This is a genomic window from Planctomycetota bacterium, from assembly GCA_035574235.1.
Taxonomy (GTDB): domain Bacteria; phylum Planctomycetota; class MHYJ01; order MHYJ01; family JACPRB01; genus DATLZA01.
Map to the genome: position 1 here is coordinate 56,390 of DATLZA010000102.1, position 40,713 is coordinate 97,102.

The window sequence follows — 40,713 nt, forward strand, 5'->3', positions numbered from 1 at the left end:
ATCTCGCCGAGGGAGCTCGTCTTCTTGCTGCTGGTGGAGATGAGCTGCATGCCGTCGGGGGAGATGTAGATCACCTTCTGGAGAGGGCCCTGGGTGAGGGTGAGGGTGCCGGAGATCTGGGCGTTGTAGAGGTGCTGGAGCAGATCGGCGAAGCTGAGGATCGAAACGCTGCCCTGGAGGTCGCCCATGAGCGGTCCATTCTCCGGCAATCCGTTCAGTCCTTCAAGACGTTTGCGATCCGCTCGACGAGAAGGTCCTCCCGGAAGGGCTTCACGAGCACATACCGCGCGCCGCACTGAAGGGCGTTGGCGATGGCCTGCTTGCTCGTGTTGCCCGACAGCACGATGAACGGCGTGTTCGTGCGTTCGCGCAGCCGGGCGCAGAGTTTCAGGCCGTCCTCGGTTTCCAGGGGGACGTCCAGAACCACGACGTCCCCGGGGGACCGGTCGACGAGGTCGCCTTCCACGTCGGCGATGCGCCCTTCGATCGCGTCGTAGCCGGTGGAGCGCAGGCAGAGGGCCAGGGCCGAGCGGAAGGTCGGAAGGTCGCTGAGGATGAGCACCGTGCGTCCGCGGGCGGGCGCGCGCTCCTCGGCGGGCGTGGCGGGCCGGCGCAGGACGGTGTGGGGGGGCGTGAGGCCCTCGCCCCGGTCCCGGATCTTGATCACGCCGCGCTGGGCCAGGCCGTACAGGGTGCGCAGCACGGTGAACTTGGGGTAGAGCGACTCCTCGATGATGTGGGCCACCGTCCGCTCGCCGTCCACGAGCGGCAGGATGTCCTCGATGGCGTTGCGGTCGAGGCTGGGATCGTCCAGGGACGCCGGAAGCTCCAGGCGCTCGGCGATGAGGCGGGTGTCGGGAATCACGGACTGGATGCGGGCGAGCTCGTCCACGCGGCGGGCCGCCTCGATCATGATCGACATGACGTTGGCGTCCAGGAGGACGGACGCCAGCGGACCCTGGTCGGAGGGAGCCGCGCCGTCGCGGCTCTCCACGAACTGGAATCGCGCCTGCGTCCAGGTGAACAGATCGTAGATCTCCTCGGCCACCTGCTCGCGGAGCGCCGAGTCGATGACGGCGCGGTCGAGGATCCCCCGGCGGGAGACGATCTCCCCGAGGGGCGTGCCCGTGCGGCGCTGCTCGGCCAGCAGCTCGTCGAGCTGGTCGCGGGTCAGCCGGCCGGCGCGAAGAAGGATTTCTCCCAGGGGGTTGGTGCGCCGGGCTCCGCTGACCAGCCGGATGCCGTGATCGAGGAACTGGATGACCTTCTTCTGGTCCTCCTGCTCCAGGGTCAGGTAGCCCCGGCAATGGTTCATCGAGAGCATCTGGAGGAGGTTGGAGATGCCGAGGACGTCAACGTCTCCGCGGATTTCTCCCATGGCGTTTACCCCGCCCGCTCGGAGGCGCCGGCGACGAGGATCGCCGCGCCCTTGCGGTCGCGGGCCTTGAGCTGGCCCAGGGCCAGGAGCCTGTAGATCGCGCGCATCGTGGCGAATCTCGGGTAGGGCGAGATCTGCGCCACCTCGCGCAGGGTCCGTTTTCCGTCCACCAGGGGAAACAGCCCCCGGGCGGCCTCGAGGTCTTCGCCCAGCGCCGAGACCGGGATGGACGTGGCGGCCCGCTGGAGGACCATGTCCTCGTCGTGCAGGATCGAACGGATGCGCATGAGCTCGTCGTGCCGGCGGGCCGCTTCCATGAGAAGGGAGGTGACGTTCACGTCGAACGAGAGCCCGGCCAGCGGATCGGTGGCTTCCGCCCGCGCGGAGGGTCCCTCCTGGAACTCGAACGCCGCCCCTTCCCACATGAACATGTCGAAAATTTCTTCCTCGATCTGCTCGCGGAGCGCCTCTTCTACGTCTTTCCGGGTGGCCTTGCCGGCGCGGATCGCGAGCTGGCCGAGCTTGAGGCCCTCGAGTTTCTGGCGGCGAAGGAGCGCCTCCAGATCCGCGCGGCTGATCCGGCGTTTGCGCAGGAGAATCCGTCCCACCCGGTTGATTCGCTTCATGGTCGAGGAAAGCAGGCGGATCCCGCGGGGACCGAAATGAATCGCCTTGCGCTCCATCTCCTTGTAGAGCGTGAGCGTGCCCTCCCTCCGGTTGAAGGACAGAAGCTGAAGGAGGTTCCCCAGGCCCAGGATGTCCACGTCGCCCTTGAGGATGCCCATCGCTCAGGCCCCTCCTCCGGGCGCGGCGGGGACTCCGAGGCGGGCCGCCACCCGGCGGATGGCCTCGGGATACGCTTCGCATTCGGCCTGGAACACCCGTTCGGCGAGGCTCTCCGGCGTGTCCCCGGGAAGCACCGGCACCTTCTTCTGCAGGATGATCGGTCCGTGGTCGTAGTGCTCGTCGGCGAAATGCACGGTGCAACCGGACTCGCGGGCTCCGGAGCGCAGGACCGCCTCGTGCACCCGGCGGCCGTAGAACCCTTTGCCGCCGAACCGGGGCAGGAGCGCGGGATGAATGTTCAGAACCCTTCCGGCCCACTTCGGGGGAAAAAGATAAAGGTGCACGAAGCCCGCCAGGAGGACGAGGTCGATCGGGTAGCGCTCCAGCACCTCGGTCACCGCGCGGCTGAAGCTTTGCGCGTCCGGATAGCGGCGGCGGGGGACGACCTCGGCGGGCAGGCCGTGGCGCCGCGCCCGCTCCAGACCCGGCGCCGCCGGGTCGCTCGACACCACGACCTCGATCCGGGCGGGAAGCGATCCGTCTCCGATGCGGTCGATCAGGTTCTGGAGCGTCCGACCGCCGCCGGAGATGAGGACTCCCAACCGAACCGGGGGACTCATGGGTCGAGCGTCGTTCTCACCGAGGGTCCGTTGTTCAGTATATACCATAAGAAGGCGGTCGGGGGAACGCTCCGGACGCGCGGCCCGGCCCTCAGCTTCCCGCGATCACCGCCACGCAGCGGCCGCACAGCGTGGGATGGCGCGCGTCCCGCCCCACGTCCGCCCGGAGGTTCCAGCAGCGTTCACACTTGGGGTGGGGCGAGCGCTCCGCGTGGATGAAGAGGCCCTTGAGTTCCTCCGCCTCGCGGCCCGCGGGGGCGTCGGCGACGATCGCCTCCGAGACGATCAGGACCTCCTGAAGATCCACCGCCCGCAACGTCCGCGCCAGCGCGAGGTCGGCCGCGTGGAGCGTCACGCGGGCCTCCAGCGATTTGCCGATCGCGCCGGCGCGGCGGAGCCGCTCCAGCTCCCGGTAGACTTCCGCGCGGACCGCCCACACGCGCTCCCATTCGGGATCGGGCTCCCAGGGCCCCGGCTCGGGCCACCGCGCCAGGTGGACGCTCTCTTCGACGCGGCCGGGCATATAGCCCCACACCTCCTCCATCGTATGGGACAGGATCGGGGCGAACATCCGCGTCAACGCGTCGAGGATCTGGTAGAGCGCCGTCTGGGCCGAGCGGCGCTCGCGCGAGGTCCGGCCGGAGGTGTACAGCCGGTCCTTGAGGATGTCGAAGTAGAGCGCGCTCAGGGTGACGGCGCAGAACTGAAAGAGCTCGTGGTAGGCGCGGAAGAACTCGTAGCGCTCGAAGTGCTGGGTGACGCGGCGGACGAGCGCGGAAAGCTCTCCGAGCGCCCAGCGGTCCACGGGCAGGAGGTCCGCGACGCGGTCGCGGCCGGGGTCGAAGTCGTAGAGGCTCGCCAGCAGATAGCGGAAGGTGTTGCGGATCTTCTTGTACGGTTCGGCGCGCTCCCGAAGGATTTCCCAGGACATGGGAAGGTCGTCGGTGAAATCGATCGAGGCGATCCAGAGCCGCAGAAGTTCCGCGCCGATCTTGGACACCACCTCCTCGACGGGGATGAGGAAGCCGGATTTCGAAAGCTTGTCGCCGGTCCGGGCGTCCACGAGAAATCCGTGGGTGACGACCTCCCGGAAGGGGGCCTGGCCGTTGGAGAGGAGGCTGGCCAGGAGCGAGACCTGGAACCACCCGCGGTGCTGGTCGGTGCCCTCGAGGTAGAGCTCCGCCGGGAAGTGAAGTTCCGGGTGTTTCATCGAGACGGCGCGGTGGCTGGCCGCCGACTCGAACCACACGTCGAAGATGTCCTCCTCCTTGACGAAATCCTCCGATCCGCAGGCGCAGCGGGTTCCCGGGGGAAGGATGTCGCGGGGGGCGGTGGTGAACCACGCGTCGGCGCCGCCGCGGGCCACGAGCTTCTTGGCGGCGTCGAAGGTGACGTCGTTGAAGAGAAGCGCGCGGCAGCGGGCGCAGTAGAAGGCGGGGATCGGCACGCCCCAGGAGCGCTGCCGGGACACGCACCAGTCGGGCCGGTCCTGGAGCATGCCGGAGATGCGGGTTTCCCCCCAGGAGGGGACCCAGCGGGTGCGTCGCACCGCTTCGAGCGCCGCCCGGCGGCCGTCGTTGTGATCGATGAGGACGAACCACTGCTCGGTGGCGCGGAAGATGACGGGCTGCTTGCAGCGCCAGCAGCAGGGATAGTCGTGGGTGAATTCTTCGTGATGGAGGAGGACGCCGCTCCGGCGCAGGTCCTCCACGATCCGCGCGTTGGCCTGGAAGACGTGCTGTCCGGTGTACCCGGGCGCTTCGGCCGTGAAGATGCCCGACTCGTCCACGGGGGAGAGGATCGGGAGGTTGTATTTGAGGCCCGTCTCGTAGTCTTCCGCGCCGTGGCCGGGGGCCGTATGGACGAGGCCGGTTCCGTCGGAGACGGTGACGTAGTCGGCCAGGACGACGGGGCATTCGTGCCCGTAGAGAGGGTGCCGGTACTTTTGCCCTTCGAGGTCCCGGCCGCGCACGGACCCGACCGTTTCCCCGAGCGGGATTCGCTTGCGCAGCTCTTCGAGCCGCTGGGGGGCGGCCACGGCGAGGCGGTCGCGGAATCGGACGATCGCGTATTCGAGGTCGGGGTGGACCGCCACGGCGACGTCGGCCGGGAGGGTCCAGGGCGTGGTGGTCCAGACGAGGAGATCCGTTCCCGGGCGGGAGGTCATCTCGAAGGCCAGGTAGATCGAGGGAGAAGGGAGGTTTTTGTATTCGAGTTCGGCCTCGGCCAGCGCGGTGCGGTCCTGGAGGCACCAGTGGATCGGCCGGCGCCTCCGGGCCACGTGGCCTTTCTTCCAGAGAAGCTCGAAAACCTCGAGGATCGAGAGCTCGTACTGAGGGTCGATCGTGAGGTAGGGACGTTCCCAGTCCCCCAGGACGCCGAGGGACTTGAATTCGCGCCGCTGGACGTCGATGTAGGTGCGGGCGAATTCGAGGCAAAGGCGGCGGATTTCGGACTTGGGAAGGGAGGCGGCCTTGGGGCCCAGGTCCTTGACGACGCGATGCTCGATGGGCAGGCCGTGGCAGTCCCATCCGGGGACGAAGGGGGAATGGTAGCCCTGCATGGTCCGGAACTTGACCACGATGTCCTTGAGGACCTTGTTCTGTCCCGTGCCCACGTGCACGTGCCCGTTGGCGTAAGGGGGGCCGTCGTGGAGGATCCATTTCGGGCGGCCGCGGCGGGCGGCCTGGATTTTCGCGTACAGGTTTTCGCGTTCCCATCGCTCCCGGATCCGAGGCTCCATCTGCGTGAGGTTGGCGGCCATGGGAAAATCGGTCCGCGGGAGGTTGAGCGTGTCCTTGTACGGAGTGGAGCCCATGAGGGGAGACATCTTAATGAATGGTCCGGGGGGCGTCAACGCCGCCTCCGGCCGCAATCCTTTGCCGGGCGCCGGCGGCCGCGGTAAAATCCGCCCATGGGCGCGGTCCCTCCCAAGGTGTACGCCCTGGCCGATTCCGTGGTGTACGGCCCGATGGCGTCGCGCCGCCTGGGCCGGTCTCTGGGGGTCAACATCCTTCCCTTCGGCGTCAAGGTATGCTCGTTCAACTGCAACTACTGTCAATGCGGGTGGACGACGGATCTGGTGGACGCGGCGTCGCTCGCCCGGTATCGGTTCCCGAGCGCCCGCGAGGTGGGAGAAGCCCTGCGCCGCCGGCTGCCGGAGCTGAGGGCGTCCGGCGTGCGGGTGGACTGCATGACGATCGCCGGCAACGGAGAGCCGACGCTTCATCCGGACTTTCTCGACGTCGTCCGCGCCCTTCTGGCCGCGCGGGACGAATGCTGGCCCGGGCTCCGCACGGACATCCTTTCCAACGCGGCGCACCTGGACCGGCCGGACGTGGTCGAGGGGCTCAATCTTCTGGATGAGCGGTACATGAAGCTCGACGCGGGGACGGAGGAGCAGTTCCTGAACATGAACGCCCCGGTGATCGAGGCGGGGATCTGGGACGTGGTCCGGCATCTTCCGAGGCTGCGGGATTTCGTGGTGCAGGCGATGTTCACGCACGGCCGGCGGGACAACACGGACACGCGTTCGGTGGTGGCGTGGATCCAGCTTCTGGGGCGCCTGAAGCCCAAGGCGGTTCATGTGTACAGCGTGGATCGCGTCCCGGCGGACCCGAAGATCCGCCCCGTGGAGCGCGAGCTTCTGGAGGAGATCGCGCGGGCGCTGACGGCACAAACGGGGATCCCCGCGGAAGTGTTCTGACGGCCGGAGTCGGAGCGGGTCGGGAAAAAGAGAAGTGGAGGGTTCCCGGAAGCGCGGTCCTCTTGAAAGACCGCCTCGTGGGCCCTATACTTACCACAGCCGCCGCCGGTTCGGGCGGCTCGGCGACGGGCGGGGAGGGGTAGGTCCTCACGCCCCGGGAGAACGATGAGCATTCGGTCACGATCGGCGCCCCGTTCGAACGGGGCTTTTTTTGTAGCTGAGGAAGAACGATGACGCCCCCCACTGCTGCGGACGTATCGGCCCCGCCCCGGCGGCAGGTCCTCGAAAAGGTCACCATTCGCTTCGCCGGCGACTCCGGCGACGGCATGCAGCTCATCGGCGGCCACTTCACCAACACGACGGCCGTTCTGGGCAACGACCTGGCGACCTTCCCGGACTTCCCGGCCGAGATTCGGGCCCCGGCGGGATCGCTCCCGGGCGTTTCCGGCTTCCAGATCCAGTTCGCCGCCAGCGACATTCATACCCCGGGAGACCGGCCGGACGTCCTGGTGGCGTTCAACCCCGCCGCCCTCAAGGTGAACCTCCCCGACATGGCCCCCAATTCGGTCATCATCGTCAATACCGACGCCTTCACGGAGGTCGAGCTCAAGAAGGCGGGCTACAAGACCAATCCTCTCGAGGACGGATCGCTCTCCAAATACCAGGTCTTCAAGGTTCCCATCACGGATCTCACGATCAAGGCGCTCAACTCCATCAAGTTCGCCGAGAAGGATCACCAGAAGAAGGAGCGCAACAAGAACTTCTTCGCGCTCGGGATGCTGTACTGGCTTTATAACCGCCCTCTCGAGACGACCTTCAAGGCCATCGAGCGCGAGCTGGCCAAGAAGGCGGAAGGGGCGCAGCTCGTCGCCGCCGCGCAGACGGCGCTGAAGGCCGGGCACGCCTACGCGGAGGCCACGGAGCTCTTCCGTTCCCAGTACGTCGTCCCTCCGGCCCGCTACCAGCCCGGCACGTACCGCAACATCAACGGCAATACCGCTCTGGCGATCGGACTGGTGACGGCGTCGCGGCTGGCGGGGATTCCCCTCTTCTACGGGAGCTATCCGATCACGCCGGCCAGCTCGGTCCTCGAGGAGCTGTCGCGCCACAAGAATTTCGGGGTGCGGACGTTCCAGGCGGAGGACGAGATCGCGGCGGTGACCGCGGCGATCGGGGCCTCCTACGCCGGAGCCCTCGGCGTGACCGGCACCAGCGGCCCCGGGGTGGCCCTCAAGAGCGAGGCGATCAACCTGGCCGTGATGGTGGAGCTTCCGCTGATCATCTGCGACATTCAGCGCGGCGGGCCGTCCACGGGATTGCCGACGAAAACCGAGCAGGCGGATCTCCTGCAGGCTCTCTTCGGGCGGAACTCGGAATCGCCCGTGGCGGTCGTGGCCCCGGCGACGCCCGCGGAATGCTTCGACCTGGCGATCTTCGCCGCCCGCATCGCCATCAAGTACATGTGCCCCGTGTTCGTGCTCTCGGACGGCTACCTCGCCAACGGCGCCGAGCCCTGGAGGATCCCCGATCCCGAGCAGCTCCCCAGGATCGAGGTCCGCTTCCGGAAGGACCCCGACGGCTTCGCCCCGTACCTCCGGGACGAGGTGACGCTCGCCCGCGAGTGGGCCATTCCGGGCACCCCCGGCCTGGAGCATCGGATCGGCGGCATCGAGAAGAGTCACATCTGGGGCAACGTCAATTACGATCCCGAAAACCACGATTTCATGTGCCGGGTGCGCGCGGCGAAAATCCAGCGCATCGTCCAGGATGTTCCCGACGTGAAGGTCCACGGACCCGAGGACGCGACCACGCTTGTCATCGGCTGGGGGTCCACGTACGGGGCCATCCGCGCGGCGGTGGAGGAGTGCCAGCAGCGGGGGCTCAAGGTGGCGCGCGCCCACCTGAGGCACCTGAATCCGTTCCCGGCCAATCTGGGCAAGGTGCTTTCCCGCTTCCGCAAGATTCTGGTGCCCGAGATGAACCTCGGCCAGCTTCTGTTCCTCCTGCGCGCGAAGTTCCTGGTGGACGCCAAGGGCATCAACAAGGTGCAGGGAAAGCCCTTCCGCGTCGCCGAGCTGATCGAGGTGATCGAAAAGGAATGCCGATAGATTCCCGACCCGGGAGGTGAATGAACCATGGTCGCCCCCACGCAGCCCCAGACCGCGCCCCAGGCGCCCAAGTACACCAAGAAGGACTTCCAGACCGATCAGGAGGTGCGCTGGTGTCCCGGGTGCGGGGACTACGCCATTCTCAACGCCGCCCAGCAGGTCTTCGCCCAGCTGGGACTGCCCCGCCACAACCTGGTGATGGTTTCGGGGATCGGCTGCTCCAGCCGCTTCCCGTACTACGTGAACACCTACGGATTCCATACCATCCACGGGCGCGCCCCCGCCGTGGCCACGGGCATCAAGCTGGCCAACCCCAACCTCCAGGTCTGGGTGATCACCGGCGACGGGGACGGCCTTTCGATCGGCGGCAACCACCTCATCCACGCCCTGCGCCGCAACGTCGACCTCAAGATCCTGCTCTTCAACAACCGCATCTACGGGTTGACCAAGGGGCAGTACTCCCCCACGAGCGAGCTGGGCAAGCTCAATAAGTCCGCCCCCTACGGGACCGTGGATCAGCCGATCAATCCGATCTCGCTCGCCCTGGCCGCCGAGGCCACCTTCGTCGCGCGCTCGGTGGACGTGTACGCCAAGCACCTGATGGAAATGATCCGGCGGATGGCCGAGCACAGGGGATCGGCCTTCCTGGAGATCTACCAGAATTGCAATGTCTTCAACGACCGCGCCTTCGAGAAGTTCACCGAGAGGGACGTCCGGGACGACTGGAACGTGGTCCTGGAGCACGGCAAACCCCTTATTTTCGGAAAGAACCGCGACCGGGGGATCCGCCTCAACGGTTTGAAGCTGGAGGTCGTCAAGCTCGGCGAGAACGGAGTCACCGAAAAGGACCTCATCGTCCACGACGAGCACAATCCGCCGCTGGCGTACCTTTTGTCCCGCATGAACTTCCCGCAGTTCCCGGAGCCCGTCGGCGTCTTCCGCAGCGACCGCCTGCCGACGCTCGAGGAGCGCGTCGAGAACCAGATCGCGGAGGTGAAGAAGAAGCAGGGCGAAGGGGACCTGCGGAAGCTGCTTTTCTCCGGCGACCTGTGGGAAGTGAAGTAGCCGGCGGCCCGGATTGACAGCGCGCGCCGGGCCCCTATAATCAGGGCGCATGTCCGACAAGGCCGCCTTGGTCCGCCCCGAGCTCCGGGAACACGTGGCGGAGATCCTCCGCCTGCTCGGAGAGGATCCTTCCCGCGAGGGACTGGTTCGGACTCCGCTCCGGGTGGAAAAAGCGCTGCGCTACCTCACCCGCGGGTACGGCCAGGATCCCACCGAGACGCTCCGCGGAGCGGTCTTCGAGGCCAGCGACTACGACGAGATGGTGATCGTCAAGGACATCGACGTCTTCTCGCTGTGCGAACACCATCTGCTGCCTTTCTTCGGGAAGTGCCACGTGGCGTACCTGCCGGAGCGCAAGATCGTGGGACTTTCGAAGATCCCCCGCGTCGTGGAGGTCTACGCCCGTCGGCTTCAGATTCAGGAGCGCCTCACCACGGAGATCGCCCGCGTCATCGAGGACGCCCTGCAGCCCAAGGGGGTCGGCGTCGTCATCGAAGCGTTCCACCTGTGCGTGATGATGCGCGGCGTGGAAAAGCAGAACGCCCACATGATCACCAGCTCCATGCGCGGCCGCTTCCGCACGGACCCCAAGACCCGCGAGGAATTTCTGGATCTGATCCGTCGGTCCAAACCGCTATAAAGGAGGGTTTCATGGCGACGCTCGTCGGCAAGAAGGCCCCGGCCTTCAAGACCCAGGCGTTCGTGCGCGGCGAGATCAAGGAGATCTCGCTCGACGATGCCAAGGGAAAGTGGACGGTCCTGTTCTTCTACCCGCTGGACTTCACCTTCGTCTGACCCACGGAAATCATGGCGTTCTCCGACAGGTTGTCGGAATTCCAGCAGCGCGGCGCCGAAGTGATCGCCGTGTCCACCGATTCCGTGTACTCCCACAAGGCGTGGGCCGAGGTGCCCCGCACCAAGGGCGGCATCCAGGGCGTTCAGATCCCCATCGCCGCGGATCTCACCAAGATGATTTCGCGGGACTACGGAGTTCTCGACGAGGCCAAGGGCATCGCCCTCCGGGGGACGTTCATCATCAACCCCGAGGGGACCGTGGTTTCCGAGACCGTCAACTTCTTCCCCGTGGGACGCAACGTGGACGAGTGCCTGCGCACCATCGACGCGTTCCAGGAGGCCGCCAAGGGCGTCGTCTGCCCGGTGGGCTGGACCAAAGGGAAGGAGGCCATCAACCCGAAGGAAGCCTCCAAGTACTTCGAAAAGCTCAAGACGTAGCGGTCCTGCGACCGCCCCGGGTCTCCGCCGCCCGCGATCGCGTCGGAGCGGCGCGGGGCCCGGGGCCCGGGAGCGGCCGGTGAAGATCGATCTGCATACCCATACGACCCGCTCGGACGGCAATACGCCGCCGCGCGAACTGGTGCGGCTGGCGCGCGAGGCGGGAATCGGCGTCCTGGCCGTGACCGACCATGATACGGCGGAGGCGATCGAGGAATGCCTGGACGAGGGCGCCCGCCGCGGCGTCCGCGTCCTTCCCGGGATCGAGCTGTCCAGCCGGTTCGAAGGAAAGGACGTCCATGTGCTCGGCTACGGGTTCGACCCGGCGGCGCCGGCTCTGCGGGAGCGGCTGGAGGATCTTCACCGCCGACGCCGGGAACGGGTGACCCGGATCTGCGCGCGGCTGGCCGAGCTGGGGGTGGCTCTGGAGCCTCAGGAGGTTCTCCGCGAAGCGGGCGGAAAATCGGTGGGCCGCCGCCACGTGGCCCGCGCGCTGGTCCGCAAAGGCGCGGTGGGTTCCCTGGAGGAGGCGTTCGGGCGCTACCTCGGAGCCGATTCCCCGGCTTACGTTCCCGCCCACGAAATGACCCCCCGGGAGGCGCGCGACCTCGTCCACGCCCACGGGGGGCTGGCCGTCCTGGCCCACCCCGGGTTCCTCGAGGACGACGCCCTGGTCGAGCGCCTCCTGGACGAGGCGCGGTTCGACGGGATCGAGGTCTTTCATCGCTATGATTCCGCCACGCGGCACCGGACCTACCTGGAGATGGCCCATCGGCGCAATCTTCTGGTGACCGGCGGCTCCGACTTCCACGGGGACCGGCATCCGCGCAACGCCGCGCTGGGGGAGATGACCTGTCCCCGCGAGCACTGGAAAGCCTTTGAAAAGCGGCTCCGGGCGCAGTAGACTTCTTCGGACACGCCCATGACCCTCGACCAGGACAACGACCCACTTGTCGGGAGCAAGATCGGATCGTTCCGCGTGGAGAAACGCCTGGCCGCCGGCGGCATGGGCGTCGTTTATCGGGCCCGGCACGTCTCCCAGGATCAGGAAGTGGCCATCAAGCTTCTGGCCCCTTCGCTCGCCCAGGATCAAGAGTACGTCACCCGCTTCTTTCGGGAGGCCGGCGCCGCCGGCCAGATCGACCATCCCAACGTCGTGCGCGTCATCGACGTGGGGCGCCACGAGGACAAATACTACCTCGTCATGGAGTACGTCGAGGGGGAGACCCTCGATCGGATCCTGGACCGGGAGCGCCGCCTGTCCCTCGAACGCGCGACCCGGCTCATCCGGGATGTGGCCGCGGGCCTGGCCGCGGCCCATCGGGCCGGAATCATCCACCGGGACGTCAAGCCCGGCAACATCATCGTCTCCCGGGACGGGAAACCCCATCTCACCGACTTCGGCCTGGCCCGCCATACGGAGACGCGCAAGGGGCTGACGATCGAGGGGACGTTCCTGGGCACGCCGGAATACGCTTCTCCCGAGCAGGTCGAGGGTCGCCGCCTGGACCACCGGACGGACCTCTACTCCCTGGGCGTGACCTACTTCCAGCTTCTCTCCGGCACGCTCCCCTTCCTGGGGGAATCCCCCATGGAGATCGCCATCAAGCGCACCAAGGAGGAGCCGCGGCCCCTGGAGCACGCCTTCCCGGCGGCCGACCCGCGCGCCTGCGCGATCGTGCGCAAGCTTCTCCAGATGGAACCGTCCCAGCGGTACGCGAGCGCCACGGACCTCATCCGCGACCTCGACGCGATTCTCTTCGGCCAGAAACCCGAAGTCGCCCAGAAACCCGCGACCACGCGCGCCACGAAAACCCCTTCGATCACCGTGGCCGCCAAGCGCCGTCTCCGCGCCCTGACCCATTGGGGGCTCCTGTCCCTGGGAATCCTGTCGGCCTTCCTTTCCGGCGGCCTGGCCGCGCGGGGCGGCACGTTCCTGGAAACCTGGCCGGCCCGGGACGGCGACCTCGGACTGCGCATCCTTCTTCTCGTCTGCGCCCTCCTGGCCGGAGGCGGCGCGGCGTTCATCTACCGGCGCGAGTTCGCTTCGACGGGACGCATGGCCTCGCTGGCTTCGCTGGTCGCCCTGATGCTCCTGGGATCCCTGGCCGCCGGGACCCTGATCGACCGCGATTCGGGGCAGGGCGCCGTGGCGACGCTCGGCCACACGCTGGCCGCTCTCGGAACGTCGATCGGGGCGCCCGCCAACCGCCTCGCCTTCGGGCTGCTTTTCCTTTTCGCCGCCGCCGTCGTCTCGTTCGAGCACCTGCCGGGAGCGTCCCGCGTGCTGCTCTCCCGGGTGCTCATGGTCGTGGGATACCTCCTCATCTACTCCTTCGGGACGCCCCAAGGACTGGACGGCCCCTTCCGCCAGTTCATGATCCACGCGGAATTGTCGGTGCCCCTGGCCACGGCCACGGCGCTGGCCTGCGTTTTCGGGACGTGGCTCCTGACGGGCTGGAATTTCGAGGGCGGATGGAAGGTCTTCGGCGCCGCCCTGGCCCTGGCCGGGGCGGCGGGACTTTTCGCCTTCGGAGCGCTGGTGGCCCAGCCGCTGCGTCCGGAAGGATGGCTCGCCCTCCTCGGGGAACGGTTCGATGACTTCGGGCGCGCTTTCGCCAAGCAGGGGACGGCGCTCGCCGTCGTCCTGGCCGTGGGTGTGATCGAACAATCCGTCGTGGGCGCCGGAATGCGCCGCATGGACCGGTTCTACCGCAAGAAGTTCTGATCGCCGTATGCCTGCCGCTTCGGGCCTGGAACGCGACCTGCGCCGCATCGTCCGCGGGGACGTCCTCTGCGACGAGATTTCCCGCGCCCTCTACTCGACCGCCGCCTGCATCTTTCAGATCGTTCCCCAGGCGGTCGTCGTTCCCCGCGACCGACGGGATGTGGCGGCCGTCGTGAAGTACGCCGCGGAGCGGGAACTCCCGATCACGCCGCGCGGCGCCGGCAGCGGCCTGGCCGGGCAGACCCTCGGACCCGGCATCATCCTGGACTTCTCGAAGTACATGAACCGGATCCTGGAGACGGATCAGGTCCGCTCCACCGTCCGTGTCGAGCCCGGTGTGGTCCTCGGGGATCTCAACCGGCACCTGCGGCAGTTCGGGCTCTGGTTTCCCCCGGACCCCTCCAGCGGCGATGTGGCCACCCTCGGCGGCATGATCGCCAACAACGCCGCGGGGGCCCACTCCGTCAAGTACGGCGTCACCCGGGACTACGTGGCCGGACTCGAGTGCGTCCTGGACGACGGTTCCCTCACCGGCCAGGACCGCTGGAAGGAACTGGTTCAGAAGATGGCGTCGCTCACGGCCGCCAACCGGCCCCTCATCGAGCGGTGGAAGCCGAACGTCCTGAAGAACTCGAGCGGGTACCACCTCTACGACGATCCGTTCGACATGAACCGGCTGATCGTCGGCAGCGAGGGGACGCTGGCCGTCGTCACGGAAGCGCGCCTGCGGATCGCGCGCCGGCCGACCGAACGCATCCTGCTTCGGATCACCTTCGACGACCTCGAGCCCATGGGGCGGGCCGTCCAGGCGCTTCGCCCGCTGGGCCCCAGCGCCCTCGAGGTGATCGACAAGACGATGATCGATCTCGTGCGCGGATCGCTCCTCGAATACGGCGAAGCGATGCCCGAGAACCTCCGGGCGATCCTCCTGTGCGAGTTCGACGGAGACCGCCGCGACGCCGTCGAAAAGCTGGCGGAAAAGGCCCGGACGCTCCTGGGGGAGGCGCTCGAGGTCACCGTGGCCTCCGGCGGGGATTACGAAAAGCTCTGGAAGGTCCGCAAGGCCGCATCCCCGATCCTCGACCGCCTGCAGGGGCCGCTTCGCTCGACGCGCATCATCGAGGACGCCTGCGTGCACCCGGACCGGCTGGTCGACTACATCCGGGGGCTCAAAGGGATCTTCGCCCGGCACGGCGTGGACGGCATCGTGTTCGGTCACGCCGGCAGCGGACACGTCCACGTGAACGTCCTCATGGATCCGCGCTCGGGGGAGCATCATGCGAAGATCCGGCCCCTCTGCGAGGACGTGGCCGATCTCGTGGCGTCCCTGCGGGGGACGCTGTCCGGGGAGCACGGGGACGGGATCCTCCGGGCGGCGTACCTGCGCAAGATCTTCGGGAAACTCTACCCGCTCTTCGAGGAAGTCAAGCAGGCGTTCGATCCCCGGAACATCCTCAATCCGGGCAAGAAGCTGGCGCCGCCGGACTTCGATTTCACGCCCTTCCTGAGGGCGTCCCGGAGGCCGGACGCGACCTATCGGCACGACTCGCCGTTCCTCGCCTGGGCGGGCGAGATCGAGCGCTGCAACGGGTGCGGCCACTGCCGGACCTACTGTCCCGTGTTCAAGGAGATTCCCGACGAGGCGGCGACGCCGCGGGGCAAGGCGGTGGCGCTCGGGGCGGCGCTCGAGGGGAAGGTGGCGGAGGATCCGGCGGCGCTGCGGCGGGTGGCGGATCTGTGCATCAACTGCAAGCTGTGCCTCGTCCTTTGTCCGTCCCGGGTGGACATTCCGGGAATGTGCCTGGAGGCCAAGGCGTTCGACGTTTCCCGCCGGGGGCTTTCCCGCCGGGACGCGCTCTTCGTGCGGGTGCGGGAGAATTCGGAGCGCGCCGCCCGCTGGGCGCCCTTTTCGAATTGGCTGGCGCCCGTGGCGGGGCCGATCCTCGGGCTCAAGCGCGCGCCGCGCTTCGTGCGGGCGGAGGTGCGTCCCACGCGCGTGTCCGACCGCAAGGTGGTTTATTTCGCCGGCTGCTTCGCCGATTTCAACGATCCTCTGGGCGAGAAAAAGTCCACGATCGAAGTCCTCGAACGGAACGGCTTCGAGGTCGTGATTCCGGACTACCGCTGCTGCGGGCTGGCGGCGCTTTCGCTGGGCGCGCGCGAGGAGGCCGTCCGGGACGCGCGCGAGAACGTGGCGATTCTGGCGGCCACGGGGGATCTTCCGATCGTCGCCAGCGCCCCGTCCTGCGGGCTCATGCTCAAGATGGAACTCCCGCGGCTGGTTCCGGGGGACGACGCCCGCCGGGTGGCCTCCCGGGTGACGGACGTTCACGAGTTCCTCTGGAGCCTGCACCGCCGGGGGGCGCTGGACGTGAATTTCAAGCGCATCCAGTCCACGCTCCTGGTGCATCCCACGTGCCACCTGCGGGCGCTGGGGGCGGACAAGGCGGCCCGGCAGGTGCTCGGCCTGATTCCGGGGATCGAGCTCGTGGAGATTCCGGAACGCTGCTGCGGGATGGCGGGGTCGCTCGGAATGAAGGCCGCCACGTACGATCTGGCTCAGGCGATCGGGCGGCACGTGTTCGCGGACATCCGGGCGAAAAATCCCACCCTCCTGGCGGCCTCGAACGGCACCTGCCGGTTCCATATCGGGGAGGGGGTCGGCCGCGAGGTGCTTCACACGATGACCCTTCTGCACCGCGCCTACGGGCTTTCGCCTCTGGACGGCTTCCACAAGGTGCACGAAGGGGTGGCCATCGCCTCGCTTCGGAACCACATGGCCGCCTCCGAGCCGGACGAATAAGGCGCGTGCGGGCGCTTGCGGCTCCGGGCCGGGCCGGGTAGAATCCGGGCCCATGACCGGCGACACGCTGCGGGATCTCGAAGACAAGGTGCGCGCGGGGGAGCGTCTGTCGTTCGAGGACGGAGTGCGCCTTTTCAAGGCGCGCGATCTCTTCGCGGTCGGCCGCCTGGCCAACCTCGTCCGCGAGCGCAAGAACGGCAACCGGGCCTACTACGTCCGGAACATGCACCTCAACTACACGAACGTGTGCGTGTTCGACTGCCATTTCTGCAGCTTCTACCGCAAGGAAGGGCAGGAAGGGGCCTGGGAAATGGATCTCGAGGCGGTCTTCGCCTATGCGGCCAAGGCGCGCTTCGAGCGCCTGAACGAGCTGCACATCGTGGGCGGGGTGCATCCGCGGCTTCCGTTCGGCTACTACCTCGAGATGCTCCGCGGGCTCAAGGAGCGTTACCCCGAGCTGCACCTGAAGGCGTTCACGGCGACCGAGATCGACCACCTGACGAAGATTTCGAAAAAGCCGGCGGAGCAGGTGCTTCTGGAGCTCCGGGAGGCGGGACTGGACTCGCTTCCGGGAGGAGGGGCGGAGATTTTCGCCCCGCGGGTGTGGAACCAGATCTGCAGCGGCAAGGCGAAGCCCGAGCGATGGCTGGAGATTCACCGCGCGTGGCACCGCCTGGGAGGGCGCTCCACGGCCACGATGCTGTACGGCCATCTCGAGACCGACGAGGAACGCGTGGATCACATGCTGCGCGTGCGGGCGCTTCAGGACGAGACGGGCGGATTCACGGCGTTCATCCCGCTGGCCTTCCAGGTGGAGAACAACCGTCTCTCGCACCTGCCGCGGCCCACGGCCCAGACGGACCTCCGGGTGCACGCCGTGGCGCGGCTCCTTCTGGACAATTTCGACCACATCAAGGCGTACTGGGTGATGACCGGGCTCAAGATGGCCCAGATTCTTCTCTCCTGGGGCGCGGACGACATCGACGGGACGATCGTCGAGGAACGGATCGTGCACATGGCGGGGGCGGAATCGCCCCTGGGGGTGACGGAGGAGGAGCTCCGGGCGCTCATCCGCGAGGCCGGCCGGGAGCCCGTGCGCCGCGACACGCTGTACCGGCCGCTGGAGCCCGTCGAGTCCGGGCGGGCGTAGGGGCGCGGCGCCCGCGAGCCAGGGGATTTTTTTCGCTTTACCCGGCGGCGGGGGAGGCGTAGACTTTCGGGAAATCGCCGCTTCCCGGAGGTCGGCATGCGCATCTTCGAACCGCACGCCCACATGTACGCGCGCACCACCAACGACTACGAAGCCATGGCCAAGGCGGGCGTCGAGGTGCTGGTCGAGCCCGCCTTCTGGCTGGGCGAAACCCGCAAGTACGCCGGCAGCTTCTTCGACTACTTCGACCATCTGATCCACTACGAACACTCGCGGGCGGCCCGCTACGGAATCCGGCAGTACGTCACGATCGCCATGAATCCCAAGGAGTCCAACAACTACGAGCTGGCGCAGGAGGTCGTCGAGGAACTTCCGCGGTTCCTCGAGCATCCGCGCGTGGTGGCGGTCGGCGAGATCGGCTTCGACGCGATGACCCCCACGGAGGAGGAATTCTTCGTCCGGCAGGCGGAGCTGGCGCGCGAGTTCGGCCTGCCTCTTCTGATTCACTCGCCGCACCTCAACAAGTACGAGGGCATCCGGAGGCTCCTCGAAGTTCTCAAGGGAATGGACTACGACATGGACCGCGTCCTCATGGACCACAACGTCGAGGACACGACGCCCATGTCCCTCAAGGCGGGCTGCTGGGCGGGGCACACGGTCTATCCGATCACGAAGCTCTCGCCCGAGCGGATGGCCAACATCGTCGAAGACAACGGCTACGAGCGCATGATGATCAACTCCGCCGCCGACTGGGGGCCCAGCGATCCGCTCATGGTCAAGTACACGGTGGAGGAGCTGCGCGGCCGCGGAGCCTCCGAGCGGGATCTCGAGCGCCTGGTCTGGGACAATCCATGGAATTTCTTTTCGAAATCGGGACGTCTGCGCTGAGAATTTGGTAATGTATTGACGGCCCGGCCGTCTAAAAATCCTGACCGGACGGATCGGACTTATTGCAGGGAGGGAAGAGATGCTTCGAGCCATGGGCGCGGCCGCGCTCTGGGTGGTCCTGACGGCGTGTGGAACCTCGACCAGCGAAACGTATTCGAAGGACTCCATTCCGGACATCGGCAACTATCCTCCGCCTCCGCCCGGGTACACGAAGGTGCGCGCGGCGGTCATGAAGCTGCAGGACAAGACCAACAACCAGTCGTGGCATTCGCGCCCGGTCGGCGAGCAGGCGGCCGAGCAGCTCGAGACGCTCCTGGTGAACTCCGGGAGATTCAACATGATCGAGCGGCTCCAGCTCGAGAACGTGCTCAAGGAGCAGGGGCTCGCCAATGTGGTGGATCCCAACGAGCTGGCGCGTCCGGGACGGGTGCGGGGCGTGGATTATCTGTTCCTCGGATCCATTACCGAGTTCAGCATCAAGGTCATGCGGACGCGGACCGGCGGCGGCATTTTCGACCGCATCCTTCCCGGCATCGCCCCTCTGGACATCGATACGAGCAAGACGGAGATCGAGACGCGCGTGGCGGTGGACATCAAGCTCGTCAATACGACGACCGGGGAGATCGTCGCCAAGGACGCCGAACCCGTCAAGCGGGTCGATACCGCCAGCGCGTGGGGCGTCCGCGTCCTCGGCATCGGCGGGGACGCGAGCAAGGACATCAAGGTGGACGCCGAAAGCCAGGGCCGCATCATGCGGTACGCTCTGGACCAGTCTTTGAAGCGCATGCTTCCGGCCATCGACGCCAAGTTCTCGCGGCCCCAGCCGTCGTACTGCCCGCACTGCAAGACGGAGCTGGCCGCGGGGCAGAACTTCTGCACCAAGTGCGGCAAGTCCGCCGCCAAGCCCAAGTGCAAGTGCGGCGCGGAGCTGGAGTCGGGGGCGAAGTTCTGCGGCGCCTGCGGAAGCAAGGTGGAAGGGGCGGAGCCCGCGCCGTCGTCGCCCCAGGGGCGCGCGCCGTCGCCCGCGCCCGCCTCGGGGGATTATTTGCCCGAACACGCCGTCCTGGCGCGCGCCCCGAGCGGGAAATGGTATGCGTGCATCGTGAAGACGCCCGCCGAGGGCGAGAAGAAGGAAGTCGAATTTCAGATGCTGACCAAGAACGAAACCTTCAAGAGCGAGCGCTATCACAAGACCCGCCCGGCGAAGGCCGAGGACATCAAAATCGGCGCGACGGTCTTTGTGCCGAATGTTTTCGCGTATGGACGGGATCTGAACCGTCCGGGGGCGGTCGTCGAAACGTGGAAGGAGAGCTTTTCGGAGTGGCAGGAAACGACCGTCACCGGCGTAAAGGGCGGCGAGCAGGGTCTTTTCCAGGCGCCCGTCTACGGGGAAAAGGACATTCATTTCTCCAACGTTCGCGTGGCCGTGAAGGAGTGAGCGGGCCGGGCACGTTCTCTCGAGAGACGTTTTCGGGGAAGGTGCCGCTCTTTCCCTTGCCGGACGTGGTCCTTTTCCCGGGATCCCTCCTTCCGCTTCACGTCTTCGAGCCGCGCTATCGGCAGATGACGCGGGACGCTCTGGACGGGGAACGGCTGATCGCCATGGCCCTGCTCAAACCGGGCTGGGAAAAGGATTACTACGGCAATCCTGCCGTCCACGACGTGGTGGGGATCGGCCGCATCGCGGAGGACAAAGTGCTTCCGGACGGCCGTTTTCTCCTGCTTCTCGAGGGCGTCGCGCGGGCCCGGCTTCTGGACATCGTCCGGGATCGGCCGTACCGGGTCGCCCGGGTGATTCTTCTGGAAGACCGGATCCCTGAGGGAGCGGAGGAGACGTTCCGGCCCGCGCTGGAGGATCTTTGCTCCCGGCGGATCGCGGCGGCGCCCGCGGCCCCTCCGGGAACGCTCTCCTTGGGCTGCCTGTGCGATCGGGTCGCGGCGGCCCTCGTGCGGGATCCGGCGGCCCGGCAGGAACTGCTGGCGGAGGAGGACGTGGGGGTTCGGTGCCGGCGCCTCCTGGCCGCGATTCCCCCCGGAACGGGCGTTCGGGGCGACCCCGGCCGGCCTTCTCCCAATTGAAGGCCGCAAGGTTGATTTAGACTTGCGGCGGATTTCCGATTATAGTAAGAGGAGTCCGATTCGCCCGGGACGGCATGGAAATCAGAATCGCCAAGGAAATCGGGTATTGCTACGGCGTCCGGGACGCCGTGGACATGGCCATCGACGAGGCCGACAAGGCCGGAGGGGCCAAGGTCTATACCTTCGGGCCGATCATTCACAATCACCATACGATCGACATGCTCCGGGACGCGCACAACGTCCATACCGTGCAGTCGATGGAGGAGATCGGCGAGAAGGGCGCCACGGTCGTCATCCGCACGCACGGAACCACGCCGGCGCGGATGAAGGAACTCGTCGAAGCGGGATTCAACGTCAAGGACGCGACGTGCCCCTTCGTCCTCAAGACCCAGCGCAAGGCGCGCGAGTTCGCCGCGGAGGGGTACCACATCGTGATCCTCGGCCATCGCAACCATCCCGAGGTCGTGGGGATCGCCGGCCAGGTGCCGGATCGTCACACGATCGTGGATACACGGGAGGATCTCGAGAAGGTCGGCCGCCACCTCAAGATCGCCGCGCTCTTTCAGTCCACCGTGACCTTCGAGGACTACGCGTGGGCGATTCCGCTCCTGGCGGCCAAGTGCTACGAATTCAAGCTCCTTCAGACGATCTGCGGCGTCACGATCACGCGGCAGAAGCGCACCGCCGAAGTGGCGCGGGACGTGGATCTCATGATCATCATCGGGGGGAAGAACTCCTCCAACACGAAGAAGCTCGTGGACGTCAGCCGGCCGTATTGCCGCACCGTGCACATCGAGGAGCCCGAGGAGATCGACGGCGTGGATCTCTCCGGCGTGCGCCGGGTCGGCATCAGCACGGGAACCTCGACGCCCGAATTCCTGGTGGATGCGCTCGTCGAGCGGCTCAGGGCGAGGGCGTGACCGGAGCCCCCGCCTTCGCGGGCCCGCCTCCGATCGCGGACAACGACATGACCACCGTCTGGGACAGGCTGGAACGGCATCTGCTCCATGTGCAGAGCCCCGCCCAGTACATCGGCGGGGAGTGGAACACAATCCGCAAGACGGACGCCGAGGTCAAGGTGGCCGTGGCCTTCCACGACTGCTACAAGATCGGCATGGCCCACCTGGGCCTTCAGATTCTCTACGGACTTCTCAACTCCCGGGAAGACACCCTGTGCGAGCGCGTCTTCGCCCCCTGGCCGGACCTCGAGGACCGCATGCGGGCGGAGGGCCTCCCCCTGTTCTCGGTGGACAGCCACCGGCCGGTGCGCGAGTTCGACATCCTGGGCTTCTCGCTGCAGAGCGAGCTCGGGTACACGAACGTTCTCAACATGCTGGAGCTGGCGGGCCTGCCGCTCCGGGCCCGGGAGCGCGGCCCCGAATTTCCGCTCGTCGTCGGGGGAGGCGTCAACGCGAGCTATCCGGAGCCGCTGGCCGACTTTTTCGACGTCTTCATCCTGGGAGACGGCGAGGAGGCGATGCCCGCGCTCGTGGACGTCTACAAGGACCTGCGCCGGGACCGGGACGCGCTCCTCAGGACGGTCGCCGAACGGGTTCCGGGAGCGTACGTTCCGTCTCTCTACGAATGGACCTACGCGCCCGATGGGACGATCTCCTCGTTCACGGGCCGGGTCGTCAAGAAGGCCCAGGTGGCGGATCTCGACGGGGCTTATTATCCGCTCAAGCCCGTCGTGCCGTTCGCGGAGGTGGTCCACGACCGGATCAACCTGGAGATCATGCGGGGCTGCCCGCACCGCTGCCGCTTCTGCCACGCCGTGAGCTTCAAGAACAAGCTCCGCTTCCGCTCGGTGGAGAAGCTCCTGGCGCAGGCGGAGGAGGTGTACAAGAACACCGGGTACGACGAGATCGCCCTGACGTCCCTGTCGAGCGGAGACTACCCGCAGATCCACGAGCTCATGACGCGGCTTCACGCCCGCTTCCGCCAGCGGCGGGTTTCGGTGTCGCTGCCGTCCCTGCGCGTGGACGAGAAGCTTTCGGAGCTTCCGGCGCTGATGACCTCGGTGCGCAAGGGAGGCTTCACGATCGCTCCCGAGGGAGGCTCCGAGGAATTCCGCAGGATCATCCGCAAGCCGATCCGGGACGAGGACCTTGATGCGACCGTCCGGGCGGCCTTCCAGCACGGCTGGAATCACGTGAAGATGTATTTCATGGTGGGATTCCCGATGGAGACCGCGGCGGACGTCGAGGCCATTCTCGAAACCGCCAAGCGGGCCAGCCGGATCGGCAAGGAAGTCCGGGGGAAGTGGGGCGACGTCAATATCACCCTCTCCCCCCTCATTCCGAAGCCTCATACCCCGTTCCAGTTCTGCGCGCAGCGGGAGCTGGAGTACGTGCTGGAGGTGGAGCGGCGCCTGGCGTCCCTGGCGCGCGGCACGCGGGTCCACCTGCGCGCGCACGATCCGCGGAAGTCCTACATCGAGGCGGTTCTGGCGCGGGGGGACCGGAGGGTGGGCGCCGCCCTCGTGGAAGCGCGCCGGCTGGGCGCCCGTTTCGACGAATGGTCGGAGTTTTTCGATTTCCCGCGCTGGATGCGCGCCTTTCAGAACGCGGGCATCGATCCCGATTTCTACGCCCGCCGGGAACGCTCCGTCTCGGAGGTGCTCCCGTGGGAGCCGCTGGACGTGGGACGGCCCAAGCAGGCCCTCTGGAACGACTACCAGGCGGCGCTGCAGGCGGCCCGCGAGCGGGAGGCCAGGAATGCTGAAAAAGCTAGCTGAGTTCCTCGAACGCGAAGTCGAGATCTGGACCACGGAGAACACGGAGCCGTGGATGGGGATCCTCAAGCAGGTGACGCCCGACTACGTGGCGCTCCTCATCGACGAACTGGAAACGTTCCTGGTGGCCAACAAGATCGTGGCGTTCCGGCTCTCCGAAGGGGAGCAGGGCGCCGCCGCCGGGGAACGGGGCGAGGAAGAGGAGGCGTAGGACGCCGCCCATGGCCGGCAAGCCGCGAACGGTCGACGAGCTGCGCGCCTCCGGGGCCCGCGTGGTCCCGGTGAAGGAGGAGATGCGGCGCAATCTCATCCGCAAGCTCCGCGCCGACGAACGGCTCTTCCCGGGCATCGTCGGCTACGACCGGACCGTCCTGCCCGCCCTCCAGAACGCCATTCTCGCCCGCCACGACTTCATCCTTCTCGGCCTCCGGGGGCAGGGCAAGTCCCGGCTCCTGAGGGCCCTCGTGGACCTTCTCGACGAAGAGGTCCCCGTGGTCCCCGGATGCGAGATCAACGACCATCCGCTGGCGCCCCTCTGCCGCCGCTGCCGCCGCACCGTCACGGGTTCCACGGAGATCGGGTGGCTCCGGCGCGCGGACCGTTACCGCGAGAAGCTCGCCACGCCGGACGTCACCATGGCCGACCTCATCGGCGATCTCGACCCCATCAAGGCGGCCAACGAGCGGCGGTCGCTCGCGGACGAGGAGATCATTCACTTCGGCATTCTCCCGCGCACCCACCGGGGAATCTTCGCGATCAACGAGCTTCCGGACCTCCAGACCCGCATCCAGGTGGGGCTTCTGAACGTCATGGAGGAGCGCGACGTCCAGATCCGCGGCTTTCCCGTGCGGTTCCCCCTGGACGTCTGCATCGTGTATACCGCGAACCCGGAGGATTACACGAACCGCGGGACCATCATTACGCCGCTCAAGGACCGCATCGACTCCCAGATCATGACGCACTATCCGCGGACCCTCGAGGAGGCCGTCGCGATCACGGCGCAGGAAGCCTGGGTCCGGCGCGAAGACGTCTGCGACGTTCACGTGCCGGCCCTGATCCGCGAGATCGTGGAGGAGATCGCCTTTCAGGCCCGAAAGAGCGAATTCGTCGATCAGGGAAGCGGGGTTTCGGCGCGGCTGTCGATTTCGGCGCTCGAGAACGTGGTTTCGAATTGCGAGCGAAGGGCGCTCCGGACCGGGGAGCGCCGGGCGGTGCCGCGCATCTGCGATCTCTACGCCGCCGTGCCCGCCGTGGCGGGGAAGATCGAGCTCGTCTACGAAGGCGAACGGGAGGGCGTGGCGGTCGTGGCGCGCCGGCTGATCGGGCAGGCGATCGAGGCCGCGTTCCGGAGGCGCCTGCCGGACGCGTACGCCGCGCGGCCCGCCGCCCCCAAGGCCGGCCCGAAGGGACGCCCGGGGCCGGGCACGAAGGACGCCCCCGTCGAAGACACGGTCTACAAGCCCGTTCTGGAATGGTTCGCGCGCGGAAACCGCGTGGAGGTGAGCGACTCGATGGGCCCGGAGGAGTACGCCCGGGCGCTCGATCAGGTGGCCGGCCTGCGGGCCCTCGTCCAGGAGCATCTGCGGCCGCCCGCCGAGGAGACGTTTCTGGCCATGGAATTCGTGCTCGAGGGGATGCACCAGAGCTCTCTGATCGCCCGCGAGGATCTCGAAAACGGCGCCTCGTACAAGGACATGCTCAAGACCATGTTCGAAAGCCTCGGGAGCGGCCGTGGCCCGGAATAGCGCGGCGCTTCTCCTGGCGGCGCTGGCGGCGTCCTGCGCCGAGGTCTACTACCTCGACCTGCCGGACATCAACCTCGACCCGCCGGCCGATCTGGCCGAGCGCCTCGCCCGCTACCGGTCGGGCGAGGAGAGATGGCACGGCGACCCGCGGGCCGTGGCGGACGTGACCCTCCGGCAGCACCTCGACGTTCCGTGGAAGGCGGAGCCCTTCCGGCCTTCCGTGTACGAATTCAAGGAGTCCCCCGAATGGGGTCCCTACGTCGTCCGGGGTTACACGTACCCGAGCGGCCACGTCATGCGCTACCGCGTCAAGCTCCGCCGTTATGAGGAGATCTGGTATCCCGTCCAGGTGAGCCGCTACAAGATCCAGGAGGTTCCCGACGAGGATCCGGCGCACGGTCCCCCGAGCGGCCGACCGAAGCATTAGGGCAGTTCGACGCCCTCCAGCGCGAACGGCATCTCCTTGACGTACGTGTCCGTGACGAAACGGAAGCGGATCTCCCGGACCGCTCGGGGCCCCAGAGCCGGGAAAGCGGCCTGGTAGACGGCCCGGACGGGATCCGCCGGAACCTTCCGGGCGTTCCGTACGGCGACGACGGCGGCGGCCTCCGGGGTGCGCACGAACGTCCCTTTGTGTTCGGCTCCCTGGTCGTCCACCGCCACGAGCGACTCCTCGTCCAGCCGCTCGGCGACCGTCTCGAGGAAAGACTCGTCCGGTGTTCCGTCCGCCGGCGCGAAGGTCAGCATCCACAGGCGGCCCGCCGTGGCGCGCTCCACGCGGATGCGGACCTGTCCCGCCTCCGCCTGGGCTCCCGCCTCGGGCTTCAGGCGGATCTCGCCGCTCTCCAGCGGAAATAGAGCGCGCACCGTCCCTTGAAGAGAAATTTTTCCGGCTCCGAGCGCCAGGCCGGACAGAGCGAAGGCCCGCCGCTCCGGGGACGCTCCGAGCCCGCGGGCGGCCGGGCGCACGAGCACGCGCACGGCGGCCAGGGGGGATTCCACGTCCTCGACGCCTTCGCGCACCTCCAGGGCGGATCCCCGGTCATCCCGGGCTTCGCGGAGCGTGACGGAAGGAAATCCAAGCGGTTTGAGCGACCTCTCGTAGTCCGTCTCGAGCTGAAGGCGCACGCGGGCGGTCCGCTCCTTGAAGTCGGTCCGGCGTTCCAGCCGCAGCTCCACCACGCGCACGGCGAACGGGCCGGGATAGGCGGCCGGATAGGGCGGCAAGGGTTCCGGGAGAAGGCGGATGGTCCGGTCGTCCTTCCACTGGTATGAGATGCCGGCGCGGCGGCTGAGGTCGTCCAGGACGGCCAGGAGCGGGCGACCGTCCGCGGCCAGCGTGATGCGGGCCGCGACGTCCCGCGGCGGATCCTCGAAGCGCACTCCCGCCTGGCGCTCGATTTCCGCGAGGGCGGCTCGAAGATCGGCGTCCCGCACGTCCAGGCGCAGCGGCGCGGGGTCGCGGTAGGCGGCCCGGATCTTGGCGGCCCGTTCGATTCTCCGGAGAACCGCCGTCGCCCGGAGCGTCAGCTCGTTCTGGGTCCCTTGCGAGTTCTCCAGGAGCCGGCGCAGGGCGGGCGCGGCCGCCTCCCCCGCGGCCTCCAGGTCCCGCTCCGCCCGTTCCCGCACCGCCACGTCGTCGTGTTCGAGATCCCGGATCAGGCGGCGAAGGGAGTCGTTTTCGGGTCCGTCCTGAACCGCACCCGCCCAGAAGAGAAAGGACGCGAAGAAAGCCGTCATGGTCATCTCCCGCGATCGTTGAAGTCTATACGGCCGTGCGCCCTTTCCGATGAAGGAGGCGAGGTCGGGCTACGCGAAGATTTCGCCGACCGGAAGCTCCAGGCCCGCAAGGACCGACGACGTCAGCGTATCCGGCTCCTGGAAGTACCCGAGCGGCGAGAAGGCGCTTCCGGAGAGCCCGAGGATCTCGACCGAGCGCTCTTCCGGATCCACGATCCAGTACTCGCGGACCGCGTTCTGCTCGTAGAGCCGGCGCTTGACGAGCCGGTCGCGCTCGGGATTCTCGGGCGAAAGGACCTCCACGATGAGGTCGGGCACCCCGCGGATCCAGTCCTCGCGTCGCGCCGGATTATTCGAGGCCAGGAAGAGGACGTCCGGCTGCACGATGTCCCCGGAAGGCAGATGGACGTCCATCGGCGCCGCCAGGACGAGGCCAAGACCGCGACTGCGGGAATGCTCCCGAAGGATCGCCGCGAGGTTAAGAACCGCTTTCTGGTGTCGAAATCGCGGCGAAGGCGACGTCAGAATTTCCCCCTCGAGGAGTTCCGCGAGCGCACCCTCGGGAAGTCGCAGGTAGTCGTCCACGGTCTTTCGGGGCTTGGTCTTAAGCGCCATAATCTCATTGTACCGGTCGCGCGAACGCCGGGGCAAGTCAAGGCCACCGCGCGAGGCGCCGCACCGGATACGCCCCCCCCGGGCGCAGGACGGCGTCGAAGAAGTTCCAGCGGACCAGGCCGTCGTCGCTCTCCGGCTCCAGAAGGTAGACGGCCAGCGTGCCGAGCGGCTGGTCCGCGGGCACGAGGATATCCCCCGGGACGCCCCGAACGGGTCCCGATTCCGCGCGGCAGACGGCCACGGTCTCCAGGCGCTTCATGTCTCCGACGTCGGGGCTGTCCACCGACGAGAGCCCCTCCACGCGGTACGTCTCGCCGGGCACTTCGAAGGGGCTTTCCACGGGAACCAGGCGCAGGTTGTGTTCCCGCAGCTTCTCGAGCACCGTCCCCAGGGCGCCCGGCACGAGGTACGCGGCCGGACGCCGCACGGCCTTCGAGAGCTCGAAGCGGGCGAAATGGGGCACCCGGTAGAGACGCTTCTCGCGGCCCGGAATGCGCCTTGCGAGCTGCGATTCCATGTCCCACGCCAGGATCTCGCAGTCTCCGATTTTCTGCGGAGGTCCGTAGGCGATGCCCACGGGATCGGGCCGGCGGGTTTCCTCCTCCGCGCACCGCCGCACGATCTCCGGCCCGCGTTCGATCGCCAGATCGAAGATCTCCTTCAGGATTTCGACCGTCACGCGCACCCGGTCCCGGAAGGGGATGTAGCTGTAGGCTTCCAAAAGAATGTCCATCCGTCCGGTCAGCCCGCGGTAATGCGACCCGTAGCGCGGAAAATGAGGGTACGTCATCCACCCTTTGGAGAGATCCTTCTCGTCGATGAAATTGCCGTAGAAGAACGTCTTGAGTCCCGTCCGGCGGTCCAGGCGGCGGGTGATTTCGGGAAGGAATTCGGTCCGGATCCATTCGCAGGGCGGCGTGGGAATGTGGGAGGTGTCGTACGTGAGGTCGAAGCCGTGGATCGAGCCGTCCGTCGTGTGGCAGTCGATCGTGAGGTGCGGTCGCCACGCGCCGTACAGGCGCGAGAGGTTCCGGGACTCCGGAGCCTCGAGCTTCATATAGTCGCGGTTGAGGTTGATGCCTTGGCCGGTCGTGCGCGTTCCCACGCCCCCTTCGGGACCTATCTGGCCTTCGAGTTTCTCGAGGTCGAGCGCACGGTGGCGCGGATCGATCCGGTCGTTTCCGTCGGGGTTGTAGTTGGGGACCAGAAGGAGCGTCAGCCCCTCGAGGACCCGGTCCGGCAGGTCCCGGGCGAGCATGAGGACCGCCTCCTTGCCTTCCACCTCCCCCGCGTGGATGTTGGCCAGGACAAGCACCGTGGGGCGATCCGGCCGGCGGTCCCCCGAGACAAGGACGGGCATCTCCTGGCCGAAGGCGCTGCGCCCCATCGACTCCACGCGGAAGCGAGGGCGGCGGGCCTGAAGCGCGTCGATGAACCGCAGGACGTCCGTGTGGCGCGACGTTTCGCGGTAGTTCGTCCGTTCGGCGACGGTCAGGGGTTCGGGCATCGGAGGCTCTCAGGACGGTCGGACCAGCTCGATACGGCGGGCGCCCGCGGGAATCCGCAGGAGTCCTCCCGAGGGGGCCGCGGGCCGGCCGTCGATTCGCGCCGAGAGCTCGGCGGGCGCCTCGAGAAGGAAGCCTTCCGGCGGGCGGCAGTCGCCCCGCAGCTCGAGCGCCCGGGCGTTGAACGCGCCCTCGTACTGCACGGTCAGCGCGCCGAAGGGGGTGGGAATTCCCTCGGCCTCGATCGTCTGGTAGAGCCAGGTCTCGGGAACATCGGGGAAGAGGCGGATCGCGCCGCCTTCCGGACGCGCCAGCCGGCCGAGCAGACGGTCGAGCACGGCGGCGCGCTCGCTCAGCCCCATGCGGATCCCCGCCAGGGCCGCATAGTACTCCGTGACCGCGTCGGCATCCGGAACGCGCAGGCGGCGTCCTTCGAAGGCGCGCTCCCAGGCGGCCGCCGCCCGTTCGAGATCCTCCGCTTGGACCCGTCCGGCGAGATCGGCCGTGGTGAGGTGGACGAAGGCGCTCGTTCCCGGCTCCACGCGGAGCGGGAACGACCAGCCGGAAGGGGTCCGGCTCGCGCCGGTTCCCGAAGGAACGAGCGCTCCCGAGGCGACGACGAGCCGGCACGAACGCGGCCCGTCTCCGTGGTTCATGACGTGGTAGCGCGCCACGACCCCCGAGGAGCCGGCGGGGTACAGGAGCTGGGTCACCTGGAACCCGCCCCCGGCGTCCCACGTCACCTGCGGGAAGGGAAGCGTGCCGCGGAAAAGCGACAGTCGCGGCGATCCGGCCGAAGGATGCGCGGGTTCGTCTCCGCCTTCGGGTTCGATGCGGTGTTCCACCCGGTGGCCGCCGGCGCTCCAGCGGCCCGAAGCGTCGCAGAAGGTCCTGGGCGCCTCGCCGGGAAGGCCCACGGGGATGCCGGCGGGCGCCGGGCCGGGAGGGGCGGACGGCGGCTGCGGAGGGGGCGACGAACAGGCCGACAGAAAGATCAACCCCAGCAGCGCGCGTTTCATGGCCGTCATCGTAACAGCCGCGCGGATCATTTCAAAAGTTTCTCCACGCAGCCTTCCCGGCCGGTGATGAGGGCCGGCACGGGAAGAGCCTCCACCACGCGGGGCGAATAGTATCCCTCGGGGGCGCTGACGACGACCGTTTCGGCCCCGACGCGCCGCACGAATTCCTCATGCCGCTCGAAGTACTTCCCGTGGTGGGGCAGGACGAGCAGCCGCGCGCGAAGGTCGGGGAGCGTGAGAAGTTCCTCGACGCCGCGGTCCTGGATGTCGCCCGGGAAGAGGACGCCTCCCGCGCGAAGGACGATGGAGCTTTCGTTCGGGGGGACCGGGCGGCCGAACTTTTCCCACGCGGGCGGGCCCAGGATTTCCATCCGGTCGAGCCGCACCGGTTCGTGAAGGCGCTCGACGACGACGACCTCGACCCCCGCGGGCCACGTGAACCCCTCGAAGGCGCGGGTGACGATCAGACGGCGGACCCGCACAAGCTCCAGGAGCGAGCGCGCGCCGTTGACGTGGTCGGCGTCGGGGTGGGTCAGGACGAGGGTGTCGAGGCGCCGGACCCCGCGCTCCCAGAGGTAGGGAGCGGCGATGGAGGCGCCGGGATCCCGGACGTCGAGGCTGCCGCAGTCCACCATGAGGTTTCGTCCGTCGGGCCATTCGAGGTAAGCGCAGCTTCCGCGGCCCACGTCGAGCGCCGCGAAGAAGACGCCGTCGGGGGCGCGGTAGCGCAGCGGGCCCGCCAGTCCCAGGGGCAAAACGAGCGCCACGGCCCCGAGCGCCTTCCAGGGGCGGGGAGCGGCGCGGCACCAGAGCGTCCAGGCGCCGAGCGCGGCGTAGTAGGCCGCCAGAAGCGCCGGGCCGGGCGAAGGGCCGTAGGCGTGGGAGAAAGGGAGGGACCCCAGGAATCCGGAAGCGGCGCTCAGGAGGTCGAACGCCGCGCCGGCCGCCGCGCCCGTGAGGCTTCCAAGGCCGATCGGCGCGAGGAGCAGGTGGGCCAGGCCCAGGCCGAATTCGAGCGTCATGAGGGGGACGATGAGGAGGTTCGCCGCGACGATCACGGGCGTCAGAAGGTTGAAGGCTTCGAGGATGATCGGAGCGGTGGCGAGCCACGCCGCCAGGGAGGCGGCCAGGGCATGCCGCAGGCGCTCCCAGGCCCAGCCGCCGGGGGCCGGGAGGGCGTGGAAGATCGGGGCCACGAGGGAAAGTCCCAGGACGGCCGCGAAGGAGAGCTGAAATCCCAGGTCCGCCACCTGGGCGGGATCGACGGCCGAAAGAAGGAGCGCCGCGGCCGCCAGCGCCGAGATCGCGTCGCGCCGCCGCCAGGCCAGGTCGGCCCCGAAGAAGGCGGCGATCATGAGGAAGGAGCGCACGACGGAGATTTCCAGTCCGGTCAGAAGGACGTACGTGCCCAGGATTCCGAGAAGGGCGAGCGCCTGGGGCCGTCCCGTGACGCCCAGGAGGGTCAGGAGCGTCCAGAACGCCCCCAGGACGATGACGAGGTTCTGGCCGGACAGGGCCAGGACGTGCGCGGTGCCGGTGCGCTGGAAGTTCCGCACGAGGTCGTCCGGAAGCGGTTCGCGGCGGCCCAGGACGATGGCGGCGCAGAAGGAGCCGACTTCCGGGCGCATACCGCGGTCGAAAAGGGAGCGGACCCACGCGCGGGCGCGGCTCCAGGCCGGCGGTCCTTCCAGGATCTCGAGCGTTTCGAGGGTCATCACGGCGTCGATGCCCTGGCGCTGGAGCCAGGCGCCGTAATCGAACTGGCCGGGGTTCGTGGCGCGTCTGGGGCGCTTCATGGGGCCGCGGACGCGGACGCGCTCGCCGCCGATGAGCGGCACCTCGCGGCCGAAGGCGCGGACCTGAACGCGGTCCACGACGAAGGAGGCTCGGGCCGGGGGTGCGCCTTCGGGTTCGTCCAGGGAGCGGTAGAAGCGGGGAGGGCCGGCCACGGTGCCCTCGACCTGATCCGTCAGGGGGATCGGGTCGCGAAGCTCGGCGGCTTCCTGCCGGATCGCGCCGAGGGCGGTTCCCCAAAGCGCCAGAAGGAAGGGCGCGCGGCGGCGGCACAGGGCGAGCACGGCGCCGAGCGCCAAGGCCGCGGCGACGGGAAGGAGCCACGGCGGATCCGCTTCGCGCGCGCCGGCGATGCCGGCCAGGAATCCCGCCGCCAGCGGGACCAGGGGGCGCGCCCGGAGCATCGCGGGATTATATCGGCGCGTGGAACCTCTGCGAAGGAAGCGCGAGAACCTGCGGATAAAGGTTATACTCGTGTCTGGAAGCTTCACCCACGTCCAGGCGCTCAACTTTTTACATAGGAGGGATGTCCCATGAAACGCCTCTTGATGGCTTCGGGATCGGGGGGGATCGCGGCCCTTTTTTTTTCTGCTCGGATTCGTTGCGGCCGACTGGACTCCGTCGGCTCAGGCGTCTCCGGCCATGACCTTTTCGGAAAGCTCGGAGGGCGCCTTCAGCGGTCAGGACGGCGTTCTGGTCGTTCGTGTCGGTCAGGGCGGAAATCCCATGATCTTCGTCTTTCGGGGGAACCGGATCTGGAAACTGGATCCTTCGCAAACGCAATCGCTGAACACGAAACCTTGGGGCGTTCTCGAATAGGTTCGGTCGCGCCGATCGTGGACCGCGCCGGCGGGGTCTGTTACAATAGCCGTTCGTCATGAGCCTTCCGTGGAAGGTCGGGGACAAGCTTCCGGACGCGCGGCTGGGGACGATGGGGGGGACGTCCTGCGCGCTGCGCGATTTCCGGGGCCGGAAGGCGCTCGTCTACGTGTGGGCCTCCTGGTCCGACAGCCGGGAGGCGCTTCCGCTCCTCGAGGAATTCCACGGCAAGCACCCGGAAACGGCCGCGATTTCCATCGCCTGCGACGTGACCGGACCGGAGTATCCGATGCGGTACCTGCGCCGGGCACGCGCGACCTTCGAAATGTGGATCGACGCCACGTGCACGATCTCGCGGCGCTGGGGCGTCAAGGAGGTTCCGGTAACGGTCCTCCTCGACGAGGAAGGCTGCATTCTGCTCCTGGGGACCGCGCTGGACCGGCCGCTTCTGGCCCGCGTGGAGGAGCTTCTGGCCCGACCCGCGGCGCGGCGCGGAGTTCCCGAGCCCAGGGTGGATACGAAGAACACCCGCATCGAAATCCTCATGCAGTCCTGCACGAACTTTCTGAGCCGGAAGCGGACGGCGGATGCGGCCGCTTCGCTTCGGAAAGCGCTCGCGGTCGATCCCGAGAACAAACTCATCGCCCCGCAGGTGTTGGTGCTCACGAACCCCGAGAAGTTCTACGAGGGGGCGATCGATCATGCCTGGCTGGCCGCTCAGCCGCCGGTGACGCCGCTCGCGTAGGGCCCGGGCCGGCGGGGAGGCTATCGGGCGGGTTCCGGAGGGCGCCGGCGGGATCGCGCGAAGAATCCCAGCACCGCCACAAAAAGGGCCGCCCCGAGGATCGACCACAGGATGGGGAACGGCTCGTTTCCGATGCGCACGACGAGAACGGCCGGAAGTCCCAGAAGCCCCGCCATCCACGACCCCAGGAGCGCCCCGATGAAGCCCAGGGCGATCGAGACCAGGCAGCCTCCTCGCGAGTATCCGGCCAGCACCTGACCGAGAGCGCCGGCCACGCCGGCCACCAGCAGCAGAAGCAGAAATTCCAGAAGGTTCATTCCGAGTCTCCCTGCAAAAGGGTCACGGGTACCTACACATACGATGCTTCGGCGCGCGGGTTACTACGCGGGTAACGGCTCAGGACCTCGAAGAGCGGATCACGAAGGACGCGGCGCGTCCCGCGATTCCGCGATCGGATCCTTCATGACGGCGGCCCAAAGGCTATTCCGAAGGCGAGCGATCGAGGACGCGCGTGAGAATTTCCGGCCAGCTTCGAGCGACGCGGCCCGGCGCCGCCACGGGCCGGCCCCGGGGCGCGAAAAGGATGCCTTCGATGCCGTGCGCGGCGTACGCTTCGAGGTCGCCCCGCACGTCGCCCACCCCCCAGCGCAGGTGCGGAAAGCGCGCCCGGAGCTCCGCGAGGCGCGCGATCTTGTGGTCCCGCGGCGAGGTGTCCCAGAACCGGGTGCCCTTTCGGAGATAGAGCGGGCCTTCCGGAAAGCCTCGCCGCTTCAGCCAGTCCCGGGTCTTGGCCGCGAAGACATGGTCGCGGGCCGTCAGATACACCACCTGAAACCGCCGGGCGATTTCACGCAGCGCCTCGGGCGCCCCCGCCACCGGCCGCACCCGCTCGTTGCCGAGCAGGATGAACCCGAGCGGCGAGATGTCGGCGATCGTGCGGTCGATGTCCGTGACGAAGACGGGGGTTTCCCTCGGGACGGCGCACACGAGCGCCTCCGCCGGCGGCGCCTCCCACCCGGTCGAGCGGAGCCGCACCCGATAGCGGTACGTGCCGGGCTCCAGCGGGCCCAGCGGGAGTCCGGCCCGGCCCCGGGCATCGGTCGTGGCGCTCCCCAGGCCCTCGACTTCGACCTCGGCCCCTTCCAGCGGAGGGTCCCAGAAAGCGCAGCGAAGGCGCTCGGCTTCGACTTCCAGGGTCGCGCGTTCGCCGGCGACCGCCAGAACGTCCCAGGCCGTTACGAGGGCGGACGCGGCCAAGGAACCCTCGCGGACGTTGCATCCATGGGTAGAAGTATCCGCCGGGATCCCCCCGGGATTCAAGCCCGCGGCGGATCGGCCACCGGCGCCGGCGGAGCGGGTTCGAGCAGGACGGGGACGGCGAGGGGTTCGGGCGGCTGGGGGACGATCGGAACGATGCCGGCCACCTCGCGGGCCAGAGCCAGGTAGTCTTCCGCCCCGTAAGACTCGGGGGCGTAGTCGAAGATGGATTTCCCGTGGCTGGGCGCCTCGGCGAGCCGGACGTTGGTGCGGATGCGGGACCGGAAGACCTTGTCCTTGAAGTAATTTTCGATTTCCTGAACGGTCTCCCGGGCCAGGCTCTTGCGGGCGTCGTACATGCAGGCGATGACGCCCGTGATTTCGAGCGCCGGATTGAGGCGCTTCTTGACCAGTTCGATCGTCCGAAGCAGGAGCGAAATCCCGTGGAGCGCCAGGAACTCGCACTGCAGGGGGATCATGACCTCCTGGACGAACGTGAGGGCGTTCACGGAGAGCAGGCCGAGGGACGGGGAGCAGTCGAGGATCACGAAATCGTACCCGGAGAGCCCCGAGAGGGCGTTTCGGAGGACGGTTTCACGGCCGATTTCGGACGCCAGTTCCATTTCGGCGCCGGCCAGCTCGATGTTCGACGGAACCAGGTGAAGGCGGTCGGAAAGCCGGACCGGATCGGGCGGCGCGCCGGTGAGGAGCGCGTAACTGGTGCTTTTCTGCTGGTGGGGTGGGACGCCGAGCGACACGGTGGCGTTGGCCTGAGGATCGAAGTCGATCAGGAGGACGCGCCGGTCCAGGCGCGCGAGGGCCGCGCTCAGGTTAACGGCGGTGGTCGTCTTGCCCACGCCCCCCTTCTGGTTCACCAGGGCGATCTTGCGCATGGACCCTCTCTCCTAACTCGACGAACCGTTCGACCAGCCACGGTCCCATGCGGGGCCCGTAGAAGCTCACGGTCCGCTCGTATCCGCCGTTCTTGTAGTCCTCTTCCGTGAGGAAATAGCCCAGGTGGTCGTTCGCCAATCCCACGATCCAGGCGCCCGGAAAGCGCCGTTTCAGCTCCAGGCCCAGTTCCACGCAGGGCTCGCCCGGAAAAAAGAACATCTTCACGCCCTGAAGCTCCAGGACGCCGAGGACGCTCTTCCTCGGGGCCAGCGGAAGGGTGGGGGACGGCAGCTCCACCCCTCTCTCCACATAGTTTATTCTAGCCTCTCCCCCGGTTTTTTCAATCTCCCCCAGAAGATCCGCCGCGCGGGCGGCCAGGGCGTCCCCGAGCGCGGCGCATTTCTCGAAATCGTCGCGACCGGACGGGGCGCGGGGGGCCAAATCCCCCGAAGCGCCGTTGGTGAAGAGAACCGGCGCGCCCACGCGCTCCTCGAGCGCCCGCTGGAAAAATCCCGGCCAGTCCGCGCTCACCAGAAAATTCCGGTCGGACAGAAGCGTAGGATGGGCCGCGTAATTGGCGACGACGGCCAGAGGCCGGGACAGGGCGTCGGTTACCAGAAGAAGCTGGAGCTCGGGATCCACGGGGCCGTCCGGGCGGCGGCGGTTGCGGTTGAAACCGGGCGCCGGGCCGCGGGCGAAGGCGATCCGCGCCGGCAGGAGCACGGAGCGCGCCTCCCGGACGGCGCGCCTGAGTTTGGCGACGAGTTCGGCGTGGAAGTCGGCGTCGAACCGCCCCATCGCCACCTGCCAGAAGCCCCGGGCCAGCGCGCCGGGCCCGGAATGGGTGTGCGACGCGGCCAGAATGAGATCCGCGCCTTCCGGGCGGATCGCGTCGCGGATGTCCAGGGTCGAGCCCACGAGGTCGGTCGTGACCAGACAGACCGCGCGTTCCGGCGTCTCCAGCCACAGCGCTTTCGCGTAGAGCGGGTCGTGGATCCCCTGGAGAGGCTTGCCCGCGCGGCGGCCGTAGCCGCCCAGGGGAACGGGCCGGTCGGGAGTGATGTCCACCACCGCCACGCCGGCCCAGAGGGAGGCGGGGGGCGCCTCGGGGGCGGAAGAGCATCCCGCCAGGACGGCGACGAGGATCGGGGCGAGCCGCAGGAGCCTCACGCGGGGGCGCCTTCGAGGTGGGCCTGGAGGAGGCGCTGCGCCTCGGCCGTGACCCGCGTGAGCACGACGCCGACCTTCTCCGTGTGCGGCGGGGTGGGCCACTGGTAGACGTGGGCGATCCGTCCCTCGACTTCCACCACCACGTCGGGCGGCGCCGCCAGGACGAATTCGAGGGTCTGAGATTCGCGGAACCGGCGGGCGTGGCGCGCGAAGAGGCACAGCGGATGAACGGTGCTCTGCTCGTAGCCCGTGCAGAGGTCGCAGCGGGAGAACTCGAACGAGAAGCCCTTGAGCGAGATGTCGTGGACGCGGGTTTTGTAGACGGCCGCCAGGCCTTCGTGGGGGTGAGCCCCCCAGGAGACGGACCATCCGCTCACGCGGCGGCGCGCGTCGCGCCGGTCGGAGGTCTCGCGGGGAGGCGGCGCGCGTCGCGCGGCGAGCGCCTTGCGGATCTTGCCGAGCACGATCTCCTTGGTAAAAGGCTTGAGGATGTAATCCTCCGCGCCGGAGCGGAGGGCCTCGAGGAGGTCCTCCTTGCGGTTCTTCGCGGAGCACATGAGCACCGGCGTCCGGCGCGTCTCCGCGTGTTCCTTGATCTTCCGGCAGACGTCGAATCCGTCGAGGTAGGGCATCATGACGTCCAGGATCGCGGCGTCCGGCCGATGCCGGAGCGCCAGATCGAGAGCCTCGCGCCCGTCCGCGGCCTCGAGCGTCGCGTAGCCGGCCTGGGCGAGGAAAAGACCGAGGATGCGCCGCAGATTGGCGTCGTCGTCGGCCACGAGGATCAGGGGTTTGGCGTCCGGTCCGCTCATGAAACGCCTCCCAGTCTTTCCCAAACGCGGGGCGGAAGTCAAGGAGGTTGAAACCGCGCCGGGCGCGTCGTAGACTTTCCGCACGATGCGAAACGAGACTTCCGCCGACGCGGCCCTGGGCGAGTTTCTCGACCGGATCTCGGGCGACCCCGCGCTCGAAATGGAGTGGGTGGAGCTTCTGAGTCAGCTGGAGTACGTGGGCTGCCGGAAGATCGTCAAGAGCGTGGGATTCGAGCGCGTCTCTCTTGAGGTGCTTCGGCACGTGGCGGAGGAGGCGTCTCACGCGTTCCTCCTCAAGTCGGTGGCGGAGCGGGGCGGCCGCGCGGGGCGGTCCTGGCGGGAAGGGCGCTTCTGCGAGGCCGGCTGGAGATACTTCCAGGGGCTGGACCAGGGGATCTCCGCGCTGTCGGAGGACGCGTCGCTTCATTACCCGGGGGTCGCCTGGGCGGTGGAGCGCCGGGTGCTCGAGGTCTACCCCGAGTACGCGGCGCGGACGCGCAACGAGGACGTGCGCAAAGCCCTCCGGCGGATCCTCGCCCAGGAGGAGCGCCACGGCGCGCAGTTCGAGCGCCGCCTCTTTCCTCCCGGCTACCGCGAGAAGGCGATCGCCCTGGAGGAGGCGCTCTGGCGGCGGTTCCTGGAGGAGGCCCGGGCGCTGTTATAGATCGATCGCGGCGCCCGTGTGCAGGCAGTCCGGGCGCGCCAGCGCCGCCACCACTTCGGCGACGTGCTCGGGTCGCAGGAGCTCCGTCTGCCCCGCCGTGGCCATGAGCTTGCGGAGGATCTCGCCGCGGGAGCTCCCGGTGGCCTTGGCGATGCGTGCCACGTTGTGCCGCGTGAGCCGGGTGTCCACGTAGCCGGGGCAGACGGCGTTTACCATGATGCCGTACTTCTGGAGTTCCGCGGCGAGGCTCGAGTTGAAGCCGATCAGGGCGTGCTTGGAGGCGGCGTAGGCGGTGATGTAGGCGGCCCCCCGCTTGCCGGCGGCCGAGGCGACGTTGATGATGCGGCCGTAGCGCCGCTCGATCATCGCGGGCACGAACGCCTTGCAGAAGAGGAAGGCGCTCGTCACGTTCGTGTCCAGGATCCGGCGCCAGAGGTCCAGGTCGGTGCGCACGAGAGGCGCGGCCTCGGCGATCCCGGCGTTGTTGACCAGGATCTCGGCGGGGCCGACCTTGCGGGCCAGGCGCGCGATCTGGTCGGGATCGGTGACGTCGCAGACGTCGTAGTCCGCCCCCGTTTCGCGCGCCACGCGCTCCAGCTCGTCCGGGGTGCGCGAGCAGATGAAGACGCGCGCGCCCTCGCGGGCCAGGCGCCGCGCGACGGCCTCGCCGATGCCGCGGCCGCCCCCGGTCACGACCGCCCGATGTCCGTCCACCGCAATCCTCCCCGCCGGGATTATACCCCGGGTGCGCGCGGAGCGTTGCCGCCGGGGAACGACGGCGCTATTCTGGACGCTGCTTCCATGGAAGAGCTCGAGACCAGGATCGTCGAAGTACGTCCGGAAACGGCGGACGCCGTGACCCTGCGGCTCGACCTGGGCGGCAGGCCGTTTTCCTACCGTCCCGGGCAGCACATCCGCCTCGACCCGCTTCAGTTCGAGGCGCTCCGTCTCCGCCTGGTCGGCCGCGCGCGACCGGCCTATTTCTCGATCTCGTCGGACGCTCTAGACGGCGGGACGCTGGAGATCACCGTCAAGGAATCGCGCGGGCTGGAGCCGGGCGTGTCTTCGTATTTCGTGCGGGAGGCGCGCGTGGGCGAGCGGGTGCGGATCTCGGGCCCGTTCGGGCGGTACTGCCTGCCGCCGGAGCCTCCACCCGGCGTGCAGGGGTTTCTCCACGTCTGCGCCGGAAGCGGCGTGGCGCCGAACCGGGGGATGATCCGGCACGCGCTCGCGCGCGGGTGGCCCCAGCGGCACCTCCTCATCCTGCAGAACCGCGCCGAGGAGGATGTCCTTTTCCGGGCCGAATGGGAGGAGCTCCGCGCGCGGCACGCCGACCGCTTCCGGGTGCGGCACGTGTTCTCGCGATCGGCCGGGGAGTACGTCTCCGAGGAGCTGGTGCGTCGCGAGATGAGAGGCTATCTGGATCCCGACGCCTCGTGGGCGTTCGTCTGCGGCCCGAACGTCCCGAGGGGGGATCGGCCGGGTTTCGCCGACTGCTGGCGGGGATCGTCGGCGCCGGTTCGGGCGGGCCTTCTGAGCTCGCTGGGATTCCGGCCGGAGTGCATCCTGAGCGAGTAGGCCGGCGCGCCCGCCGCGTCCCGCCGGGGGGTATAATCGAACAGGATCCATGCTTCGGCACGCCTGGCTTCTGGTTTCCGGCCTCCTCTGGGCGGCGATGATGCTGCTTCTTTTCGAGAAGGAGATCCGGCCCTATTTCGAGTACGCGCAGCCGCCCAATTATCGCGCGATCCTGGCCCGCAAGCGCCGCCCCGAGGCGGAGCGCCGCCGGATCGAGCTCGGAACCGAAACGCTCGGCGAAAGCGAGACGCTCCTGTCCCCCCTTCCGGAGGGGGGCTTCCGGATGGAGACGCGCCTGGTGATGCGGATGCGGCCCTTCCTTCCGGCGGTCGCGCTCCCGGACGACCGCTCGCACCTGGTGACGCGCGTGCGCGTGGATCCGAATTATGAGCTCTCCGAGTTCCGGATGCGGGGGACGAGCCAGGGGGTTCCTCTCTCCATCACGGGACGGCGCCTGGGGAGCCACCTCCGGGTGACCTACGCGCTTCTCGGCGGGCTCGTTCAGGGGGACAAGCTCGTGGAATTTCCGCGGGAGGCGACGCTGGCCGATACGTTCTTCCCGTTCCAGGGCGGGGTGCGGCTCACCGAAGGCAAGAAGTGGCGCCTGCGGCTGCTTGATCCGGGTTCCGTGGCCTCCGCCGGGCAGGGGCAGGGGCTCACGGTTACGGAGATGTACGCCGCCGTGGTGGGGCGCGAACCGGTGGAGGACCGGGGCCGCGAGGTCATCGCCTACAAAGTCGAAGTCCGCGCCGACCCGACGCGGGAATTCTGGGACTATGTCTTCTGGGTGGACGAGGACGGGACGGTGCTCCGGCACCTTCTCAAGTTCAACAAGATCGCCTGCGCCGTGGTGCTCGAACACCGCGCGGAGCTCTCTCCGGAGGAGGCCGAGCGGTACGCGTGGCGGGTCCCGGACGTGCGCCGGGGGCGCTGACCTCATGATTTCCCTCCAGGGCGTCTCCAAGCATTACGGCCGCAAGGTGGCCGTGGACAACCTGTCGCTCGAGATCGCCCCGGGGGAATTTTTCGCGGTGCTCGGCCCCAACGGCGCCGGCAAGACGAGCACGATCAAAATGAT

At 68.0% G+C, this 40,713-nt stretch carries 38 protein-coding genes (1 of these 38 running past the window's edge); 22 read left to right on the top strand and 16 right to left on the bottom strand.

The annotated features are described in order from the left end of the window. The 5 genes from VNO22_08980 to ileS form a co-directional block, all read right to left on the bottom strand. A protein-coding gene (locus tag VNO22_08980) for a response regulator (protein HXG61495.1) crosses the window boundary here: on the bottom strand, positions 1-188 show its start. It extends 1,054 nt beyond the left edge of the window; only the first 188 of its 1,242 coding nucleotides appear in the window; its start codon is at positions 186-188; its stop codon lies off the left edge, out of view. Positions 189-214: 26 nt separating this feature from the next. Beyond that, positions 215-1,378: a DUF4388 domain-containing protein gene (locus VNO22_08985; GenBank protein HXG61496.1), complete on the bottom strand. Its 1,164-nt coding sequence runs from the start codon at positions 1,376-1,378 to the stop codon at positions 215-217. A gap of 5 nt (positions 1,379-1,383) precedes the next feature. Next, positions 1,384-2,163: a DUF4388 domain-containing protein gene (locus VNO22_08990; GenBank protein HXG61497.1), complete on the bottom strand. Its 780-nt coding sequence runs from the start codon at positions 2,161-2,163 to the stop codon at positions 1,384-1,386. A gap of 3 nt (positions 2,164-2,166) precedes the next feature. After that, positions 2,167-2,784 carry a phosphoribosylglycinamide formyltransferase gene (gene purN, locus VNO22_08995; GenBank protein HXG61498.1) on the bottom strand — a complete coding sequence of 206 codons (618 nt, stop codon included), beginning with the start codon at positions 2,782-2,784 and terminating at the stop codon, positions 2,167-2,169. A 91-nt stretch (positions 2,785-2,875) separates the two neighbouring features. Next, complete coding sequence (ileS, locus tag VNO22_09000) at positions 2,876-5,602, bottom strand: isoleucine--tRNA ligase (GenBank protein ID HXG61499.1); 2,727 nt, start codon at positions 5,600-5,602, stop codon at positions 2,876-2,878. Between the two features lie 96 nt (positions 5,603-5,698). Here ileS and VNO22_09005 point away from each other — a divergent pair, with 96 nt between their 5' ends. The 17 genes from VNO22_09005 (at position 5,699) to VNO22_09085 (ending at position 25,450) form a co-directional block, all read left to right on the top strand. Continuing rightward, positions 5,699-6,490, top strand: a complete 792-nt coding sequence (locus VNO22_09005) for a radical SAM protein (GenBank protein HXG61500.1) — start codon at positions 5,699-5,701, stop codon at positions 6,488-6,490. Between the two features lie 230 nt (positions 6,491-6,720). Continuing rightward, on the top strand, positions 6,721-8,598 hold the full coding sequence (locus VNO22_09010) for a 2-oxoacid:acceptor oxidoreductase subunit alpha (protein ID HXG61501.1): 1,878 nt from the start codon (positions 6,721-6,723) through the stop codon (positions 8,596-8,598). 27 nt (positions 8,599-8,625) lie between these two features. Continuing rightward, complete coding sequence (locus tag VNO22_09015) at positions 8,626-9,663, top strand: 2-oxoacid:ferredoxin oxidoreductase subunit beta (protein HXG61502.1); 1,038 nt, start codon at positions 8,626-8,628, stop codon at positions 9,661-9,663. A 49-nt stretch (positions 9,664-9,712) separates the two neighbouring features. Continuing rightward, positions 9,713-10,303, top strand: coding sequence for a GTP cyclohydrolase I FolE (folE, locus tag VNO22_09020; protein ID HXG61503.1), 591 nt, complete (start codon positions 9,713-9,715; stop codon positions 10,301-10,303). A gap of 11 nt (positions 10,304-10,314) precedes the next feature. Further along, entirely contained in the window at positions 10,315-10,896 is a 582-nt protein-coding gene (locus tag VNO22_09025; GenBank protein ID HXG61504.1) for a peroxiredoxin, read from the top strand. Between the two features lie 79 nt (positions 10,897-10,975). Further along, positions 10,976-11,800, top strand: coding sequence for a PHP domain-containing protein (locus VNO22_09030; protein HXG61505.1), 825 nt, complete (start codon positions 10,976-10,978; stop codon positions 11,798-11,800). 18 nt (positions 11,801-11,818) lie between these two features. Then, on the top strand, positions 11,819-13,624 hold the full coding sequence (locus VNO22_09035; protein HXG61506.1) for a serine/threonine-protein kinase: 1,806 nt from the start codon (positions 11,819-11,821) through the stop codon (positions 13,622-13,624). Positions 13,625-13,631: 7 nt separating this feature from the next. Continuing rightward, complete coding sequence (locus VNO22_09040) at positions 13,632-16,427, top strand: FAD-linked oxidase C-terminal domain-containing protein (protein ID HXG61507.1); 2,796 nt, start codon at positions 13,632-13,634, stop codon at positions 16,425-16,427. Between the two features lie 52 nt (positions 16,428-16,479). After that, positions 16,480-17,577: an aminofutalosine synthase MqnE gene (gene mqnE / locus VNO22_09045; GenBank protein HXG61508.1), complete on the top strand. Its 1,098-nt coding sequence runs from the start codon at positions 16,480-16,482 to the stop codon at positions 17,575-17,577. Between the two features lie 96 nt (positions 17,578-17,673). Then, on the top strand, positions 17,674-18,465 hold the full coding sequence (locus VNO22_09050; GenBank protein ID HXG61509.1) for a TatD family hydrolase: 792 nt from the start codon (positions 17,674-17,676) through the stop codon (positions 18,463-18,465). A 79-nt stretch (positions 18,466-18,544) separates the two neighbouring features. Next, a complete protein-coding gene (locus tag VNO22_09055; protein ID HXG61510.1) occupies positions 18,545-19,903 on the top strand; it encodes a CsgG/HfaB family protein in 1,359 nt (452 codons plus the stop codon). A gap of 41 nt (positions 19,904-19,944) precedes the next feature. Beyond that, positions 19,945-20,544, top strand: coding sequence for an LON peptidase substrate-binding domain-containing protein (locus VNO22_09060; GenBank protein HXG61511.1), 600 nt, complete (start codon positions 19,945-19,947; stop codon positions 20,542-20,544). Positions 20,545-20,618: 74 nt separating this feature from the next. Further along, complete coding sequence (gene ispH, locus VNO22_09065) at positions 20,619-21,464, top strand: 4-hydroxy-3-methylbut-2-enyl diphosphate reductase (protein ID HXG61512.1); 846 nt, start codon at positions 20,619-20,621, stop codon at positions 21,462-21,464. A gap of 47 nt (positions 21,465-21,511) precedes the next feature. Beyond that, on the top strand, positions 21,512-23,281 hold the full coding sequence (locus VNO22_09070) for a TIGR03960 family B12-binding radical SAM protein (protein HXG61513.1): 1,770 nt from the start codon (positions 21,512-21,514) through the stop codon (positions 23,279-23,281). Then, a complete protein-coding gene (locus VNO22_09075) occupies positions 23,262-23,489 on the top strand; it encodes a DUF2642 domain-containing protein (protein HXG61514.1) in 228 nt (75 codons plus the stop codon). Before VNO22_09070 ends, VNO22_09075 begins: the two co-directional genes overlap by 20 nt. A gap of 10 nt (positions 23,490-23,499) precedes the next feature. Next, a complete protein-coding gene (locus VNO22_09080) occupies positions 23,500-25,023 on the top strand; it encodes a magnesium chelatase (GenBank protein HXG61515.1) in 1,524 nt (507 codons plus the stop codon). Next, positions 25,010-25,450, top strand: a complete 441-nt coding sequence (locus VNO22_09085) for a hypothetical protein (protein HXG61516.1) — start codon at positions 25,010-25,012, stop codon at positions 25,448-25,450. Before VNO22_09080 ends, VNO22_09085 begins: the two co-directional genes overlap by 14 nt. Here VNO22_09085 and VNO22_09090 read toward each other — a convergent pair. From VNO22_09090 to VNO22_09110, 5 genes are all read right to left on the bottom strand, one after another. Continuing rightward, on the bottom strand, positions 25,447-26,769 hold the full coding sequence (locus VNO22_09090) for a hypothetical protein (GenBank protein HXG61517.1): 1,323 nt from the start codon (positions 26,767-26,769) through the stop codon (positions 25,447-25,449). The genes VNO22_09085 and VNO22_09090 overlap by 4 nt on opposite strands. Positions 26,770-26,832: 63 nt before the next feature. After that, positions 26,833-27,378 carry a Uma2 family endonuclease gene (locus tag VNO22_09095; protein HXG61518.1) on the bottom strand — a complete coding sequence of 182 codons (546 nt, stop codon included), beginning with the start codon at positions 27,376-27,378 and terminating at the stop codon, positions 26,833-26,835. Positions 27,379-27,415: 37 nt separating this feature from the next. Continuing rightward, positions 27,416-28,885, bottom strand: a complete 1,470-nt coding sequence (locus tag VNO22_09100; protein ID HXG61519.1) for a M14 family metallopeptidase — start codon at positions 28,883-28,885, stop codon at positions 27,416-27,418. Between the two features lie 9 nt (positions 28,886-28,894). Then, positions 28,895-29,902 carry a hypothetical protein gene (locus tag VNO22_09105; GenBank protein HXG61520.1) on the bottom strand — a complete coding sequence of 336 codons (1,008 nt, stop codon included), beginning with the start codon at positions 29,900-29,902 and terminating at the stop codon, positions 28,895-28,897. A 26-nt stretch (positions 29,903-29,928) separates the two neighbouring features. Beyond that, positions 29,929-32,100: a ComEC/Rec2 family competence protein gene (locus VNO22_09110; protein HXG61521.1), complete on the bottom strand. Its 2,172-nt coding sequence runs from the start codon at positions 32,098-32,100 to the stop codon at positions 29,929-29,931. A 473-nt stretch (positions 32,101-32,573) separates the two neighbouring features. On the opposite strand from VNO22_09110, the gene VNO22_09115 reads away from it, so the two are divergent. Then, positions 32,574-33,260 (top strand): TlpA disulfide reductase family protein, encoded by a 687-nt coding sequence (locus VNO22_09115; protein HXG61522.1) that lies wholly within the window; start codon positions 32,574-32,576, stop codon positions 33,258-33,260. A 20-nt stretch (positions 33,261-33,280) separates the two neighbouring features. Here VNO22_09115 and VNO22_09120 read toward each other — a convergent pair whose 3' ends face one another. The 5 genes from VNO22_09120 to VNO22_09140 all read right to left on the bottom strand — a co-directional run bounded on the left by VNO22_09120 (position 33,281) and on the right by VNO22_09140 (position 37,393). After that, the gene (locus VNO22_09120; GenBank protein ID HXG61523.1) at positions 33,281-33,577 is read right to left on the bottom strand and encodes a hypothetical protein; all 297 of its coding nucleotides are present in this window, start codon (positions 33,575-33,577) and stop codon (positions 33,281-33,283) included. Positions 33,578-33,740: 163 nt separating this feature from the next. Continuing rightward, entirely contained in the window at positions 33,741-34,517 is a 777-nt protein-coding gene (locus VNO22_09125) for a phosphatase domain-containing protein (GenBank protein ID HXG61524.1), read from the bottom strand. Between the two features lie 59 nt (positions 34,518-34,576). Further along, complete coding sequence (locus VNO22_09130; protein HXG61525.1) at positions 34,577-35,410, bottom strand: AAA family ATPase; 834 nt, start codon at positions 35,408-35,410, stop codon at positions 34,577-34,579. After that, the gene (locus VNO22_09135) at positions 35,349-36,581 is read right to left on the bottom strand and encodes a neutral/alkaline non-lysosomal ceramidase N-terminal domain-containing protein (protein HXG61526.1); all 1,233 of its coding nucleotides are present in this window, start codon (positions 36,579-36,581) and stop codon (positions 35,349-35,351) included. The genes VNO22_09130 and VNO22_09135 overlap by 62 nt, the downstream gene beginning before the upstream one ends. Further along, positions 36,578-37,393 carry a response regulator gene (locus VNO22_09140; GenBank protein HXG61527.1) on the bottom strand — a complete coding sequence of 272 codons (816 nt, stop codon included), beginning with the start codon at positions 37,391-37,393 and terminating at the stop codon, positions 36,578-36,580. Before VNO22_09140 ends, VNO22_09135 begins: the two co-directional genes overlap by 4 nt. Before the next feature lie 85 nt (positions 37,394-37,478). Between VNO22_09140 and VNO22_09145 the strand changes: the two genes are divergently transcribed. Further along, the gene (locus tag VNO22_09145) at positions 37,479-38,057 is read left to right on the top strand and encodes a ferritin-like domain-containing protein (protein HXG61528.1); all 579 of its coding nucleotides are present in this window, start codon (positions 37,479-37,481) and stop codon (positions 38,055-38,057) included. Here VNO22_09145 and VNO22_09150 read toward each other — a convergent pair. Then, positions 38,052-38,771 (bottom strand): SDR family oxidoreductase, encoded by a 720-nt coding sequence (locus tag VNO22_09150; protein ID HXG61529.1) that lies wholly within the window; start codon positions 38,769-38,771, stop codon positions 38,052-38,054. The genes VNO22_09145 and VNO22_09150 overlap by 6 nt on opposite strands. 87 nt (positions 38,772-38,858) lie before the next feature. Between VNO22_09150 and VNO22_09155 the strand changes: the two genes are divergently transcribed. The 3 genes from VNO22_09155 to VNO22_09165 all read left to right on the top strand — a co-directional run. Continuing rightward, positions 38,859-39,635, top strand: coding sequence for an FAD-binding oxidoreductase (locus tag VNO22_09155; GenBank protein HXG61530.1), 777 nt, complete (start codon positions 38,859-38,861; stop codon positions 39,633-39,635). 49 nt (positions 39,636-39,684) lie between these two features. Continuing rightward, positions 39,685-40,569, top strand: coding sequence for a hypothetical protein (locus tag VNO22_09160; protein ID HXG61531.1), 885 nt, complete (start codon positions 39,685-39,687; stop codon positions 40,567-40,569). Positions 40,570-40,573: 4 nt separating this feature from the next. Beyond that, positions 40,574-40,713, top strand: a 140-nt coding sequence (locus VNO22_09165) for an ATP-binding cassette domain-containing protein (GenBank protein HXG61532.1), incomplete at its 3' end; no start/stop codon positions are given.

Excerpts from the sequence above, each read along its gene's own strand:
- folE (HXG61503.1), top strand. The coding sequence starts at position 9,713 with ATGTCCGACAAGGCCGCCTTGGTCCGCCCCGAGCTCCGGGAACACGTG.
- VNO22_09145 (HXG61528.1), top strand. The coding sequence starts at position 37,479 with ATGCGAAACGAGACTTCCGCCGACGCGGCCCTGGGCGAGTTTCTCGAC.
- VNO22_09035 (HXG61506.1), top strand. The coding sequence starts at position 11,819 with ATGACCCTCGACCAGGACAACGACCCACTTGTCGGGAGCAAGATCGGA.
- VNO22_09140 (HXG61527.1), bottom strand. The coding sequence starts at position 37,393 with ATGAGCGGACCGGACGCCAAACCCCTGATCCTCGTGGCCGACGACGAC.
- VNO22_09115 (HXG61522.1), top strand. The coding sequence starts at position 32,574 with ATGAGCCTTCCGTGGAAGGTCGGGGACAAGCTTCCGGACGCGCGGCTG.
- VNO22_09070 (HXG61513.1), top strand. The coding sequence starts at position 21,512 with ATGACCACCGTCTGGGACAGGCTGGAACGGCATCTGCTCCATGTGCAG.
- VNO22_09155 (HXG61530.1), top strand. The coding sequence starts at position 38,859 with ATGGAAGAGCTCGAGACCAGGATCGTCGAAGTACGTCCGGAAACGGCG.
- VNO22_09055 (HXG61510.1), top strand. The coding sequence starts at position 18,545 with ATGCTTCGAGCCATGGGCGCGGCCGCGCTCTGGGTGGTCCTGACGGCG.
- purN (HXG61498.1), bottom strand. The coding sequence starts at position 2,784 with ATGAGTCCCCCGGTTCGGTTGGGAGTCCTCATCTCCGGCGGCGGTCGG.
- VNO22_09160 (HXG61531.1), top strand. The coding sequence starts at position 39,685 with ATGCTTCGGCACGCCTGGCTTCTGGTTTCCGGCCTCCTCTGGGCGGCG.
- VNO22_08990 (HXG61497.1), bottom strand. The coding sequence starts at position 2,163 with ATGGGCATCCTCAAGGGCGACGTGGACATCCTGGGCCTGGGGAACCTC.
- VNO22_09100 (HXG61519.1), bottom strand. The coding sequence starts at position 28,885 with ATGCCCGAACCCCTGACCGTCGCCGAACGGACGAACTACCGCGAAACG.
- VNO22_09095 (HXG61518.1), bottom strand. The coding sequence starts at position 27,378 with ATGGCGCTTAAGACCAAGCCCCGAAAGACCGTGGACGACTACCTGCGA.
- VNO22_09075 (HXG61514.1), top strand. The coding sequence starts at position 23,262 with ATGCTGAAAAAGCTAGCTGAGTTCCTCGAACGCGAAGTCGAGATCTGG.
- VNO22_09005 (HXG61500.1), top strand. The coding sequence starts at position 5,699 with ATGGGCGCGGTCCCTCCCAAGGTGTACGCCCTGGCCGATTCCGTGGTG.
- VNO22_09010 (HXG61501.1), top strand. The coding sequence starts at position 6,721 with ATGACGCCCCCCACTGCTGCGGACGTATCGGCCCCGCCCCGGCGGCAG.
- VNO22_09080 (HXG61515.1), top strand. The coding sequence starts at position 23,500 with ATGGCCGGCAAGCCGCGAACGGTCGACGAGCTGCGCGCCTCCGGGGCC.
- VNO22_09040 (HXG61507.1), top strand. The coding sequence starts at position 13,632 with ATGCCTGCCGCTTCGGGCCTGGAACGCGACCTGCGCCGCATCGTCCGC.
- VNO22_08985 (HXG61496.1), bottom strand. The coding sequence starts at position 1,378 with ATGGGAGAAATCCGCGGAGACGTTGACGTCCTCGGCATCTCCAACCTC.
- ispH (HXG61512.1), top strand. The coding sequence starts at position 20,619 with ATGGAAATCAGAATCGCCAAGGAAATCGGGTATTGCTACGGCGTCCGG.
- VNO22_09050 (HXG61509.1), top strand. The coding sequence starts at position 17,674 with ATGCGCATCTTCGAACCGCACGCCCACATGTACGCGCGCACCACCAAC.
- mqnE (HXG61508.1), top strand. The coding sequence starts at position 16,480 with ATGACCGGCGACACGCTGCGGGATCTCGAAGACAAGGTGCGCGCGGGG.
- VNO22_09090 (HXG61517.1), bottom strand. The coding sequence starts at position 26,769 with ATGACCATGACGGCTTTCTTCGCGTCCTTTCTCTTCTGGGCGGGTGCG.
- VNO22_09120 (HXG61523.1), bottom strand. The coding sequence starts at position 33,577 with ATGAACCTTCTGGAATTTCTGCTTCTGCTGCTGGTGGCCGGCGTGGCC.
- VNO22_09110 (HXG61521.1), bottom strand. The coding sequence starts at position 32,100 with ATGCTCCGGGCGCGCCCCCTGGTCCCGCTGGCGGCGGGATTCCTGGCC.
- VNO22_09130 (HXG61525.1), bottom strand. The coding sequence starts at position 35,410 with ATGCGCAAGATCGCCCTGGTGAACCAGAAGGGGGGCGTGGGCAAGACG.
- ileS (HXG61499.1), bottom strand. The coding sequence starts at position 5,602 with ATGGGCTCCACTCCGTACAAGGACACGCTCAACCTCCCGCGGACCGAT.
- VNO22_09105 (HXG61520.1), bottom strand. The coding sequence starts at position 29,902 with ATGAAACGCGCGCTGCTGGGGTTGATCTTTCTGTCGGCCTGTTCGTCG.
- VNO22_09015 (HXG61502.1), top strand. The coding sequence starts at position 8,626 with ATGGTCGCCCCCACGCAGCCCCAGACCGCGCCCCAGGCGCCCAAGTAC.